The following is a 55,529-nucleotide window of genomic DNA, read 5'->3' as shown; positions in this document are numbered from 1 at the left end:
GCTGGACAAGGCCGTCGACGCGCTGCTCGCCACGCCTTCCGTGGACACGCTGAACGCCGCGCGCGAAGCCTGGAAGGCGTCGCGCGTGCCCTACCAGCAGACCGAGGCCTACCGCTTCGGCAACAAGATTGTCGACGACTGGGAAGGCAAGGTGAATTCCTGGCCGCTGGACGAAGGCCTGATCGACTATGTCGCCAAGAGCTATGGCGCCGAGTCCGATGCCAACGCGCTCTATACGGCCAATGTGATCGCCAACAAGGAAATCGAGATCGACGGCAAGAAGGTGGACGCCTCAAACCTGACGCCGGAATTCCTGTCCGGCACGCTGCAGGAAGCCGGCGGCATCGAGGCCAATGTCGCGACCGGCTATCACGCCATCGAATTCCTGCTCTGGGGCCAGGACCTGCACGGCACCGGCGCGGGTGCCGGCGACCGGCCCTACACCGATTACGATCTCAAAAACTGCACCGGCGGCAATTGCGATCGCCGCGCGCAATATCTGAAGTCGGCCAGCGACCTTCTGGTTTCCGATCTGCAGGAGATGGTCGGCAACTGGAAGGAAGACGGCGCCGCGCGCAAGAACCTTGTCGACGGCGAGCCGAACACTGCCATCTCGATCATTTTCACCGGCATGGGCTCGCTGTCCTACGGCGAACTGGCCGGCGAGCGCATGAAGCTCGGCCTGCTGCTGCACGATCCGGAAGAGGAGCACGACTGCTTCTCCGACAACACCTACAACTCCCATCTCAATGACGCCATCGGCATCCGCGCTGCCTATCTCGCCAGCTACACGCGCCTCGACGGCACCGTCGTTTCGGGCCCGTCGGCACACGATATGGTCAAGGCGGCCGATCCGGCGATCGACAAGGAACTGTCCGACAAGCTCGATGTCTCGGTCGCCAGGATGGAGGCGATCAAGGCGCGGGCCGTGGCCGGTGAGGCCTACGACCAGCAGATCGCCGAGGGCAATACCGAAGGCAACGCCACCGTGCAGGCGGCAATCGACGCGCTTGTCGACCAGACCAAGTCGATCGAACGCGCCGTCGGCGCCCTGAAGCTGAACAACATCGCCTTCGAGGGTTCCGACAGCCTCGACGCACCGGACAAGGTGTTCAAGTAGCACCCCAACCAACCACCAGCCAAACGGCGCGGAGGAGGCGCCGTCAGCCAGGGCCAATCCATGCTGATCTGCCATTGCAACATCATCACCGAAAAGGAGATCGAGCAGACGATCGTCGATCTGCTGGATCAGGACCCCTGGCAGCTCATCGTGCCGGCGAAGGTCTACCACGCCATGCACAAGCGCGGTCGCTGTTGCGGCTGCTTCCCAAATGTGGTCGAAACGATCATTCGGGTCACCGAGAATTACCACGCCCGCTCGGAGGCGAGCGGCGTGGACATCGTTTCACATCTGGATCGCGTTAGAGGCCTGCGCGTCCAATACGGGAGCAGAACCCATGAAAGGCGAACCACAGATCATCGAGCGGCTTAACGAGGCTCTGTTCCTGGAGCTCGGAGCGGTCAATCAATACTGGGTGCATTTCCGCCTGCTCGAGGACTGGGGATACGCCAAGCTGGCCAAGAAGGAACGCGCCGAATCGATCGAGGAGATGCACCATGCTGACCGGCTGGTGGCCCGTATCATCTTCCTCGAAGGGCACCCCAACCTGCAGTCGGTGGCGCCGTTGCGCATTGGCCAGAACGTCAAGGAAGTGCTCGAATCCGATCTTGCCGGCGAATATGACGCGCGCACCGCCTACAAGCGCTCGCGCGAGATCTGTGAAGAAGCAGGCGACTACGTGACGATGAAGCTGTTCGAGGAATTGCTCGCCGACGAGGAAGGTCATATCGACTTCCTCGAGACGCAGCTCGACCTGCTGGCCTCGATCGGCGAGGAAAAGTACGGCCAGCTCAACGCCGCATCGGCGGACGAGGCGGAATAGGACCATGCAGGAATGCGGCGCCCCCTAGATCTTCTGCGCCGCTTGCGGCGGGCCGCCGGCCCGCTGCTCCTCAAAAACCCGCGATATCAGGCGTTTCGCGGGCTTTCGGTTGTAATCCTGGCCGCAATTTCGGCCCCGGCCTCGTCCGGATCGTCGGAACCGGTCGGCCTCGCCGCCAGCCGCACCGACCTGACGCCGAAGGATCGGGCTCGCGTCATTGCCGTTACCAGGCCGACCACCGATTTCTCCAAACCCGAAGCCTTCGAAACGATGCAAGGCGGCGCCGGCACCTCGCGCAAGCAGGTCGACCGCGACGCCTTCTCGCAACCCGCTGAAAACATCACCTTCGAGGAAGAGGGCAATTTCAAGCTTGGCAATGCGCTGTTTCGCAAGAACTGGGTGTCGTCGCCGTCCTCGACCCAGGCTTCGGACGGCCTCGGACCACTGTTTAACGAGCGGGCCTGCCAGAATTGCCATCTGAAGGACGGCCGCGGCCGTCCTCCTGCTGCCGACAGTCGCACCACCTCGATGTTCCTGCGGCTTGCGCGCGATGCAAGTACGGCTGAGGAGAAGGCCGAGATCGCCGCGCAGACGGTGCTGAACTTCCCCGATCCGGTCTACGGCACGCAACTGCAGGAACTGGCGGTGCCCGGCCTCAAGGGCGAAGGGCGCATGCATGTCGACTATTACGAGGAAAAAGCGACGCTTGGCGACGGCAGCGCTGTTTCGCTGCGCAGGCCAAGCTATTCGGCCGACGGCCTTGGCTACGGGCGGCTCGACCCGCGCACCACGCTGTCGCCGCGCCTGACGCCGCCAATGATCGGGCTTGGCCTGATCGAACAGCTCGCGCCGGCCGATATCCTTGCCCATGCCGATCCGGACGATCGTGACGGCGACGGCATTTCCGGCCGGCCCAACATTGTGCGCGATGTCAGCAGCGGCGAACTGACGATCGGCCGTTTCGGCTGGAAGGCTCAGACCGCCTCGATCCGCCAGCAGGCAGCGGATGCCTTTGCCGGCGATATCGGCATTTCGACGCCGGAAGTGCCCAGGCACTGGGGCGATTGCACTGCCGCCGAAAAGGCGTGCCTTGCCATGCCGAACGGAGTGCAGAAGCGGCTCGGCGCCGTCGAGGCGCCGCCGCCGGTGATGGATCTCGTCACCTTCTATTCGCAGAACCTTGCCGTGCCGGCGCGGCGCGGTGTTGGCGCTGCCGGCGTGCTCGCCGGCAAGAAGCTATTCTACGAGCTGGGCTGCATTGCCTGCCACACGCCGAAATTCGTCACCATGCGCGGTACCCCCAACAAGGCGCAGGCCTTCCAGCTGATCTGGCCCTATTCCGACTTTCTGCTGCACGACATGGGGGCCGGCCTCGCCGATGGCCAGGCGGTAGGCGATGCCACGGGCAGCGAATGGCGCACCCCGCCGCTATGGGGCATCGGCCTGACCAGGACGGTCAACGGCAACACTTTCTTCCTGCATGACGGGCGTGCGCGCACGCTTACCGAAGCGATCCTGTGGCATGGCGGCGAGGGCCAGAAGGCGCGCGACCGGTTTGCCGCCGCCAATACGGCCGACCGCGATGCCCTCATCAAGTTCCTGGAGTCACTTTGATGCTCAAGTGTTTTCTGCCTGCACTCGCTCTTGCGCTGACCATGTCCTCCCCGGCATCGGCGTCGGTGAAAGCGTCCGACGTGATCCAAAGAGCGATCGACGGCTTTGTCCGCCCCGCCTATGCCAGGCTGCATGACCACACCGGTAGCCTCACCAAGGCCATGGACACGCTCTGCCAGTCGCCATCACAGGGCAATCTCGATGCCGCGCACGCCGAATTCTCGGCCACGGTCGCAGCCTGGTCGTCGGCCGAAATCATTGGCTTCGGGCCGATCAAGGAAAACAACCAGCTGGAGCGCATGCTCTACTGGCCGGACCGCAAGAGCATCGGCCTGAAGCAGGTGCAGGCGGCGCTCGCCGGCAAGGACCCGACCGCCACCGATCCGGCGCTGCTGGCGGGCAAGAGCGTCGCCATGCAGGGGTTCGGGGCGCTGGAATTCGTGCTTTACGGCGACGGTGCCGAGGCGCTGGCCGACAAGGACGATCCCTATCGCTGCGCCTATGGCGCGGCGGTCGCCAGGAACATCGAGACCATGGCGGCCGATGTCGATGCGGCCTGGAAAAAGCCGGACGGCTTTGCGGCCCTGTGGGCCAATCCGGGACCCGACAACGCGCTCTATCGCGACGGCACCGAAGCGGTGACCGAACTGGTCGGCGTGTTCATCAATGAACTCGAAATGGTCCGCGACGTGCGCATCAAAGGCTTCCTCGGCGTCAAGCCGCAGGGCGACAAGCCAAGGCAGGCGATCTACTGGCGCTCGCAAAACACGGGCCTCTCGCTGGCTGGAAATCTCTCCGGCATCGATACGCTGTTTGGGGCGTCAAAGCTCGGCGACGCACTGCCCGAGGATGCGCGCTGGATGGCGGAATCGATCCATATCCAGCTCACCAACGGCATTGCCACCGCCAAATCCATCCAGGGCCCGATCAACAAGGCGCTCGCCGATCCGGCCGAGCGTGAGAAATTCGAGCATTTCGCTTTGATTACCTCCAGCCTGTCGGGCCTGATCGGCACCAGGCTGACCGCCGAATTCGGCCTGACCGCTGGCTTTTCGTCGCTGGACGGGGACTGAGCATTGGTTGCGATACGCACACCGCTGATCGACCGCCGCGACTTTCTGAGGGCCGCCGGCGCCGGCTTTGTCGTAGCGATGGCGCCCCGAGCCTGGGCGGATATGCTGGCCGCGGACGCCGTCTTTGCCACCGCCTTCGTCAAGCGCGACGGCAGCTACGGCGCGGCTGTGCTGTCGGAAGCCGGCAAAGTATTGCATGCAATCGACCTGCCCGAGCGTGGCCACGATGTCACCTTCGATCCGGTATCGAAGCGCTCGGTGGTCTTTGCCAGGCAGCCCGGGACCTTCGCGGTGGTCTTCGACCATACCGGCCGCAATGCTCCGCAGACCATCGCCAGCATCACCGGCCGGCATTTCTTCGGCCACGGTGTTTTCTCCGCCGACGGTGCGCTGCTCTACGTCACCGAGAACGATTTCGACAATGCCGCCGGTGTGGTCGGAATCTACGACGCCCGCGCCAAATTCAACCGTATCGGCGAGTTCCCGACCTATGGCATGGGGCCGCACGAGCTTCTCCTGCTCGGCGACGACAGGACGATCGCAATCGCCAATGGCGGCATCGAGACCCATCCCGATTATGGCCGCGCCGAGCTCAACATCGCGACCATGAAGCCGTCCTATGTGCTGGTCGACCGCGTGACCGGCGACCTCATCGAAAAGCACGAACTGCCGGCGGCCCTCCACCAACTGTCGATCCGCCACATGGGCGCTGACCCCACAGGTACCATCTGGTTTGGCTGCCAGTATCGCGGACCGGGCACCGACCGTCCGCCGCTGGTCGGCCGTGCCGCCCGCGGCAAGGAATTGCAGCTGCTCGACATGCCGCAGGATGTGCTGTCCGGCTTCAGAAACTACATCGGCTCGGTCGCTGCCAATCCGGCAGCCGGAACCGTCGCCGTGTCTTCGCCGGAAGGCAATTCGCTGGCCGTGATCAACGCCGCCAGCGGCAAGATCGTCGCCACCAAGGCGCTGGTCGAGGTCTGCGGCCTCGCGCCCGACGGATCGGACTTCATGGCAACCACGGGTGCTGGCGAAATCGTAAAAGGCAGCGGCACGACGCGCTCCGAGCCCGACTATGTCTGGGACAACCACATGCTGCGCATTGAGCAAGTGGCATAAGGTTCGAAGCAAAGCCGCTTAACAATTTATGCGCTGGGCTCTTGCGGCGGCGCGCCATGGCGGGCAGAGGGAGACTGTTTTTCGAACCGGTCGCCCATGAAACTGCTCGCCATCGACTGTGCCGCCAATCTCTGCGCCGCTTGCGTCTTTGATGCAGTGGCCGGCAAAGAGCTCGGCCGCTCCGTGCTCAGGCTCGGCAAGGGCCATGCCGAGCATCTGATGGCCGTCATCGATCAGGCACTGAAGGCGGCCGGGACTTCCTATACCGGTCTTGGCGCCGTCGCGGTCTCCGTTGGCCCCGGCTCCTTCACCGGCTTGCGCGTTGGCGTGTCGGCGGCGCGTGGCCTGGCGCTGGCGTTGAAGATCCCGGCGATCGGCGTGACGACGCTGGAGGCGCTGGCCGCTGAGACGAGCTCGGCATTTCCTGGCCGCCCTGTCCTTTCCGTGCTCGACGCCGGCCGCGAGGAGATCCATGCCGCTCTTTACGATGGGGAAGCGATTTTGCGCTATGGTCCGGCGGTGACCACACTTGCGCAAGCCGCGGGAATGGCGGCTGACAATTTTCCGGTACTGGCCGGCACTGCGGCCGTGCAGATCGCGGCCACGGTCGGGCGCGATTTCGATGTCGGTCCGACATCGGCCACTGCCGACATTGCCGTCTACGCTCGGCTGGCTGCGGCAAATGGCGAGGGCGAAAAGCCGAAACCACTTTATCTGCGCGGCGCTGACGCCAAGCCGCAGGCAGGGTTCATTCTGTCGAGGCAGGACAAATAATGCGCATTCCTTTCCTCCAGCCGCGCCGCAGGGACTATGCGCTCGAACCGCTGACTATCGCCGATAGTCCGGCGGTGTCGGTGCTGCATCGCGAGGATTTCGTCCGGCCGTGGACCGATGGCGAGTTCGCCGCGCTGCTCGAGCAAGATACCGTGTTCGGCTATGCCGCGCGTGAGATCGGCCAGGGCGCCAAGCCGCCGGTCGGCTTCGTGCTGGCCAGGCTCGCTGCCGGCGAAGGCGAGATCCTGACCGTGGCGGTGGCGCGCTCGCACCGCCGCCAGGGGCTCGGCTGGCAGTTGATGGACGCGGTGCTGCGCGAATTGCATGCGCAGCGCGCCGAGGCGCTGTTCCTCGAGGTCGACGAAACCAATGTCGCGGCGATCGCACTCTACCGCAGGCTCGGCTTCCGCCAGGTCGGCCACCGCGCCAATTATTACCGCTCGACCGAACATGGCCCGACCGGCGCGCTTGTCATGCGCCGCGATCTTCGTTAGCGAGAGCGGAATAGGGCTGCTAGGCGCATGATCGGAAAAATCAGGATTTTCCTGGCGCTGAGCCTCGTTGTCATCGGCTCGCTTGCGCTTGTGCCGCTGCAGCTTCTGTCGATGAAGACCGGCATCTGGCGCGAGACAGTCATCTTGAAGGTCTGGCACCGGCTTATCGTGCGGACGCTCGGCCTGCGCATCCATGTCAAAGGCGCGTTGTCCATAAAGCGCCCGCTGCTGGTCGCCTCGAACCATATCTCCTGGACCGACATCATGGTGCTCGGCTCCTTTGCCGATGTCACGTTCATCGCCAGAGCGGATATGGAAGGTTGGCCGCTGATCGGCTGGCTGTCGAAGCTGCAGCGCACCGTCTTTATCGAACGCGAGCGCAAGCGCACAGCCGGCGACCAGGCTTCCGAAATCGCCAGCCGCATGGCCAAGGGCGACGCCATGGTGCTGTTTGCTGAAGGCTCGACCGGCGACGGCAATACCATCCTGCCGTTCAAGAGCACCTTGTTCGGCGCCGCCTCGATGGCGATTTCGGAAGGCGCCGCCGAACAGGTCTTCATCCAGCCGGTAGCGATCGCCTACACACGGGTGCACGGAGTGCCGCTCGGCCGCCGGCACCGGTCAATCGCCGCCTGGATCGGCGACCAGGACCTGATGCCGCATCTCAAGGTGCTGATGGCCGAAGGGGCGCTCGACGTCGAGGTGCATTTCGGCGAGCCCATCGCTTTCTCCAAGGGCTCGAACCGAAAGGAAACGTCGAGGCTGATGGAAAGCCAGGTGCGCGCCATGATGCAAGCCGCACTCGCCGACCCGATCCCGAGCCGGTAGCCCCGGGCTGCGCCTCAGGCCCATGCCCAGAATCGTCTGTTTTTTGTCACGGAAAGGCGTTAGAAGCCGCCGGATGGATTTGAACACGATAGAGCGCAACGACGCCGATAGTGCCGCGCAAACCGCTGGCGTGGCGTCTGACCCGGCCAAGAAGGTCTTCGTCAAGACCTATGGCTGCCAGATGAATGTCTATGATTCACAGCGCATGACCGATGCGCTGGCCGCCGACGGCTACACGGCGACGGACATCATCGCCGAGGCCGACCTGGTGTTGCTAAACACTTGCCACATCAGGGAAAAAGCGGCGGAAAAGGTCTATTCCGAGCTTGGCCGCATCCGCGATGTGAAGGCCGAACGCGCGGCAGCCGGGCGCGAAATGCTGATCGGCGTCGCCGGCTGCGTCGCCCAGGCCGAAGGTGCGGAAATCATCCGCCGTTCGCCGGCCGTCGATCTTGTCATTGGCCCGCAGACCTATCACCGTCTTCCAGACGTGCTGGCGCGGGCTCGCGGCGGCGAGAAGATCGTCGAGACCGAATATGCCATCGAGGACAAGTTCGAGCATCTGCCGCAGCCGAAGCGCGCCGAGGTGATCAAGCGCGGCGTCACCGCCTTCCTCACCGTTCAGGAAGGCTGCGACAAATTCTGCACCTTCTGCGTCGTGCCCTACACCAGGGGCTCCGAAGTGTCGCGGCCGGTGGCGCAGATCGTCGCTGAAGCCGAGCGGCTGGCCGATGCCGGCGTGCGCGAGGTGACGCTGCTTGGCCAGAACGTCAATGCCTGGCATGGCAAGGGCGAAGACGGCACGGAATGGGGGCTTGGCCGCCTGCTGTTCCGGCTGGCCGAGATCCCCGGCCTGGCGCGGCTGCGCTACACCACCAGCCATCCGCGCGACATGGACGACGAACTGATCGCTGCCCATCGCGACCTGCCGGCCTTGATGCCTTATCTGCATCTGCCGGTGCAGTCGGGGTCCGATCGCATCCTCAAGGCGATGAACCGCAGGCATACAGCCAGGGACTATCTGGCGCTGCTCGAACGCATCCGCGCCGCCCGCGGTGACATCGCGCTCTCCGGCGACTTCATCGTCGGCTTTCCCGGCGAAACCGAAGAGGATTTCGAGGCGACGATGGAACTGGTGCGTCAGGTCAACTACGCCTCGGCCTTCTCGTTCAAATATTCGCCGCGTCCCGGCACGCCGGGCGCCGAGATGCCCGATCACGTGCCGGAGGCGGTCAAGGACGAGCGTCTGCAGCGCCTGCAGGCCCTGCTGCTCAAACAGCAGCAGGATTTCGGCTCGAGCCTGGTTGGCAGCACCATCGATACGCTGATCGAGAAGCCCGGTCGTCAGCCCGGCCAGAAGGTCGGCAGGTCGCCATGGCTGCAGCCGGTTATTGTTGATGAAAAGGCCGGCGAAATCGGTGACATTATTCAAGTGCGAATCACAAGGACAGGCTACAATAGCTTGTTCGCCGAACGGGTCTGATGACCTCGGCAGATGAGGAGAGACGGTTGAGCGCTGCTGAAGTGAAGACTCTGCCCCAGAATCAAGCATCCGGGGCCTCTGACATGGCGCACATCGTTCTGACTTTCGACAACAACAAGCTTGCCAGCGCCCTGTACGGCCAGTTCGACGAGAACCTGGCGCGGCTCGAGCAGAAGCTCGGCGTCGACATCCGCTCGCGCGGCAACCAACTGACCATCAAGGGCTCGGCCTCCGCGGCCGAGCAGGCGCGCCGAGCGCTCGACAATCTCTACGGCATTCTTCAGAAGGGCACCGATATCGGCCAGTCCGACGTCGACGGCGCGGTGCGCATGGCGATTGCAGCCGACGACCAGCTGACGCTGCCGACGCTGGAGCGCAAGGGCAAGGTCTCGGCCGCCCAGATCTCCACCCGCAAGAAGACGATCTATGCCCGCTCGCTCAACCAGGACGCCTATATGCGGGCGCTGGAGCGGTCGGAACTGGTGTTCGGCATCGGACCGGCCGGCACCGGCAAGACTTATCTGGCTGTGGCGCATGCGGCGATGCTGCTTGAACGCGGCATGGTCGAGCGCATCATCCTGTCGCGACCGGCGGTCGAGGCCGGCGAGCGGCTGGGCTTCCTGCCCGGCGACATGAAGGAAAAGGTCGATCCGTATCTGCGGCCGCTTTATGATGCGCTCTACGACATGATGCCGGCCGACAAGGTCGAGCGCGCTATCGCTGCCGAAGTCATCGAAATCGCGCCGCTGGCCTTCATGCGTGGACGAACACTGGCACACGCCGCGGTCATCCTCGACGAGGCGCAGAACACCACGCCGATGCAGATGAAGATGTTTCTGACCCGCCTCGGCGAGAATTCGCGCATGATCGTCACCGGCGATCCGACGCAGATCGATCTGCCTCCAAGCACCAAATCCGGCCTGGTCGAAGCCTTGCGTGTCCTTGACGGCGTGGCCGGCGCGGTAACCGTGCGCTTCAACGATGTCGACGTCGTGCGCCATCCGCTCGTGGCGGAAATCGTCAGGGCCTATGACCGCGACGCCAAGCTGGCGCGCGGCCTCGGCGCCGAGAATTGATCATGACGATGCGGGCTCATGCCTGAAGACATAAAACCTGGCGGCGGGGATAGTTCGATCCCCGTCGAGATCGACCTGTCGGTCGATGCCGGCGATTGGCCCGACGAGGCGGCGCTGACCCTTCTGGTCGACCGCGCCGTATCGGCCGCCTTTGCCGAAACCGCTGCTGCCGGCCATTCCGAGCTAAGCATCGTCTTTTCCGACGATGCCCATATCCGCACCCTCAACGCCGGCTGGCGCGGCAAGGACAAGGCGACCAACGTCTTGTCTTTCCCGGCTTTTCCCTTCCCCAAGGGCGGCAAGTTGCCGCCAATGCTTGGCGATATCGTGCTCGCGTCCGAGACGGTGACGCGTGAAGCGGCCCTGGAAGAGATGCCATTCGAGAACCATATCACCCATCTCGTTATCCACGGCCTGCTGCATTTGCTGGGCTACGATCACGAGACCGACGAAGAGGCCGAGGAGATGGAAGCCATCGAGCGCGCGGCGCTGGCAAGGCTTGCCATTCCCGATCCCTACACGTAATGACAAAAGACCAATTGACCGGACGACGATGAACGACAAACCAGAAACTGCCGCCCGCCCCGAGGCTGGCAGTGCGCCCAAGCCTTCCGATACGACGGAAGAGGGATCGAGTCCGAGTACCAGTTCCGGCAGCCCCGCTTCTGGCAGCATTGCCAGCGAGCCAACGCCTGCCGGTCCATCCCTGTTCGACCGCGTTTTGGGCCTGTTCCGGCAGCGCAACGGCACCAGCCTGCGCGAGGAAATCGCCGGCGCGCTTGCCGAAACCACCAGCGATGTCGAATCGTTTTCGCCCGGCGAACGCGCCATGCTCAATAACATATTGCGCCTGCGCGAAGTGCGCGTCGAGGATGTCATGGTGCCGCGCGCCGACATCGAAGCGGTCGAGATCACCACGACTTTGGGCGATCTGCTCGGCCTGTTCGAGCAGTCCGGCCATTCCCGCATGCCGGTCTATTCCGAGACGCTCGATGACCCGCGCGGCATGGTTCACATCCGCGACGTGCTGGCGCACATCACCAAGGTCGCCCGGGTCAAGAAGGGCAGGACATCGAGGAAGACGCCGGCAACGACGCTTCTTGATCTTGCCCAGGTCGATCTTGGCCGCACCATCGGCGACCTCAATCTGATCCGCCCGGTGCTGTTCGTGCCGCCCTCCATGCTTGCCTCCGACCTGATGGGCCGCATGCAGACGACGCGCACCCAGATGGCGCTCGTCATCGACGAATATGGCGGCACCGATGGTCTCGCCTCGCTGGAAGACATCGTCGAAATGGTCGTAGGCGACATCGAGGACGAGCATGACGAGGACGAGCCTCTGATCACCCAGACCGGCGAGGGCGTCTTCGTCGTCGACGGCAAGGCCGAGATCGACGAGGTCGCCAAGATGATCGGCGAGGATTTTACCGCCGGCGAGCATGGCGAATATGTCGACACCATCGGCGGCATGATCTTCAACACGCTCGGTCGCGTGCCCGCACGCGGCGAAGTCGTGCAGGCGATACCCGGCTTCGAATTCCACGTGCTGGATGCCGATCCGCGCCGCGTCAAGCGCGTGCGCATCGTCCAGAACCAGAAGGGCGAGCGCCGCCGCCGCGCAACCGCTCGCACCGAGCAGGCCTGATCTCGCGCCGGATGACGGTCGACGATCCGTTCAAACACGCCACCTTCGGTTCCGGGATCTTCTATCGGGATCCAAAGGCGGCACTGATCTGGCTTCAGGCGGCGTTCGGCTTCGAGCCGAGCATGGTGGTCAGCGACGCCGACGGACGGCTTGTCCATGCCGAAATGCGTTTCGGCGACGGCTACATCATCGTCGATTCCGAATGGGCCGATCACGTCGCCAGTCCGGCAAGTGTCGTCGGCAAGAACACCCAGTCGGTCTGTGTGCGACTGAAAGACGGCCTGGACGCGCATTGCGAACAGGCGAGGGCGGCCGGAGCCGAGATCGTCGAGGAGCCTGCCGACCAGTTCTACGGCGAGAGGCAATATCGGGCGCGCGATCCCGAAGGCCATGTCTGGACCTTCACCCAGACCCTGCGCGCCGTTCCGCGCCAGGAGGCCGAACAGCTGAGCGGCTTCAGCATCGAGGGCTGGCACCGATAGCGCTGCGATTGGCCGGTTCGCAGCGAGTCGCGTTTCAATAAATCTGATAAATCTTGGCTTCTGATTCGCACGACTTGGGAAGTCTGCATGGAGCGCCTGGCCGGCCGGATAATTCTGCTTTGGGGCTGGCGGCGCGCGCTGGTGGCGTTTCTCGCAGGTGCGCTGGCGGTGCTCGCCCAGGCGCCTTACGATTTCTTTGCCGTCTGTTTCGTCTCGTTTCCGGCGCTGGTCTGGCTGCTTGACGGCGCTACCGGCGAGGCATCCGACAGCTGGCTGCGGCGCCTCCGGCCGGCTTTTGCCATTGGTTGGTGGTTCGGCTTCGGCTATTTCCTTGCCGGCCTGTGGTGGATCGGCGAGGCGCTTCTGGTTGAGGCTGACAGCTTCGCCTGGGCCTTGCCCTTCGCGGTCGTAGGCATTCCTTTGGCGCTGGCATTTTTCTACGGCTTCGCCACCGTCGTCGCGCGGTTGTTATGGACCAACGACATCGGCCGCATCGCCGCCCTTGCCTTTGCTTTTGGCCTGACGGAATGGCTGCGCGGCTTCCTGTTCACCGGCTTTCCCTGGAATGCCGTTGGCTATGCGGCGATGCCCGTGCCGCTGCTGATGCAAAGCGTGTCGGTCACGGGCATGATCGGCATGAACGCATTGGCGGTCTTTGTCTTTGCCATGCCGGCTCTGCTCGCCGCGCGCCGGCACCTGCGCCTCGGACTGGCATTGCTTGCCGTGCTCGTCACCGCCCATGCCGGCTTCGGCTATTTCAGGTTGGCGACCCCCGACAAGCCGGCAACGCAAAATCTCGATGTCCGCATAGTACAACCGGATGTCGATCTCGGCGAGAAGTGGGACGCCTCGGTACGCGACCGCATCTTTGCCACCATGATGGGCCTGTCGGCCGCAGCGCCGGATCCCGGTCATAACAAACCGCAGCTGATCCTGTGGCCGGAGACGTCGGTGCCCTTCCTGTTAACCGAGCGCCCAGATGCACTGACGGCGCTCGGCGACATGCTGCAACCCGGGCAGATGCTGATTGCCGGCGTCGTGCGCGAGGAAGGCGGATCGGGGGCCGATGCCGGCAGCCGCTATTACAATTCGGTGGTGGCGATCGACGACAAGGGTGAGCTTGCCGACGCCGTCGACAAGGTCCATCTGGTGCCCTTCGGCGAGTATCTGCCGTTTTCCGGCCTGCTCAGCCGTTTCGGCATCGAACAGCTGGTCGCCGGGCCGATGAATTTCGCCGCCGGCAATGAGCGCCACCCGATCGTTTTGCCCGGCGGCATCAGCGCCTTGCCGTTTATTTGCTACGAGGTGATCTTTCCCGATCTCGTGGCAGTTGACGCTACGTCATCTCAGCTTATTGTGAACGTCACAAATGATGCATGGTTCGGCGACACGCCCGGGCCGTACCAGCATTTCAGGCAGGCACAGATTCGCGCGGTGGAAAATGGATTGCCCCTGTTGCGCGCAGCCAACAACGGCATTTCGGCCGTTGTCGATACACGGGGACGCATCGTTGACGCCCTGGCGGTCGATGCGCGCGGCGCCATCGACGTGCGGGTGCCCATCTCCGGCCAGGCTTTCATCTCCGCCGCTCGACGCCGCGTTAACGGAATGCTGATCATGTTCCTGTTTGCCGCGATCGCCCTCAGCTCGAACGTAAGGCAACGGCTACGGGTGAATTGACAGTCGACACATTAGAAACTCATACTGTTATCGCCTAATTTTCTCGAAGTCGGTTGGTGTTTCTGTTGGGGCAGTTGGCTCCGGCTTCGTTTGGGCAAGAAAAATAGAAAAGGCCGGAAAAATTCGGCGAGGAAAAAATGACAGAAGAAAACAAGAAAAAACCGAATCCGATCGACATCCACGTCGGAAGTCGCGTGCGGCTTCGGCGCAATATGCTTGGAATGAGCCAGGAAAAGCTGGGTGAAAATCTCGGTATTACGTTTCAACAGATCCAAAAATATGAAAAGGGAACGAACCGCGTCGGCGCCAGCCGTCTGCAGGCAATAGCCTCGATACTCAGCGTGCCTGTCGCCTTCTTTTTCGAAGATGCGCCAGGGCAGGAGCCGATGGGTAACAGAGGATTTGCCGAGGACGCTTCGATGGCTTTCGCCGTCGAATTCTGCGGCAGTCCGGAAGGACTTCAGCTCAACCGCGCCTTCGTCAAGATCGCGGATGTGAAGGTGCGCCGCCGGATCATCGATCTGGTGAAATCCCTTTCTGCCGAAGATGCCGAGTGATTCGGTGGGTCAATTGACCCATTGGCCCGAGTAGCCCCGAGGCGAGACTGCCGGCGGCACGTGCCGCCGGTGGTACATGATATATTGCCGCAACATTCATTCCAAAGCCGCTGCACCGCTTGACGAGCGGCGCCCGGCACCGTTAACACGTGGCGCGCCAAAATCGGCAGCCCTGCCGATCGTTTTTTCAAGAGGGGACACCCGTGACGCGGCAGAACTACTTCTTCACCTCGGAATCCGTTGCTGAGGGTCATCCCGACAAGGTCTGTGACCGCATCTCCGACGAGATCGTCGATCTGGTCTATCGCGAGGCCAAGAAGACCGGCATGGACCCGTGGAAAGTCCGCGTCGCCTGCGAGACGCTCGCAACCACCAACCGTGTCGTCATCGCAGGTGAGGTCCGTGTTCCCGAGACACTGTTAAAGAAGGACAAGGCCGGCAAGATCCTGATGGATGCCGCCGGCCACCCTGTCGTCAACCCGGCCAAGTTCAAGTCGGTCGCCCGCAAGGCGATTCGCGAAATCGGCTACGAGCAGGCCGGCTTCCACTGGAAGACGGCGAAGATCGAGGTTCTCCTGCACGGCCAGTCGCCCGACATCGGCCAGGGCGTCGACAACGCCGCCGACCGCCAGGGCGAAGAAGGTGCCGGCGACCAGGGCATCATGTTCGGCTATGCCTGCCGCGAGACGCCGGATCTTATGCCGGCGCCGATCTATTACAGCCACAAGATTCTCGAACTTCTCGCCGCCGCCCGTCACGAAAACAACGGCGAGGCCGGCAAGCTCGGCCCCGACGCCAAGAGCCAGGTCACCGTCCGCTACATCGATGGCAAGGCGGCCGAAGCGACACAGATCGTGCTGTCGACGCAGCATCTTGATTCGTCCTGGGATTCCAAGAAGGTCCGCAAGGTCGTCGAACCTTACATCCGCGAGGCGCTCGGCGACCTCAAGATCGCCGACGATTGCATGTGGTACATCAACCCGACCGGCAAGTTCGTCATCGGCGGCCCGGACGGCGACGCCGGCCTGACCGGCCGCAAGATCATCGTCGACACCTATGGCGGCGCGGCCCCGCATGGCGGCGGCGCTTTCTCCGGCAAGGACACCACCAAGGTCGACCGCTCCGCCGCCTATGCGGCGCGCTACCTCGCCAAGAATGTCGTGGCGGCCAAGCTCGCCGACCGCTGCACCATCCAGCTTTCCTATGCCATCGGCGTCGCCCAGCCGCTGTCGGTCTATGTCGACCTGCACGGCACCGGCAAGGTCGACGAGGCCAGGCTCGAGGATGCGCTGCGCACCGTGATGGACCTGTCGCCGTCCGGCATTCGCCGTCATCTCGACCTCAACAAGCCGATCTACGCCAAGACCTCGTCCTATGGCCATTTCGGCCGCAAAGCCGGTCGCGACGGGTCTTTCTCCTGGGAAAAGACCGATCTCGCCAAGGCACTCAAGGACGCGGTCGCCGCCTGAGGGCGGCGCGCGACCCGGCCATGGATCCACAGGACAGGCGGAGCCGCGCGACCGAAGGGTTCTTCGGCCGCCGGCACGGCAAGACCATTCGCCCGCAGCAGGCGGCAGCGCTGGAAAGCGGTCTTGGGGCCCATGGCCTCGACCTCTCCACGGAAGCACCGGCAGAGTTGCGTACGCTGTTTGCCGCGGATGTTTCAACGGTTCGGCTGGAAATCGGCTTCGGCGGCGGTGAGCATCTGCTGCATCGCGCCACGGAGGACCCGGCGGCCGGCTTCATCGGCGTCGAGCCGTTCGTCAACGGCATGGCCAAGCTGATGATGGCGGTGCGGGAAAAGCCGCTCGCCAATCTGCGCGTCCACAATGACGACGCCACGCGCCTGCTCGACTGGCTGCCGCAGGCCTCGCTCGACGGTATCGACCTGCTCTATCCCGATCCCTGGCCGAAGAAGAAGCACTGGAAGCGGCGTTTCGTCAGTCGGCTCAATCTCGATCGGTTCGCACGCGTCCTGAAGCCAGGCGGAAAATTCCGCTTCGCGTCCGACATCGACACCTATGTGACCTGGACCTTGTTGCACTGCCGGGCGCATGGCGCGCTCGTATGGCAGGCGCAAGACGCTGCAGACTGGCACCGGCCCTATGAGGGCTGGCCGGGCACACGCTATGAGGCGAAGGCTGCTCGCGAAGGCCGGCGGCCGGCCTATCTCACCTTCACCAGAAAATAACACAGATGCGGGGGGTAATGATCCCCGCATCACTGGCAGCCTTAGAAACGGCCCATCTTGTCGAAGGCGGTCGGGTCCATGCCAAGCTTGCGCAGATCGTTGGCGCGCGGCTTGCGGCCGGCTTCGACGGCGCGCGAGGCGGCAACGGCGCTGCCGAACAGGGCGAAGGCATCGCCTATGGCGGAAAACACATTGCGGTTGTTCATTGTCTTGACCTTTCGCGCTTCACCGCGCGCTATCTCTGTTTGTGCGATGCAACATAGATAGGGACGCCATGCCGGGAATCACAGTGCCGTTACCGCATGGGCTGCATGCGCTCGGTGCAATCCTGCCTGGCTGCCTTCGGCCGTGCATTGCCCGGCCCGTTAACAGACTTGAAACACCGGCCGGGATCGTCTATATCAGCCTCAAATTCTTGGTCGGTATGACGAAGAGTGGGTCCACCCGGTCCCGCTCTTTTTTATTACCTGCCGCTCAGTATCAGAGCATGATCCCGAAAAGTGGGACCCGGTTTTCGGAAAAGATCATGCTCCGGCAAGCAACGACAGGAACCTCATGACTGCAACGGCAAGCGAAGCCGACGACCGCATCATCCGCGAAAGCGGCATCGATGCGCGCATCGCGCTGATCGTTCAGCCGGTGTTGCACGGCATCGGCTTTCGCCTCGTGCGTGTGCATCTGTCGGGCCAGAACGGCCTGACGCTGCAGATCATGGCCGAGCGCGAGGACGGCACCATGACCGTCGAGGATTGCGAAGAGGTCAGCCGCGCGGTGTCGCCGGCGCTCGATGTCGACGATCCGATCGAGAAGGCCTATCATCTCGAAGTGTCGTCGCCAGGCATTGACCGGCCGCTGGTGCGCAAGTCGGATTTCGTCACCTGGACCGGCCATCTGGTGAAGATGGAGACCTCGGTGCTGGTCGCTGACCGCAAGCGCTTCAAGGGCAAGATCGCCGAAGCCGCCGAAGATGATGTGCTGATCGAGCGGGACAAGGCCGCTTATGGCGAAGAGCCGACGGTGCGTGTTCCCTATGACGCGATCGCCGATGTGCGGCTGATCCTCACCGACGACCTCATCCGCGACGCGCTGTCGAAGGACAATCGGGAGCGCAAGGAAGCCAAGAAACGCCGCGGCGAGCCGGAAGACGATGTTTCCGAAGACGCCACGGAAGAACACGAACAGGAATAACGATTGAGCTGCCGGGCCTAAGGTCCGGCACTTGAGTTCGGGAGATAAAGACATGGTTGTAAGCGCCAACAGACTTGAACTGCTGCAGATCGCCGACGCGGTCGCGCGTGAAAAGTCGATCGACAAGTCGATCGTCATCGCCGCCATGGCCGATGCGATCCAGAAGGCCGCACGCTCGCGCTACGGCCAGGAAACCAACATCCGCGCTGACATCAACGCCACCACCGGCGAGATGAAGCTGCAGCGGCTGATGGAAGTTGTCGAGAAGGTCGATGACTACGCCACCCAGATCGCCATTTCCTCGGCCCGCGAGCGCAATCCCGACGCCCAGCTCGGTGACTTTATCGCCGAACAGCTGCCGCCGATGGATTTCGGCCGCATTGCGGCCCAGTCGGCCAAGCAGGTCATTGTGCAGAAGGTGCGCGAGGCCGAACGTGACCGCCAGTATGACGAATACAAGGACCGCATCGGCGAAATCGTGAACGGCACCGTCAAGCGCGTCGAGTATGGCAACGTCATCGTCGATCTCGGCCGTGGCGAGGCGATTATCCGCCGCGACGAGCTGATCCCGCGCGAAAACTACAAATATGGCGACCGCGTTCGCGCCTATGTCTACGATGTGCGCCGCGAACAACGCGGCCCGCAGATCTTCCTGTCGCGCACCCATCCGCAGTTCATGGCCAAGCTCTTCACCATGGAAGTGCCGGAAATCTACGACGGCATCATCGAGATCAAGTCGGTCGCCCGCGATCCCGGCTCGCGCGCCAAGATCGCCGTCATTTCGCGCGATAGCTCGATCGATCCGGTCGGCGCCTGCGTCGGTATGCGCGGCAGCCGCGTCCAGGCGGTGGTCGGCGAATTGCAGGGCGAAAAGATCGACATCATTCCGTGGTCGCCTTCGGCCGCCTCCTTCATCGTCAATGCGCTGCAGCCGGCGGAAGTCGCCAAGGTCGTGCTCGACGAGGATGCCGAGCGCATCGAGGTGGTGGTTCCCGACGACCAGCTGTCGCTTGCCATCGGCCGCCGCGGCCAGAACGTGCGCCTTGCCTCGCAGCTCACCGGCTGGGACATCGATATCCTGACCGAGGCCGAGGAATCCGAGCGTCGCCAGAAGGAATTCGTCGAGCGTTCGTCGCTGTTCATGGAAGCGCTCGATGTCGACGAGATGGTCGGCCAGGTGCTGGCCTCCGAAGGCTTCACCAGTGTCGAGGAAGTCGCCTATGTCGATTCGGGCGAAATCGCTTCGATCGACGGCTTCGACGAAGACACCGCTTCGGAGATCCAGACCCGCGCCCGCGAGTACCTGGAGAAGATCGAAGCCGAGCATGACGAGAAGCGCAAGGCGCTGGGCGTCGCCGACGAGCTGCGCGAGATCCCCGGCGTTACCACCGCGATGATGGTGACGCTCGGCGAGGATGGCGTGAAGACTATCGAGGATTTCGCCGGCTATGCCGCCGACGATCTGACCGGCTGGAAGGAACGCAAGGACGGCGAGACCAAGGTTTATCCGGGCGTTCTCGCCAATCACGGCGTGTCGCGCGCCGATGCCGAGCAGATGGTTCTGGCAGCCCGCCTCAAGGCCGGCTGGATCACCGAAGACGAGCTTGCAGCCGAACAGGTCCCGGCTGACGAAGCTGTTGGTGCGTGAGGTGAAACCGCATCGCACACAACCCGCCCCAGGACGAGATGAACGATCGCACCTGCATCGTTACCCGCAGGCAAGCCGAGCCGGATGAGCTGATCCGTTTCGTCGTCGGCCCGGATTCGGCCGTCGTTCCGGACATCAAGAGAAACCTGCCCGGCCGTGGTTGTTGGGTGAGCGCCGACCGCCTACATATCGACAAAGCGGCGGCGAAGAACCTGTTTGCCCGCGCCTTCAAGGCGCAAGTGACCGTGCCGCCCGATCTCGGTGGCATGGTCGACGGACTGCTCGCACGATCCGCTCTTGGCATGCTCGGCCTTGCCCGCAAGGCCGGCGCGATCGCTCTCGGCGCCACCAAGGTCGAGAGCGCGGTGCGCAGCGGGCTGGCGCTTTTCGTGCTCCACGCGACCGAAGCGTCCGACGACGGCGTGCGCAAGATCAGCCAGGCGCGGCGGGCAACTGTCCACCTCGGCGGGCCCGCGGTTCTTGCCTACAAACTTTTCTCCGAGGCCGAGTTGAGCTTGGCATTGGGGGGCACAAATGTGATACATGCTGCCGTTCTCGCGGGAGACGCGGGGAAGGCGGTTGAGAAGCGCATGGTTGCGCTCGACCGATATCGGGGCGGAACCCCCGACGATCTGGCAATGCTTGCGGCCGTTGCTGACGAAGATGATGCTGCAGAGGATATGGAATGAACGATACGAAATCGGGCGACGACAAGACGTTGAGTGTTACACCGAAGAAGACCTTGACGCTGAAGCGCCCCGGTACCGAGCAGAGCGTCGTGCGCCAGAACTTCTCGCATGGCCGCACCAAGCAGGTCCAGGTCGAGATCAAGAAGCGCAAGTTCTCCATGCCCGGCGACAAGCCGGAGCCGGTGGCTGCACCCCTTTTGACGCCCAAGCCCGCGGTTGTGGCGGCCCCCGTGGTGCAGGAAGCGCCCAAGGCGCCGCCCCCGCCGCCGCCGGTCGAACGCAGCGGCATGGTGCTGAACGAATTGTCGCGCGGCGAAATGGAAGCCCGGCGCAGGGCGCTCGAAGGCTCCAAGGTTCGCGAAGTCGAGGATCGCCAGCGCGCCGCCGAAGACGCCAAGCGCCGCGCTGAGGACGAGGAGCGCCGCAAGCGCGAGCGCGAGGACTCCGCGCGCCGTCAGGCAGAGGAAGAAGCCCGCCTGCAGACCGAGGCCGAGTCCCGCCGCCGTGCCGAAGAAGAGGCACGCCGCCGTGCGCCGCTGGCTGCCGAGCTGGTGGCATCGGACGACGAGGAAGAGGTCAAGCCGAAGCGCACCGGCGTCGGCGTCCCGGTTCGCCGTCCGGTCACGCCCGAAGTGGCGCGCCCGGCCAAGCCGACCAAGGCAGAGGAAGACCGTCGTCGCGGCAAGCTGACCCTCAACACGGCGCTTTCCGACGAGGATGCGCGCGCCCGCTCGCTGTCGTCGATGCGCCGGCGCCAGGAAAAATTCAAGCGCGCGATGCACAATGAGCCGCGCGAAAAGGTTATGCGCGAAGTGATCCTGCCCGAAACCATCACCATCCAGGAACTGGCGCAGCGCATGTCCGAGCGCGCCGTCGATGTGGTCAAGTACTTCATGAAGCAGGGCCAGATCCTTAAGCCGGGCGACATCATCGACGCCGACACGGCCGAGCTGGTCGCCACCGAATTCGGCCACACGGTCCGCCGCGTCGCCGAGTCCGACATCGAGGAAGGCCTGTTCAACATCGCCGACAATGCCGAGGACCTTGTGTCGCGGCCGCCGGTCGTGACCATCATGGGCCACGTGGACCACGGCAAGACCTCGCTGCTCGACGCTATCCGCAACGCCAATGTCGTTTCCGGCGAGGCCGGCGGCATCACCCAGCATATCGGCGCCTATCAGGTCGAGAAGAACGGTCAGAAGATCACCTTCATCGACACGCCTGGCCACGCCGCCTTCACGGCGATGCGCGCTCGCGGCGCCCAGGCCACCGACATCGCCATCCTGGTGGTGGCGGCCGACGACAGCGTCATGCCGCAGACCATCGAATCGATCAGCCATGCCAAGGCGGCCGGCGTTCCGATCATCGTGGCGATCAACAAGATCGACAAGCACGGTGCCGATCCGCAGAAGGTGCGCTCGGAACTGCTGCGCCATGAGGTGTTCGTCGAATCCATGGGCGGTGAAGTGCTGGACGTCGAAGTGTCGGCGACCAAGGGCACCAATCTCGACAAGCTCTTGGAAGCTATCCTGCTGCAGGCCGAAATCCTCGACCTCAAGGCCAATCCGGACCGCACCGCCGAGGGCGTCGTCATCGAAGCCCAGCTCGACAAGGGCCGCGGCCCCGTCGCCACAGTGCTGGTGCAGACCGGCACGCTGATGCCGGGCGATATTCTCGTCGCCGGCAACGAATGGGGCCGGGTGCGCGCGCTGGTCAACGACCGCGGCGAGCAGATCAAGGAAGCGCCTCCGGCCATGCCGGTCGAGGTGCTTGGCCTGCAGGGCACGCCGCAAGCCGGTGACCGCTTCGCCGTGGTCAACAACGAGGCCCGCGCCCGCGAAATCACCGAGTATCGCCAGCGTCTGGCGCGCGAGAAGGCAGTGGCTCGCCATGCCGGCCAGCGCGGCTCGCTTGAACAGATGATGTCGCAGTTGCAGACGAGCGGGTTGAAGGAATTCCCGCTGGTCATCAAGGGCGACGTGCAGGGCTCGATCGAGGCGATCAACGCCGCTCTCGACAAGCTTGGCACCGACGAGGTGCGTGCGCGCATCGTTCATGCCGGCGCCGGCGCCATCACCGAAAGCGACGTGTCGCTGGCGGAAACTTCCGGTGCCGCAATCATCGGCTTCAACGTCCGCGCCAACGTGCAAGCACGCGCGGCCGCGGCGGCCGCGGGCATCGAGATCCGCTACTACTCGATCATCTACAACCTCGTCGATGACGTGAAGGCGGCGCTCTCGGGCCTGCTTTCGCCGGAACGTCGCGAGACCTTCATCGGCAATGCCGAGATCCTCGAGATCTTCGACATCACCAAGGTCGGCAAGATCGCCGGCTGCCGTGTCACCGAAGGCAAGGTCGAGCGTGGTGCGGGCGTGCGCCTGATCCGCGACAACGTCGTCATCCACGAAGGCACCCTGAAGACGCTCAAGCGTTTCAAGGACGAAGTTGCGGAAGTCCCGGGTGGCCAGGAATGCGGCATGGCCTTCCAGAACTACGAGGACATGCGCGTCGGCGATATCATCGAGTGCTTCCGCGTCGAGATGGTGACCAGGACGCTCTGAGTTCGTATACTGTTGATACGACCGGGCGGTGGTCGAAAGGCCGCCGCCCAAACTTTATGAGACATGCGGCACGGTCCCATCCCGCGCCTCACGCTTTCAGGATTGAGAAAAATGCCCCGTCCAACTGTCTCCAGCCCATCCCAGCGCATGTTGCGCGTCGCCGAACAGGTGCGCCATGCACTCTCCGAAACCTTGCAGCGCGGCGAGATCATCGATCCGCTGATCGAGAATACTGTGGTATCGGTCTCCGAAGTGCGCATGTCGCCTGACCTGAGAGTAGCCACCGCTTTCGTGTCTCCGCTCGGCGCCAAGGATACCGGCGCGGTGATCGATGCGCTGAACAAGCATGCGAAGTTCGTGCGCGGCCGGGTTTCCGGCGCGCTACGGCAGATGAAATTCATGCCTGAGTTTCGCTTCAAGCTCGACACGTCCTTCGACAATTTCGCCAGGATCAACGACCTCTTGAAGTCGCCCGAAGTGGCGCGTGATCTCGGACCTGAAGACAATCAAAACGACAAGGACGAGAAATAGTGGGGCGCCGCGGCAAGAAGAAGGGCCGGCCGATTTCCGGCTGGGTGGTGCTGGACAAGCCGGTCGGCATGGGTTCGACCGAAGCTGTCTCCAAGATCAAATGGCTGTTCCAGGCCGAAAAGGCCGGCCATGCCGGCACGCTCGATCCGCTGGCCTCCGGCATGCTGCCGATCGCACTCGGCGAGGCCACCAAGACCGTGCCTTATGTCCAGGACGGCGCCAAGATCTATCGTTTCACCGTCGCGTGGGGCGAGGAGCGCTCGACCGACGACCTGGAAGGCCCGGTGACACAAAATTCCGACCGGCGTCCGGCCGAGGCCGACGTCAGGGCGCTGCTGCCGAACTACACCGGGGTCATCATGCAGACACCGCCGCAATTCTCGGCCATCAAGATCGCTGGCGAGCGTGCCTATGACCTTGCCCGCGAGGGCGAAACGGTCGACATACCCGCGCGGGAAATCGAGATCGGCCGCCTCGATATTGTCGAGCACGCCGCCGATCGCACGCTTTTCGAAGTCGAATGCGGCAAGGGCACCTATGTGCGCTCGCTGGCCCGCGACATGGGCCGCGACCTTGGCTGCTTCGGCCACATCGTCGAATTGCGCCGGGTCGAGGTCGAGCCCTTCACCCAGGAAGATTTCGTCACCGTCGCTGAACTGGAAGCCGCCCGTTTCGGCGAACAAAGCGAAGCTGACGGCGATGCCGACGCAGGCGCTGCCGATGCGCCGATCGACTTCGGCGCCATCGATGCGCTGCTTGTCGATACGGCGGCGGCGCTCGACTGCCTGCCGCAGATCGCCATCAGCGACGAAGCGGCGACCAAGATCCGCCTTGGCAATCCAGTCATCATCCGCGGCCGCGACGCACCCGTGGAAGCCGAGGAAGCCTGCGCCACCGCGCGAGGCAAGCTGGTCGCCATCGGCGCCATCGAACAAGGCATGTTCAAGCCGAAGCGGGTCTTTGCCGGCTGACCACTCTCGTCTAGTTTTACGTCGAGGTTACATCCGAGGGGCAGATGGCAAAGGCTGAGGCGGTGGAGAAGCGGGCGCCGGTGAAAACGCGGCGGCCGCCGGTCGGCGCCTCGCCGGGCACGCTGATTGCCGATCCGGCGGCGCGCCGCTCCGAGCTCCGGCTGACACTGATCTCGCCGGAAAAATACAAGACCATCGAACAAGCCAGCATCGATGATCTCAACACCCATTGCGACAACTGGCCGGTCGTCTGGCTGGACTGCACCGGGCTCGCCAACATCCAGCTGATCGAGGAGATCGGCAGGATTTTCAACCTGCATCCGCTGGCTCTGGAAGACGTGGTCAACACCGGCCAGCGGCCGAAGGTCGACTTCTTCGAAGACCACGCCTTCGTCGTCATGCGCATGATCGACGACGTCAAGGTGCATCGCTACGAGCAGATCGCGGTGTTCTTCGGCAAGAATTTCGTCGTCACCTTCCAGGAGCGCGAAGGCGATCCGTTCGACCCCGTGCGCAAGCGCATCGCTGCGGCGCTGCCCAACCGCTTGCGGTCGCGCGGCGCCGACTATCTGGCCTATGCGCTCATCGACTCCATCGTCGACAGCTATTTCCCGCCGATCGAGGCCGCTAGCGAGGAAGTCGATGGCATCGAGGACGAGATGCTCAACACGCCGCACAAGCATCAGATGCGCCAGCTGCACGAATTGCGGCGCGATGCCAATGTGCTCAAGGGCGTGCTGTGGCCGATGCGCGATGCGCTGGCGACGCTGATCCGCAATGATGTGCCCTACGTGAAGGCCGAGACGAAGATCTTCTTCAACGACACGCTCGACCACGCATTGCGGCTGATCGAGCTGGTCGAGAACCAGCGCGACATGCTGACCGGCCTGATCGAAATGCATCTGTCGCTGAGCCAGGCGCGCACCAACGATGTCATTTCCTATCTCACCATCGTCTCGGTGATCTTCATGCCGCTCACCTTCCTGGTTGGTATCTGGGGGATGAATTTCGACCCCGAAAGCTCGCCATGGAACATGCCGGAACTGAAAGCCTATTATGGCTACCCGGCTTCGCTGCTGTTCATGCTGGCCGTTGCTGCCGGCCTGATCGTCTTCTTCAAAAGCAAGAAGTGGTTATAGGCGTCCAGCATCAGGGAAATCTTGGATTCCCCAGCAAAAAGCCTGCGACAAGCCGGCTTTATGAATCGGGCTGGTGTTTTCCGGGGAATTGCCCTATATGCGCCGCAGCATCGCGCCATGTCGCGTTGCTTGCACCGGCCCCTGCTGGACGACATCCCGGCTGAGGGCGACCCGTTTCCTCAAACAGATAAGGAAAAACACGATGTCGATTACTGCCGAGCGCAAAAAGGAATTGATGGGTGAATTCGCAACCGCCAAGGGCGATACCGGGTCTCCGGAAGTCCAGGTGGCCATCCTTTCCGAGCGCATCAAGAACCTGACCGACCACTTCAAGGACCACAAGAAGGATAACCATTCCCGCCGTGGTCTGCTCGCTCTCGTCTCCCAGCGCCGCAGCCTGCTTGATTATCTCAAGCGCAAGGACGACGCGCGCTATCAGACGCTGATCGAGAAGCTCGGTCTGCGCCGTTGACGAATTGACCGGCGGGCTTTCCCTGGGAGAGCCCGCCGGTCGCGCATTCTGCCAGTCGTATCGATTGGCCAGACCCGGTTTCGAGCGTGCAGAGGGCCACTCGAAACCGCCCATGGACGGTCATGGGGCAGGATTGCAGGACGCTCGTGCGCTGACCAGCGCCGAAATTTACCCGAGCTTCCCGTTGTCTTGCCCGTGGCTGCCCGAGAAAGGAAGCCAGGGAAAGGGCATCCCCGCACCGTGAAACGGCGCGGCCCTTTCCGCTTATTAAGGACAAGACATGTTCAATCACCACAAAGTGGAAATCGAATGGGGCGGCCGTCCGCTCATCCTGGAAACCGGCAAGATTGCGCGTCAGGCTGACGGCGCGGTGCTCGCGACCTACGGCGAGACCAAGGTTCTCGCCACGGTCGTCTCGATGAAGGAGCCGAAGCCAGGCCTCGATTTCTTCCCCCTGACCGTCAACTACCAGGAAAAGACCTATGCCGCCGGCAAGATCCCGGGCGGCTACTTCAAGCGCGAAGGCCGTCCGAGCGAAAAGGAAACGCTGGTTTCCCGCCTGATCGACCGCCCGATCCGCCCGCTCTTCGCCGACGGCTACAAGAACGACACCCAGATCGTCGTCACCGTCGTCCAGCATGATCTCGAAAACGATCCGGACATACTGTCGATCGTCGCCACCTCGGCCGCTCTGACGCTCTCGGGCGTCCCCTTCATGGGCCCGGTCGGCGGCGCCCGCGTCGGCTACATCAACGGCGAATATGTGCTCAACCCGCATGTCGACGAGATGCAGGAATCCAAGCTCGACCTCGTTGTCGCCGGCACCGCCGACGCCGTTCTGATGGTCGAGTCCGAAGCCAAGGAACTCGGCGAAGAGCTGATGCTCGGCGCCGTCATGTTCGGCCACAAGGGCTTCCAGCCGGTTATCGACGCCATCATCAAGCTGGCCGAAGTTGCCGCCAAGGAGCCGCGCGATTTCACTGCGCCGGATTATTCCGCGCTTGAAGCCGAGATGCTGAAGATCGTCGGCGACGAGCTTAGCAACGCCTACAAGAACGTCGACAAGCAGAAGCGCTACGCCGCCGTCGACGCCGTCAAGGCCAAGGTCAAGGCAGCGTTTGCCCCGGCCGAAGGCGAAGACGTCAAGTACACGTCCGAGCAGATCGGCTCGGTGTTCAAGGAACTGCAGGCCAAGGTCGTGCGCTGGAACATCCTCGACACCGGCTCGCGCATCGACGGCCGTGACCTCAAGACGGTCCGCAAGATCGTCTCCGAAGTCGGCGTTTTGCCGCGCACCCACGGTTCGGCGCTGTTTACCCGCGGCGAGACCCAGGCGCTGGTCGTTGCAACGCTCGGCACCGGCGAGGACGAGCAGTATGTCGATTCGCTGACCGGCATGTACAAGGAGAAGTTCCTCCTTCACTACAACTTCCCTCCCTATTCCGTCGGTGAGACCGGCCGCATGGGTTCGCCGGGCCGCCGCGAAATCGGCCACGGCAAGCTCGCCTGGCGCGCCATCCGCCCGATGCTGCCGAGCGCTGACCAGTTCCCCTATACGCTGCGCGTCGTCTCGGAGATCACCGAGTCCAACGGCTCGTCGTCGATGGCGACCGTTTGCGGCACCTCGCTGGCGCTGATGGATGCCGGCGTTCCGCTGGCCAAGCCCGTCGCCGGTATCGCCATGGGCCTGATCAAGGAAGGCGAGCGCTTCGCGGTCCTCTCCGACATCCTGGGTGACGAAGATCACCTTGGCGACATGGACTTCAAGGTCGCCGGCACTGCCAATGGCATCACCTCGCTGCAGATGGATATCAAGATCGAGGGCATCACCGAGGAGATCATGAAGATCGCGCTGGATCAGGCCAAGGATGGCCGCCAGCATATCCTTGGCGAGATGGCGCATGCCCTGACCGGCGCCCGCCCCGAACTCGGTGAGTTCGCGCCGCGCATCGAGGTCATGCATATCCCGACCGACAAGATCCGCGACGTTATCGGCTCCGGCGGCAAGGTCATCCGCGAGATCGTTGAGAAGACCGGCGCCAAGATCAACATCGAGGATGACGGCACGGTCAAGATCGCTTCGGCCAACGCCAAGGAGATCGAGGCGGCCAAGAAGTGGATCCACACCATCGTCGCCGAGCCGGAAGTCGGCGAGATCTACGAAGGCACGGTCGTCAAGACCGCCGACTTCGGCGCTTTCGTCAACTTCTTCGGTCCGCGTGACGGCCTCGTCCACATCTCGCAGCTTGCCAACGACCGGGTCGCCAAGACCTCGGACGTCGTCAAGGAAGGCGACAAGGTCTGGGTCAAGCTGATGGGCTTCGACGAGCGCGGCAAGGTCCGCCTGTCGATGAAGGTCGTCGACCAGGCCACCGGCAAGGAAATCGCCCGCGACAAGAAGGCCGAAGGCGAAGAAAACGCCGCCTGAGCGGTCTGATAGTGACATTGAAACGGGCGCGGCATAGGTCGCGCCCGTTTTCGTTTGGAGCAATTTCAGGAAAAGTGTGAGCGGTTTTCCCGGGAAAAGCGCGTCGCGCTTTCCCTTGGGAATTTGCGTCAAAACAAAGAGAGCAAGAATGGCCGCTGAGCCGCTGAAGACACTGTTCCATCCCTTCGAAGCCGAGGCGCTCCCTCTGCCGCAAAAGGGCGAACGTGTCCTGTTCCTGGGCGCGGAACCTGGTTTCCGCTTGCCTGAAGGCTTCGAGGCGGCGCTCCATCTCGTGCAAGGTTTCCGGCCGCATTTCCGCGCCCTGGAGCGTGCCGGCCACAAGGTGACGCCGCAGCCTGAAGGCGATGCATTCGATGCTGCCCTCGTGCTTGCCGGCCGCCATCGCGGCCAGAACGAGATGCGCCTTGCCGAGGCAATCGCACGCGTCGCACCCGGGAGGCTCATCGTCATCGCCGGTGGAAAAGAGGACGGCATCGACAGCCTGCGCAAGCGCATCGACGAGCTTGTCCCGCTCGAAGGGCATATGCCGAAGCATCACGGCATTGCCTTCTGGCTTCGCCGTCCTGTCGATGTGGCCGCTGCGGAAAAACTCCGGACCGCCAACCCTGCCGCGCTGATCGAGGGCCGCTTCCGCACAGCGCCCGGCATGTTCTCCTTCGACCGCATCGACGCCGGTTCGAAACTTCTTGTCGATAACCTGCCCAAAGACCTGCACGGCCACATCGCCGATTTTTGCGCCGGCTGGGGCTATCTCGCAGTCGAAGTTGCAGCCCGCTCACCTGGTGTCACGGGGCTCGACCTCTACGAAGCGGATTTCGACGCGCTGGAGGCGGCGAAGGGCAATGTCGGCCAGACCGGCTTCGAGCCAGGCTTCTTCTGGATAGATCTGCTGAACGAGCCGGTCGAGCGGCGCTATGATGCCATCGTCATGAACCCGCCCTTTCATCGCAGCCGGGCTGCCGAGCCCGAAATCGGCGCCGGCATGATCCAGGCGGCGGGCAAAGCGCTGAAGCCTGGCGGGCGGCTGTTCATGGTGGCAAATCGTCAGCTGCCTTACGAACCGGTTCTGAAGGCCGTCTTCTCCAGCCATGCCGAACTTGCCCGCGATGGCATGTTCAAGGTCTTTGCCGCGCGCCGTTGAGACGCCAGCCTGCCTCAATGCATGCTGACGATGCGCGCCGGCTCGTGGACGGGAATGGTCGCTCTGATCTCGCCGGGCTTGATCCTGAGTGGCGCCGGCCTGCCGAACAGATAGCCTTGCACCATCTCGCAGCCGGCCGCCCGCAGGAGCGTCGCCTGGTTCTCGGTCTCGACGCCTTCGGCGATGATGCCGACACCAAGCGCCCGTGACAGACCGACGATGGTCGAGACGACGGCACCCGAATTGGAATCAGTGTCCATGCGGCTGATGAAGGAGCGATCGATCTTCAGCTTGCCGAAGGCGAAGTCGATCAGATAGCTCAGGTTGGAATAGCCGGTGCCGAAATCGTCGACGGCCACTGAAATGCCCATGTCGGCAAGCTGTTGCAGGATGATGGCGGCGCGGTCGCGGTCCTGCATCATCGCCGTCTCGGTCAATTCGAGCTCCAGCCTTGACGGCTTGATGCCGGTGCTGGCCATAGTGTCACGCACGATACCGACGAAATCCTTGGTCATGAACTGGACCGGCGAGATGTTGACGGCAACGAAACAGTCCTCGGGCAAATGGCGGGCGTCGCTGCAGGCCTTGTGCAGCACCCAATTGCCGATCGGGTGGATCATGCCGGTCTCTTCGGCGATCGGAATGAACTCCATCGGCGGGATCATGCCGCGTTCAGGATGCTTCCAGCGGATCAGCGCCTCGTAGCCGACGATGCGGCCGCTCGGCAGGTCGAGCTGCGGCTGGTAGTGAAGGTCGAAATCGCCGCGGTCGAAAGCAATGTGCAGCTCGGATTCGACCCAGTGGCGGTAGTCGGCGACCTGGCCCATGTCGGAATGGAAGACCGACCAGTTGCCCACTCCGCCCGCGCGGGCATTCTGCAGCGCCAGGTTGGAACGACGCAGGATGAGGACCGGATCGATGCCGTCCTTCGGCATCGCCACGATACCCACTGACAGGCCGATCGATTGCAGGTGGGAATCGAGCTGATAGGGCTTGAGCATCTCCTCGATCAGGGTTTCGACAGTGGCTTCCATCGATCCCTGGATCTCATGTTCCGACACGAGGACGGCGAATTCGCCGGCGCCGATGCGCCCCATCACCGTGCCTTCAGGCATGGAGGCCCTCAGCCGCTTGGTGAAGGCACTTATCAGTTCGTCGCCATGGCTGTAGCCGATAGCGTCGTTGATCTGCTTGAAGCGGTCGATGTCGATATCGATGAGGAACACCGGCTCGCCGGTCTTTATCGTCGCCGACGCCGCGTCGGCAATCTTGCCAACCATGGCCGGCCGCGACAAAAGCCCGGTCAGCTTGTCGAAATGGGTTTCGTTGAAGACGTAATCCACCGATTCATCGACGCCGGCGAAGAAGGACAGGGCCGCACCGGCGGCGGCTAGCGCGCACAGGGCCGACGCGATGCCGACCATGGTTCCCGCCTGCATGCCGGCAAAGCCGTCACCGAAACCGAACTTGAGACCCCAGAGCCCGAGAACGAAACTGCCAAGGCCCGAGGCGGCGACGGTGAGCAGTCGGAACACAGGTGTTCGCTTCGGGTTGCTGACAGCAGGCATTGCTCAGTCCCTGTTGCATGATCCCAAAAATCAACACGACTTTTCCGGAAAGATCACACGAGAATTCATGAATCCTAAAGCATCCCTTGCGCCCAGAAAGAACGCACAATGCTCTAGCCATAGGACTTATAGCACGTATCTCCTTAAAATGGGTTTCCGCCAATGCATCTAATTTTACCGGAAGAAACCAGAGCTTTATCGCGAAAGGCGGTCTCAGCTTTTCCCCGGGGCAAGCGGGAACCGTTTGTCCGGAGATCATGCTTAACCAAAGAGATAGAGCCCACCCCGATCCCATCGGGATGGAACAGCTCTAATCGCGTCCGCTGTCGGTCTGCTTCAACTCATCGAGTGTTGGCATCGACACGATGTGATAACCGGAATCGACATAATGGATCTCGCCGGTGACGCCTGACGAGAGGTCGGACAAAAGATAGAGCGCCGAGCCGCCGACCTCGTCGATGGTCACGGTGCGGCGCAGCGGCGAGTTTCGCTGCTGGTAGGAGTACATGTGCCGCGCGTCCGAAATCCCGGCGCCGGCCAGTGTGCGCACCGGCCCCGCCGATATGCCGTTCACCCTGATGCCGCGCGGGCCGTAATCATTGGCGAGATAGCGCACGCTGGCTTCCAGCCCGGCCTTGGCGACTCCCATGACGTTGTAGTTCGGCATGACGCGGACGGAGCCGGCATAGGTCAGCGTGATCATCGCGCCGCCGTCGCTCATCAGCGGGGCAGCATGGCGGGCGATCTCGGTGAAGGAATAGCAGGAGATGACCATGGTGCGGACGAAGTTGTCGCGGCTGGTATCGGCGTAGAGCCCCTTGAGCTCGTTCTTGTCGGAAAAGCCGATGGCGTGCACGACGAAGTCGAGCCCGCCCCATTCCTTGCCGAGTGTCTCGAAGGTGGCCACGACCGATGCGCTGTCCTCGACGTCGCATGGCACGACCAGTGACGCCCCGAGCTTCTCGGCGAGCGGCTTGACGCGGCGCCCGAAGGCGTCGCCCTGATAGGTGAAGGCGAGGTCTGCCCCATGCTCGGACAGCTTCTTGGCGATGCCCCAGGCGATCGAATGATCATTGGCGACGCCCATGACAAGCCCACGCTTGCCCTTCATCAGTCCGTCCATGCCCGGCAAATCCTTATGCGGAATAGCGCTGGAAAATCAGCGTTGCGTTGGTGCCACCGAAACCGAACGAATTGGACAAAACCGTGTCGATCCTGGCGTCGTCGATACGCTGGCGCACAATCGGCATGCCCTCGAATTCCGGATCGAGGTTTTCGATATGGGCGCTCTCGCCGATGAAGCCGCCCTGCATCATCAGGATCGAGTAGATCGATTCCTGCACGCCGGCCGCACCCAGCGAATGGCCGGTCAGCGACTTGGTCGAGGTAATGAACGGCATCTTGTCGCCGAACACCTCGCGGATGGCGCCCATCTCTCGGGAATCGCCGACCGGCGTCGAGGTGCCGTGGGTGTTGATGTAGTCGACCGGCGTCGACACGGTCGCCAGCGCCTGGCGCATGCAGCGAACCGCGCCTTCCCCCGACGGCGCCACCATGTCGTAGCCGTCCGACGTCGCGCCGTAGCCGACGATCTCGGCATAGATCTTGGCGCCACGCGCCTTGGCGTGTTCGAGTTCCTCCAGGATGAGGACGCCCGCGCCGCCGGCGATGACGAAGCCATCGCGATTGGCGTCATAGGCGCGAGACGCGGTTGACGCCTTGTCATTGAATTTGGACGACATCGCGCCCATGGCATCGAACAGATCCGACATCGTCCAGTCGAGGTCTTCATGGCCGCCGGCAAACATCACGTCCTGCTTGCCCCACTGGATCAGTTCGTAGGCATTGCCGATGCAATGCGCGGAGGTCGAACAGGCCGACGAGATCGAATAATTGACGCCGTGGATCTTGAACCAGGTGGCGAGCGTCGCCGAAGCGGTCGACGACATCGCCCTCGGCACCGCGAACGGACCGATGCGTTTCGGACTTTTGTTCTTGAGCGTGATCTCGGCCGCCTCGACGATGGTGCGGGTCGAGGGGCCGCCCGAGCCCATGACGATGCCGGTGCGCTCATTGGTGACGTCGCTTTCGTCAAGCCCCGCATCGGCGATCGCCTGGTCCATTGCGACATGATTCCAGGCAGCGCCCTGGCTCAGGAAGCGCATGGCGCGGCGGTCGATCATGGCCGACGGGTCGAGCGTCGGCGCGCCCCAGACCTGGCAGCGGAAGCCGTGTTCGGCGAAGGAATCGGAGAAGCTGATGCCGGATTTGGCATCGTAGAGCGAGGATTGCACCTCGTTGGCATTGTTGCCGATCGACGATACGATGCCGAGGCCTGTGACGACGACCCTTCTCATTCGCAACTCCTTCCAGCGGATGATCCCGAAACCGTAGTCGGTTTTCGTCGGCGATCATACGCAAAATCAAAGTGCTGCAGCGTCATTGCGCGTTTCGGGAAACGCCCTGCTGCAGTGGCGCCGGTCAGGCGGCCGATTGCTTGGACAGCCCCACCTTGAGGTCCGTCGCCGCGTATATGGGTTCGCCGTCGGCCTTAAGCCAACCATCGGCGATGCCGAGCACCAGGCGCCCGCGCATGACGCGCTTGAAATCGATGCCGTATTCGACCTTCTTGACCGACGGCGTCACCATGCCCTTGAACTTCACTTCGCCGGTCGACAGCGCCATGCCCTTGCCTGGTTCGCCGAGCCAGCCGAGGTAGAACCCCGTCAACTGCCACATCGCGTCGAGGCCCAGGCACCCCGGCATGATCGGATTGCCGATGAAATGGCAGGCGAAGAACCACAGGTCCGGCTTGATGTCGAATTCGGCGCGGATGAAGCCCTTGTCGTGGGCGCCGCCGGTCTCGCTGATTTCGGTGATGCGGTCGAACATCAGCATCGGCGGGTAGGGCAACTGGGCGTTGCCGGGCCCGAACAGCTCGCCGCGGGCACAGGCCAGCAATTCCTCATAACCGTAGCTGGATTTTGAACCCGCCATCAATCTCGTCCCCATGATAGTCCAGGGCGGTGGGCGCCCTTGTCGTTGGTTTCCTAACACAATCCATTTCGAGCCGGAAACCGGCGTTTGCGCTTAACCCGCCCGTCTGCCCGGGTCAATGCGCGCTATTGATCGCATTCGGCCAACAGAATATATGTCGAGAGGCATCCAGTTTCGGCGGTTGACGTTTTTTTGCCACTCTGGGCGTGTCTTGAGGCAGAACTGTGGGCTTGGACGGATTGATGGATCTGGGCTGCCGGAAGGAAAATGTCGCTGTGGACAAGCGGGTTCGCGAAGCCGGCCTAAGGCCGACACGCCAGCGCATCGCGCTGGCCGATCTGCTGTTTGCCAAGGGCGACCGCCATTTGTCGGCCGAAGAGCTGCATGAGGAGGCGATCGCTGCCGGTGTGCCGGTCTCGCTTGCCACCGTCTACAACGCCCTGCACCAGTTCACCCAGGCCGGCCTGCTGCGCATCCTGGCGGTCGAGGGCTCCAAGACCTATTTCGACACCAACACCTCCGATCACCATCATTTCTACATCGAAGGTGAAAACCGGGTTTTCGACATCGAAAGCGGCCCGGTGACAGTCTCCAACCTGCCGGAGCCACCCGCAGGCATGGAAATTGCCAATGTCGACATCGTGGTGCGGCTGCGCCCGAAACGCAGCATCTGAGCAGCACCTCAATGAAAGCACTAGATCTGGCGGTCCGGCTGGAATGGATAACGATCGCCGCGGTGGCTGTTGTCTTTTATGCCGTCTCAGGTGTTTCCTGGTGGCTGTTTGCCCTGCTCATCCTGGCGCCTGACCTGTCGATGCTCGGCTACTTTGCCGGGCCGCGCGTCGGCGCCATCGCCTACAATGCCTTGCACATCCTGATTGTCCCGCTGCTGCTGGCGCTCGCCGGACACATCCTTGCCAACTCGACGGCGATCGCGATTGGTCTGATCTGGATCATTCACATCGCCGTCGACCGCGCGCTCGGCTACGGCTTGAAGTTGGCGAGCGGCTTCCAGGACACCCATCTCGGCCGCATTGGCCGTTAGGCGACCTTTCCAGCAATCTCAGTTCTTGACGTGTTCGCCGGGATAGGCGCCCCACACCTGCGACTGGGCGATCCAGCCGGTATGGCCGTCGAAGGTCATTTCGCACCACTGACCGTCGCAGGTTTTGATCGTGCCCGTCACGCCGGGCTCGATGATGGCGACGACGCTGGCGTCCTTGTCCGCATCGTCGAGCAAATTGATTCGGCCACCCTTGCCGCGCTGCCAGGGCGCCACGATCGCTGTGCGGCGGCCTGACAGCAGCGACTGGTTGATCCAGCCTTCTGAACCGTCGGCATCGCGCACGCGTCGCCAGGTGTCGAATTCCTGGATGATTTCCATCGGCAGGCCGGCCTTGGTGTACATCCAGTCGACGGAATAGTTGGCGCCGGGGCCGACGCGCGAGTTGACGCGGGCCGATTTCAGACTGACGAAACGCGGCAGCGGCAGGCCGCTCGGGCCGAGCGTGACCGTCTGCACAGGTGCCGCGGCACCTTGCGCCGCGGCGTGCGGGGAATGCAGGAGAGCGCCGAGAAGCGCTGCGCTGAGGACCAGGCGAAGCGACGCGAAACCAGACACTTTCGTTCCTTTCGGCGCGTGCCCTTTGGCCTCGGCGCCCCTTTTTCTTTGTCTTCGGCGGCACCGCTTGTTACAGGAGTGGCAGGCACCGCGACCGGTATTCAGTTTCGCCTGTCTTGGTTAAAGAGGTCTCAACGAGATCGGGTTCGAGGAAACAATGGCAGGCAAAAAACGGCCTCTCGTCGTCATCACACGCAAGCTCCCCGATCCGGTCGAGACCCGCATGCGCGAACTCTTCGACGCCAGGCTGAATGTCGAGGACAGGCCGATGACACAGCCGGAGCTGGTCGCGGCGATCAAGGAAGCCGACGTGCTGGTGCCGACCATCACCGACCAGATCGACGCGGCGCTGATCGCCCAGGCCGGCGACAATCTCAAGCTGATCGCCAATTTCGGCAATGGCGTCGACAAGATCGACGTGGAGGCGGCGGCCAGGAAAGGCATCACCGTCACCAATACGCCGAACGTGTTGACCGAAGACACCGCCGACATGACCATGGCGCTGATGCTGGCGGTGCCGCGCCGGCTGGCGGAAGGCGCCGCCGTGCTGACCAGCGACAAGAAATGGGCCGGTTGGTCGCCGACATGGATGCTCGGCCGACGCATCTGGGGCAAGCGGCTTGGCATTGTCGGCATGGGCCGCATCGGCACCGCCGTCGCCAGGCGTGCCAAGGCGTTCGGCCTGTCGATCCACTACCATAACCGCCATCGCGTGCTGCCGGCGGTCGAGGAAGAGCTGGAGGCGACCTATTGGGAAAGCCTCGACCAGATGCTTGCCCGCATGGACATCATCTCGGTCAATTGCCCGTCCACCCCGGCGACCTTTCATCTCCTGTCGGCGCGCCGGCTGGCGCTGCTTCAGCCCACCGCTTACATCGTCAACACCGCGCGCGGCGACATCATCGACGAGGAGTTTCTGGTCAAGCTGATCCAGGACGGCAAGATCGCCGGCGCGGGGCTCGACGTCTACGAGCACGAACCGGCGCTGAACTCAAAACTGCTGAAGCTGGCGGCCAAGAACAAAGTGGTGCTGTTGCCACATATGGGCTCGGCGACGCTCGAAGGCCGAATCGACATGGGCGAGAAGGTCATCATCAACATCCGCGCCTTCGTCGACGGCCACCGCCCGCCGGACCGCGTGTTGCCGCTCAGGACCTAGAAATCCCGCTTCATCATGACCCATTCGCGCGGGCCGCTCCTGCCGCGATAGGCAACCCAGGGAAGCTTGTCGGCGACACGGAAACCGAGCCTTTCATAGATAGCAATCGCGGCAATGTTCGCGTCTTCGACGGTCAGGCACAAGCCTTTTGCTCCGACTGAGCTGGCCAGGTCTCCGGCATGGGAAAGCAGTCGCGTTGCCAGGCCTTCGCCGCGGAATTCCGGATAGGTGGCAATCGCGAGGATCGACCAGTAGCCGATGAGTCGTGTTTCCAGGGTGATCAGGGGCACGAGGGCTGGCGAGATCTGCGCCGGATAGTCCTCGTTCTTTTCAAGCAACTCCCCGACCAATCCGGCGGCTACCGTCCCCCCGACCTCGGCCAGCCAGGACTTGGAGAAATGGAATGGCGAGTTCGCGTCGGCGGATGCGGCCTGGCGTGCCGCCTCCAGTACCGCATGATCCTCGCCGCTGTTTCTGATCCAACTGTCGAGATCGATGCCATGGCCGGCGATGTCGACGAAAGCGGCGACATGGAGCGCGTCGTTTTTGGCCGCCGGGCGAATGAGGACGCTCATGCCGTTCCCTCCGGGATGCCGGCGCGTGGCGCGATCGACCCATCATCGCCGACAGCCACTCGGCCGCCTCGAAAAAGGTCGAATTGATCCCGACCGAGCCGCACTGCCATCGGCGTTTCCCAGCCCATTTCACGGGCGACGATAAGACCGAGCAGCAGGATGGCGTCCGGCTCATGCAGCACGAGTGCAGCCGGCGCATGGCCATTGTGGACGAGCTCCAGCAGCACAGCGGAGGCCGAGGACGAGCCGATCGTGCCCGGCAGGAACAGCACGCGGCCCGAAACGGGCTCGCCATGCTGCGGGTGGCGGACATCGGCGATGTGACCGCTCATCGGGTCCACGCCGCCCCAGAAGCTGATCGGCGCGGTCAGCACCAGTGCTTCGCCTTCGCCACCGCTGCCCGGCACCAGGATTTCGGCGACGGTGCTCATGCGGCGATATCCGTAAATCGTGGCTTGCCGGCAACCGCGCTTTCGACGCAGTCGGCCAGCGAGCCATAAAGCACGGCGTAGCCAGTATTGCCCGGCGCGTATTGCGCAAATTTTCCCGAATTGGTCATCAGCACGCCGCCGGCTAGGTCCGGCAGGATCGGCGTCACCACCACGCAGGTGTCGGCAACGATGAGGACGCCGCTTGCCTCGAGCGTCTTGCGCCGGCCGTTCTGTTCCAGTGTGGCGAGCACATGGCGGCCGGTGCAGGCATAAATCGGCACGCTAAGCCGCCGCCCACCGATCAACCGCTCCAGCGCTTCGAATTCGGCCGAAGACAGGTGCGGACTGCCGATCGCCACCGCATCGATGGCGGTCTGCGTGGCTGCTGTGGACAGGCTGGCACGGGCCCTCGTGGCCATTTCCGGCGTGACGCGGATCATCGTTTCCGGCCTTCCGCCGGCCAGGATGGTCGCAGCGTCGGGCGCCTCGGGTGTCACGCCGGCAATGTGAAACAGGCCGACGGCGCCAGACGATGCCGCCGCCGCGCCAAAAGCTTTCAGCGCATCCTCGCCGGGATGACAGGATACGCCGGTGACGACGCCGACCGCATTTCCGGCTTCGCGGCCATAGAGGCTGCCCAGCACAGGCCATACGATCTCCGAACCAAGGAAAGAGACGGAGAGGCCGGAGACGTCGAACACCAGCCGCGCCTGCCGGTTCTCGACGCGGTGCAGGCCGCAATCCGGCGCGCGGCCGGATATGGCGCAGGCAATGTCGAGGAAATCGCCGTAACGGTTGGTGCGCGCGCCCAGCACCGAATTGCAGAAGACAACGGCGTTGGATTCGCCCCAGGCGACGTCAGTTCCCTGGGCTGGCCTATGGCCAGCCTGATAGGGCGCGCAGGTCCAGCTCTGCTCGCAGCCCAGTTTGCGGTAGGCCTCCATCATCCGCCGCGCCATGCCGCGCGCCGGCTCTTCGAGGCGCACGCGCGAGCAGCCCATTAAATCGAGTGCGCCGACATTGAGCGTCGAACGCACGGCGACGCGCGCGCCGCCCGCGACCAGCCTTTCGGCAAACAGCGTGCCGGAATCGCCGTGATAGAGCGCGCCGTCTATGTGCGCCGAGGCGATCGGGATAAGCCGTGGCGCGCCGAGAAGCGCGGCACTTTCGGCAACGATGCGCATGGCCATCGCCGCCCCGTCATGGCCGGAGGCGACGGCCTGCTCCTGCGCGCTGAGGGCGAGGCTCACTTGAGCTCCTTGCGCATGGTGATCGAAGTCGGCCGGTCATAGCCCTGATGCGCGGTGCGCGCGGTTTCGCGAAAGCCGAGACGGTCAAAGGTTGCGTGATTTGCCGTGAGTTCGATCCTTGTCTGGAGTTCGATGGCGGACTTGTTGCGGCCGCCGGCAAATTCCTCGACAGCCTGCATCAGTTGCCCGCCGATGCCTTGCCCCTGAAATTCAGGCTCGACGGCGAGCTTGCCGACATAGACATCGGCGGTCCTCTCGAGAGCGAAAACGCAGCCGGCGATCCGGCCGTCCCGCAGAGCCAGGAACACCGTCTCGCGGCCAGCCCTGTCCCTTAGATTTTCTACGTTCAGCAGATGCGCCGAGGAGGGCGGGTCGATGACACCGTCCATCGGCGCGAAGGCCCGCATGATCAGGCCAAGCAGTTCGTCCCAGCGATCGAAGCCGGGGCCAGGCTGCGTGACCAAAACACCGGCGGACTGATCCATGCGCTCAGCTTCTCTTGTAGCGGATCGTGTCGAAACGCGCCGACAGCGCATCGTAGAGAAGCAGCCGACCGACCAGCGGTTCGCCGATGCCGGTGATCAGCTTGATCGCTTCCATCGCCTGCAGCGTGCCGATGACGCCGGTCAGCGCGCCGACGACGCCGGCAACGGCGCAGGAGGGTACCAGCCCTTCCGGCGGCGCTTCGGGAAAGAGGTCGCGATATCCCGGGTTCGGTCTGCCGTCGGCGCCGGTCTCGAACGGTATCAGCACCGTCACCGAGCCGTCGAAGCGGCCGACGGCGGCATGCACCAGCGGCCGCCTTTCCGCCGCACAGGCATCGGCCACGACGTAGCGCGTCTCGAAATTGTCGGAGCCGTCGACAACGATGTCGTAGCGCGCAATGAGGGCAGCGGCATTGTCGGCCGTCAGCCTGAAATCGTGCGGCTCCACCGCGACATGGGGATTGATGCGGGCGATGGCCGCTTTGGCGCTTTCGGTCTTGGCCGTGCCGATCGTGTCGGTGGCGTGGATTACTTGCCGTTGCAGATTGGAAAGCGAGACGGTGTCGTCGTCGACGATGCCGAGCGTGCCGACACCGGCGGCAGCAAGATATTCCAGCACCGGCGCGCCGAGGCCGCCGGCGCCGATGACCAGCACCCGAGCCCGCTTCAGCCTCTGCTGGCCGGCGCCGCCGATCTCGGGCAGCACTATGTGGCGCGCATAGCGCTCAAGCTCTTCGTCGGTCAGGGCGGCAGGGGTCATTGCCGAACCATATAGCGGGTAAAAAACCTTGTCAGGTCCTAATGCATGTCGCCCAAAAGTGTGTATCGGTTTTGGGACAACGACATGCATAAACAAAGGTTTAGACTGTTGGTCCAACCGTGCCATGGTCGACCGTGAGGAACTGCGCGCGTCCCCTCAGGCTGGAAAACAGCGCCGCATCGGTTCCGGTCATGAAGGCCTGGCAATTCAGGTCTTCCAGGATCGAGAACAGCGCGGCGCGCCGGCCCGCGTCGAGATGCGCGGCGATCTCGTCGAGCAGCAGGACCGGCGTCATCCCCGACATCTCGCCGGTCAGCCTCGCATGCGACAGCACCATACCCACCAGCAACGCCTTCTGCTCGCCGGTCGAGCAGAGTTCGGCCGGCATCGCCTTGGGGCGGTGGCGCACGAGAAGATCCGAACGGTGCGGACCGTCCAGCGTGCGTCCGGCGGCGCGGTCGCGCTCGCGGCCATCGGCGAGGGCGGCGCGATAGCGTTCCTCGACGTCGACGGCTGGCGAAGTGGCCACATCGCTTTCCAGGTCGCCGAACAGACTGATATCGGCTTGCGGAAACGGCCCGCTGGACGGCAGCCTGTCGATCATGGCGGCGAGCAGGCGCACAAGTTCGGCACGCGCGGCGGCGATCGCCACGCCGGTCTCTGCCATCTGCGTCTCGATGGCCTCGAACCATGCGCCGTCACGCGAGCCTTCTGTAAGCAAACGGTTACGGCCGCGCATCGCCTTTTCATAGTCGAGCGCCCGCTGGCCGTGGCCGGGATCGATCGCCAGCACCAGCCGGTCGAGAAAGCGCCGCCGGTCGGCGGCGGGTCCCGGAAACAGGCCGTCCATGGCTGGTGTCAGCCAGACGACGCGCAGCCACTCCAGCATGGCGTCGGCCGAGCGAGCAGGCGCGCCATTGATGCGCACCTTGCGGCCGCCCTCACCGGCGGCATCCCCACCGGTGATGCCGGTGCCGATCTCGACCTGACCCTCAGGCCCGTCTAGCCTTGCATGCAGTGCAAAACCGCCATCGCCACCTTCGCGCGCAACGTCGGCATAGGGCGCGCGGCGCAGGCCGCGGCCTGGCGTCAGCAGGGAAATGGCTTCCAGGAGATTGGTCTTGCCGGCGCCATTGTCGCCGGAAAATACAACTGCGCCCGGGGAAAGGTCGATCGACAGCGCCGCATAGTTGCGGAAATTGGTAAGTGTTAGCTTACTTATATGGCTGGGCTGAGGCAACCGCTATCCGCCTGTAGAAGTCGCCGCAATCGTTGCGCAGTGCTGAGCCGCAGTGCGGCTACACCCGCATCGGCATCAGCACGTAGAGTGCGGTCTCGTCGGCCATGTCGTGGATCAGCGTCGGCGAGCCGGCATCGGCCAGCATGAACTTCGCTTCCGTGCCGGTCAATTGCGCGGCGACGTCGAGCAGATATTTGGCGTTGAAGCCGATCTCGATCGGGTCGGACGAATAATCGGCCGCCAGTTCCTCGGTGGCGCTGCCCGAATCCGGATTGTTCACCGCAAGCGTGATCTGGCCTTCGGTGATCGAAAGCTTCACCGCGCGGCCGCGTTCGGAGGAAATGGTCGAGACGCGATCGACGGCGGCGGCGAAGCTTTGCCGGTCAATGATCAGCTTCTTGTCGTTGCCGGTCGGGATGACGCGCTGATAGTCTGGGAAGGTGCCGTCGATCAGCTTCGAGGTCAAAACCACGCTGCCGATGGTGAAGCGGATCTTGGTGTCGGACAATTCGGTGGTCACCGCGACATCTGGATCGTCGACCAGCTTCTGCAACTCGCTGACGGTCTTGCGCGGAATGATGATGCCCGGCATGCCCTCGGACCTCGCCGGGGCGTCGATTTCGGCGCGCGCCAGGCGGTGGCCGTCGGTCGCCACGGAGCGCAGCTTCAGCTTGCCGCCCGTCTCATGCGTGTGCAGATAGATGCCGTTCAGATAATAGCGCGTCTCCTCGGTGGAGATGGCGAACTGCGTCTTCTCGATCAGACCTCTCAAGGCGACGGAATCGAGCCGGAAGATATGCGAGAAGGATCCGGCCGAAAGCTCGGGGAAATCGGACTGCGGCAGGCATTGCAGACGAAAGCTCGAGCGGCCCGACGTCACCGTCATGGCGTTGCCGTCCTCGTCGGTCTTCAGCATCACCTCGGCGCCGTCGGCGAGCTTGCGGACGATGTCGTAGAGCAGGTGCGCCGGAACCGTCGTCGCCCCGCCGCGCTCGACCTTTGCTGGTGTCGCTTCGGTCACTTCGAGGTCGAGGTCGGTGGCTTTCATTTCAAGGCTGGCGCCCTCGGCGCTGAGCAGCACGTTGGACAGGATCGGTATGGTGTTGCGCCGTTCGACCACGCGATGAACGTGGTTGAGCGACTTCAGGAGATTTGACCGTTCCAGGATAACACGCATGACGAAACAGGCTCGCTTGAATGAATGAACGGGTCACCAGTGGGCGGCGCCCCGCGAAAGGTCTGAACAGGCTCAGAATCTACGCAAACTGACAGGAAAAAGCCAATAAACGCAAGCCTGCGCCACCGGTTCGCGCCGGTTACGCAGGCTTTCTGGGGATAAAGCTGGCGAACCCTGCCAACCGGGTACTATCGCGCCGCTCAGGCCTGGTCGTTGATCAGCCTGCGCAACAGTTCCAGTTCCTGCGCCAGCGTGTTGTCGACGCCGGAAAGGTCCTCGATCTTGCGCACGGCATGCAGCACCGTGGTGTGATCGCGACCGCCGAAACGCCTGCCGATTTCCGGCAGCGAACGCGGCGTCATCACCTTCGACAGATACATGGCGACCTGCCGCGGCTTGACGATGGTGCGCGTGCGCCTGTTCGACAGAAGCTCTGTTTTCGACACATTGTAATGGCGCGCCACGATGCGCTGGATGTCCTCGATGCGCACCCGCTTCGGCTCGCCGGAGCGATAGATGTGGCCGAGGATTTCATCGATGCGGTCGATGGTGATCGCCGGCTCGAACGACTGACGGAACAGAAGCTGGTTGAACGCGCCTTCCAGTTCACGCCCGCTGCCGGTCACGGTGCGGGCGACATGGTTGAGGATCTCCTCAGAAATATCGAGCGACGCATCGTCGACCTTGGCTGTCGCAAGCCGCAGCTGGAGCATGCCGATGCGCATGGCGAAGTCCGGCGCCGACATTTCGAGCGCTACACCGCCGTTGAGGCGCGAACGCACGCGCGGCTCCAGCGATTCCAGTTCCGACGGCGGCCGGTCGGCGGCGACCACCACCTGCTTGGCGCTGTCGAGCAACATGTTGATGAGATGGCAGAATTCATGCTGGATCGACTTGCCCTGCAGGAACTGCATGTCGTCGATGATCAACAGGTCGATGTCGCGCAGCTGTTCCTTCAGCGTCAGCGCATTGTTGTCGCGGATCGCGGTGGCGAAGCGCCACATGAAATATTCGGCCGTCAGGTAGACGACGCGCGATTTCGGATTCTGTTTGAGCGACTCCGCCGCGATCGCCTGCAAGAGGTGCGTCTTGCCGAGCCCGACGGTGGCATGGAGGAACAGCGGATTGAAGCGCACCGCGCTCGACTGCGATTCCGCCACCGCTTTGGCGGCAGCGAACGCCACCCGGTTCGAAGGGCCTTCAATAAAGGAACCGAACGTGTAGCGCGGATCAAGCGGGGACCCCAGCACATTGTGCCGGAACTCGGCCTCGATCGGCGTACCGGGGCGAGGGGCGGGCGCCCGCTCCACCCGGCCCGGACCCGCCGTTCCGGCCGCCAGTGCGGTCTGCGTCTGCTTGGTCATCTTGCGCGCAGGCACGGCTTCGGGCTCGACGCCATTGCGTGCCGGACGGGTCGCGGTGCGCACCACGATCTCGATCTTCAGGACCTCTGGATCCTCGTGCTTCCACAGATCGGCGATGAGATCGAGATAGTGGCCATTGATCCACGAGCGCAGGAAGGCCGTGGGCACTGAGATGCGTACAATGCCCCGGGAAGCCTCCGCCACCTTCATCCGCCCGAACCAGCTCGAATAGACCTCGGTTCCCAGACGCGCCTTCAACTGGGCCCTGACCCGGTCGAACTTCTGGTCCGCGTCGCTGGAAGCCGCCATGTCGTGCGCTCCGACCAATGTTCCAGGAAATGGCAGGTCGCCCGTAAGATCCCGCTCGATGCCGCTCTGCATGATTGTGCGTCCCTTGTTCTTTTGTACCTTTTTCCGCCGGGAGTGCGCCTCCTGCACCCATGTTTCCGACGACCGTATCTTCGCTACAACACCACCGCCGCCGCCGGCGATGACGTTGCCTCGTCAGCAAGGGATCGGTCCCGGCTGCTTAAAGCCAGTCCGTCTGACATGTTCGGGCAAAGCGACACCACCCGGCGAAAACGCCGGTGCGCCATCGATCTGCCATGTACAAATTACGCCAGTCCCCTACCGTATCGAAAAGACAAACCATACCCGTTCGCGGAATTGATCCGCGTCATGAATTCCGCCACTGTGAGCTGGCCGATTCAGGCTGGGTTATGGGCTAATGGCCCGTCCCTTTCGATGGACAGACCTTACCGAAATCGCTGTGGATAGGGCAAGGCCACGTCTAACGGATTTTTAAGGAATCTGGTTACTGATGAAGGGTTCGGGTCCCGTCCTGGAACCGCAGATTTTGACAAAGCCATTGTGATTCAAACCCTTTTGCCGCGAATATGAAAATGGCTGTGCGGTTTGAAATTTTCTGAAATAATTCGCTTGACACCAACTTGCCGCCTGTCGCCCACAGGCGATGTGAACAAGCTGTGGATCACTTCCAGCAAGTCATTGAAAAATATCAGTAATTTGTGACAGCCAAATTTATTGGCGTGGGCCGTTTCGGCGGATTGGAAGATCACTGGCAGTGTATGTGCCGGCAAACCATTCCGAACTCTGGAATACAGGCCGGGCGCGGTTTGCGGGCGTTCTTTTTTAAGTGCTTGCCGGCAAACGAAAAAACCCGGCGCGATTGGCCGGGTTTGAAAGAACGACAGTTCAGGAACGGTCGATCAGGCCGAAAGTACCTTGAGGCGGTGAGCCAGACGCGACACCTTGCGCGATGCCGTATTCTTGTGGATCACGCCCTTGGTCGCGGCGCGCATCAATTCCGGCTCTGCGGTCTTGAAGGCTTCCAGCGCGGCTGCCTTGTCGCCGGCAGCCAGTGCCTCTTCGACCTGGCGGACATAGGTGCGCACGCGCGAGCGGCGGTTCTTGTTGATCGCTGCGCGGCGGGCGATCTTGCGCGTTGCCTTTTTGGCCGAGGAGGTATTGGCCATGGTGCCTCTCTTCTGATCTGGTGAGCGCATGCGGGATGCCGCAGGGCGCAAAAAACAAACGGGCAGCCAACGGCCGCCTCGGTTGGAGCGGCTTATAGTTCAGCTTTCCCGGCACGTCAACGCCGCTTTGGCTTCTTTTTGGCCTCTGCCGCCGGAGCATGATGCCGAAACCTGTGAAGCGGCTTTCTCGGACAAACGGGAAAGTTTTGTCCAGGCATCACGCTCCAACGCATTGACGCTAGCGGTTGGTGAAATTCGGCTTCCGCTTCTCGGCAAAGGCCGCCATGCCTTCCTTCTGGTCGTCGAGCGCAAACAGCGAGTGGAACAGCCGGCGCTCGAAGCGCAGACCCTCGGCCAGCGTCGTCTCATAGGCGCGGTTGATGGCCTCCTTGGCCATCATCACCGAGGGCAGGGAAAATTCGGCGATCCGGGCCGCGGCCTTCAGCGCTTCCTCGACCAACTCGGCGGCCGGCACGACACGCGACACCAGGCCGGAACGCTCAGCCTCCGCGGCATCCATCATCCGCCCGGTCAGGCACATGTCCATCGCCTTCGACTTGCCGACAAAGCGGGTGAGCCGTTGCGACCCGCCCATGCCGGGAATGACGCCGAGCGTGATTTCGGGCTGACCGAACTTGGCCGTGTCGGCGGCAATGATGAAATCGCACATCATCGCCAGCTCACAGCCGCCGCCCAGAGCATAGCCGGCGACAGCCGCGATCATCGGCTTGCGCGTGCGTGCGAATTCCTCCCAGCCGACGAAAAGATCCTGCACATAGGCGTCGGCGTAGGCGATGGTCTGCATTTCCTTGATGTCGGCGCCCGCCGCAAAGGCCTTCTCGGAACCGGTGATGACAATGGCGCCGATGTCGGGATCGGCATCGAAGCCCTTTGCCGCCGCCAATATGTCCGACAGCACCTGGGCATTCAGCGCGTTGAGCGCCTTGGGCCGATTCAGCGTGATCAGGCCGACCTTGCCGCGCGTCTCCACAATAATGGTTTCATAGCTCATGGGCTGGCCTCCACGTTCCGCATTGAAGAGACCGGTCTAGCTCACCGCTGACAGGTCCGGCAATAGAAGGTCGAGCGGCCGGTTTGCACGATGCGCTCGATGTGGCCGCGGCAGCCAGCCGTCGGACAGGGCTCACCCTCGCGATCGTAGACCGCGAAAGAATGCTGGAAGTAGCCCAGCGACCCGTCTGTCTGTACATAGTCGCGCAACGACGATCCACCGGCGGCGATCGCATCGGCGATGACCGAACGGATTGCCTCGGCCAGTCGGTCACTCTGTTCCCTGGCCTTCTTGCCGGTTCCGGCGATGGTGCCCGCCTCGCGCAATGGCGACAGGCCGGCACGCCACAGCGCCTCCGACACATAGATGTTGCCGAGCCCGGCAATCAGCTTCTGGTCGAGCAGAGCCGCTTTCAACGGCGATCTGCGGCCCTTCAGCAGCGAGGCGAGCAGGACGCCGTCCAGCGCATTGCCGGTCGGTTCGACACCCAGTCCCGCCAGCATTGGATGCGCGTCGGCCACCCCTTCCGCAAACAGCATGAAGCCGAAGCGGCGCGGATCGTTGAAGATCACGCGGGATTGGACGCCGGCTGGCGACACGACTTGGAACACGACATGGTCGTGCTTGGCATCCTTCGAGCGCTCGTGATGGAACGCGCCCGGCGTCGCACTGTCGCCAGCGGTTTCGATACGAAACGAGCCCGACATGCCGAGATGGCAGATCAGCACCGGACCGCCGTCCAGATGCATGGTCAGATATTTGGCGCGGCGGCCAAGCGCGGTAATGGTCTTGCCGGTCAGCCGCTGCGCAAACTTCGCCGGAAATGGAAATCTGAGATCAGGCCGGCGCGCCTCGACACGCACGATGCGCGTGCCTTCCAGAACCGGCTGAAGGCCACGCCGGACCGTTTCGACCTCAGGTAGTTCAGGCATGGTTGCCTATCGTCGCATGGAAGGAGGTACCGTGTCGGCCACGCGCCAGCTTGAGATGTTCGGCCACGGTCTCACCGATATCGGCGAAGGTGGTCCTGAGCCCGATGTCGCCGCCGGTCAGACCCGGTGCGACGCCAATAACCGGGATGCGTTCACGCGTGTGGTCGGTGCCTCGCCATGTCGGATCGTTGCCATGATCAGCGGTGAGGATGAGCAGATCGCCTGGCTTCAGTTTCACCAGCGCCTCGGGCAGCCGGCGGTCGAAGGCTTCGAGCGCCGCCGCATAGCCGGCGACGTCGCGGCGATGGCCGAACTCGGTGTCGAAGTCGACGAAATTGGCGAACACCAGGTCGCCGTCGCCGGCATCGTCCATCGCGCCCAGCGCCTTGTCGAACATTGCCATGTTGCCGGGCGCCTTGCGCACTTCCGAGATACCGCGGTGGGCGAAGATGTCGCCGATCTTGCCGACCGCGATCACCCGGCTTCCGCGCGCTGTCAGCCGGTCGAGCAGCGTCGGCTCGGGCGGCGGCACGGCGTAGTCATGGCGGTTGTAGGTGCGCTCGAAGGTGGCCGTTGTTTCGCCAAGGAAAGGCCGTGCGATCACCCGTCCGATTTTCAGCGGGTCGACCAGCCGGCGCACCGTCCTGCAGAACTCGTAGAGCCGCTCCAGGCCGAAATGAACCTCGTGCGCTGCTATCTGCAGGACAGAATCGACCGAGGTGTAGCAGATCGGCTTGCCGGTACGGATGTGCTCCTCGCCGAAGCGCTCGATGATCTCCGTACCCGGCGCATGGCAGTTGCCGAGAATGCCCGGCACCTTGCCCTCGCGGATCATCGCTTCAGTCAGTTCGGCAGGGAAGGCGGGCACCGTATCGGGGAAATAGCCCCAGTCGAAGCGCACCGGCAGGCCGGCGATTTCCCAGTGACCCGACGGCGTATCCTTGCCGCTCGAAATCTCCTGCGCGGCGCCATGGAAGGCGGAGGCTGATACAGCGCCGGCCTTGCTGTCGAACCGGAAGCCGGTTGCGGTTTGCGCGGCGCGACCGAGACCGAGCGAAACCATGTTGGGTACCAGAAGCGGTCCCTTGCGCAGGCCGTCGCGATCGCCGCGGCCGTCCGCGCAGCCTTCAGCGATATGTCCGAATGTGTTCGAGCCGGCGTCGCCATAGCGTTCGGCATCGGCGGCGCCGCCAATGCCGAAAGAATCAAGAACGAAGAGGAAAGCGCGCGCCATAGGTGCCGTCATTGCCAGTCTGGGTGACCAGACATAAGGTCCCGTCGCGGCATTGGCAAATCGCAAACCAGGCGGCAATGGCCTGGTGCACTGTACGCATCCTTGCGGGGTGCGACGTGCTTCGAGGAACGGCGGTACGAGGCATGGATCGATGAGACGGGCGCATCTCGCGATAGGGCCGGGTTGGAGGGCATTGACGACCACCGTGGCGTTGCTGGCCTTGCCGCACGCCGCGCACGCCGACTGGCGCGACCAGATCGGGACGTTTCGGATTGGCATTGTTGCCGAGGCGGGCGCCGGCAACACGGTTCCGGGTCTGGCTCTGCTGACAGACGCCTACGGCAAGGCGCTCGGCATGAAGGTGGAATTCGTCGTCGCGCATGACTATGCGGCGCTGATCGAGGCCCAGGCCAATGCCAGGATCCAGTACGCGGTCTATTCGTCGACCGCTTACGCCACCGCTTCGGAGCGCTGCGGCTGCGTCGAACCTCTGGTCGCGCCGGTCGATGCCGACGGTGCCACCGGCATCCGCTCCGTGCTTTTGACGCGCGACAGCAAACTTCCCGATCTCGCAGCCATGCAAACGCACCGCATAGCGATGGCGCCTTCCGATAATGTCGGCGGTTCTCTTCTGCCGCTCGCCGGGCTGGCGGCCGACGGCGTCAAGATCAGCCAGGATGCGCCATTCCTCACTCATGCCGGCTCGGCCGCCGCTGCCGAAGCGATGCTGGTCGATGGCCAAGCCGATGCCGTATTTGGCTGGGAGAGGGCTGTCGCGGAAAACCGGACGGCGATTACCGCGGATCAGCTGGCTGACCCGGACGGCACCGAGGCGAGGCTGGAGGCGGCGGGAATTCCGAAGACCTCGCTCCAAATCGTCTGGACCTCAGGCCTGCTGCGGTACGGTCCCCATGCCGTCCGCAGCGATCTCGACCCCGAGGCCAAGCGCCGGTTGACCGTGTTCCTCACCAATCTCAGATCGCAGTCGCCTGATATCTATGATCTCGTGGAATCGAAACATTCCGGCGGCTTCGTGTCAGCCGCCTCTGACGACTATGCGATGGCAACGGCCATCGTGCGCCTGCTGTCGGCAGGCAGCGGCCAGTAGGTCCGGCGCTTCAGCAGTCGCTGCAGGGCAGCTCCAGGACCCGGCGTGGCCTGAGATAATAGGTCTCGCCCATCGTTATCGTGTCGAAGGCCGAGGTCAGGCCAAGCCGCTTTTCGCTGTCTGCCGACCAGGTGATGATCGGCTTGTAGCCGAGGCTGCTTTGGACGCGGATGAGGAACGTGCCGGCGGTCTTCAGCGAGGCGGGAACCGTTGTGATGGTGTCCTTGGCGGCGTCGACGCTGTAGGCGCCAGCGACCACCTTGCGCGACCACACCACCTTCACCTTCGGCGGCGTCTCGGTCGTGACCTGTATCGCGGTGACAACGATCGTCGGCGTTGAACGGTTGTAAGGCTGCAGGGTCGAGGTGCCGATCTTCATGATCGCGTCGATATTGGCAGCCACGACGCTTGTTTGCTGCGCGACCAGGTCCGCGACCATGGAGCCGATGCGGCTGACCTTCTTGCTGGTCTCGATGGCCTGCGAGGCCTCCATGGTCACAAAATACATGACCAGGAGCACAGGCACGATGAAGGCGAACTCGATGGCCGCGACGCCGCGGCGATCCGAGCAAAATCGCATCGCTCTTGCCCAGATACCCGAAAATCCCTGATGTGCCCCCGCACGATACATGCCTGTTTCCCTTTTAAGCCAAAATAACGCTGCGTTCTCAGTCGTCGAACGGTTCGTTCTGCCAGGTCACCGATGCGAAATGCAGCGTGTTGCCGTCTTTCAGATTGGCCATCGATTTGGCCATGAAATCGGTCATGACCGGCCATTTGTAGAAGACCCTCAGCATGTTCTTCGATTCCGCCAGACCCGGCGTCACCGCGAAGCTCATCGAATTCGTGCCTTGCGTCAGCACGATCTCGCCATTGACGATCTTGAATCCAGCCGTGGCGGCATCGGCAAAGGTCGGATATTCGCGCAGATCCACCAGCAACCCCGGGCAGGTCTTGGCGACCATGATCTCCAGTCTGCCGCAGATGCGGTCCCTGAGTTTGGTCCCGGTCAGGTCGGCCGGCTTCAACTGGCCGGTACGCACCTGGCGGGCGATATCGTCGGTGATGTTGGCCATCACTTCCTGTCCGGCAAACGAAATGCAGCTCTCGAGGATGGCGAAGACGAGAAGCGCAAACGGGATCGCCAGCATGGCGAATTCCATCGCCGTGCTGCCGCGACGATCGCCAAGAAAGCGGCGGGTAAACGTCACGCGTCCAGCTTTGGCCTGCGCGATCTCGCGTCCTGAATCCTTGTCCACACGCCCGTCCAAAACGTCGCCCATGTCTCGCCCCTGCCGATCCCGTTGCGGTGCCGTCAGCAACACTAGCGAGAACCCATTGAGGTCCGGTTTGGAGGACCGCTAAATTTGGCGGGAAGGCATTAACCGGCCGCTAACCGAGTCGGCTTTTTTATCAAGACCGTCAGTCACCCAGGCACTTACTGCCCGGCGTTCATCTCGGCTTCGGACGACTTCTCGGACTCGCTCTTGTACGAGCTTTCGCAGTAGGGCGTGCAGGACATGGTCTGTACCGTGGCGCGCCTGTAGATACGCACCGACGATGCGTCTTGGCGCACCACGGTTACCTGCTCGTCAATGATTGGGCTGCCATCCTGATCGAGCACAACCAGATTGGTGACGCCGAACCCCTTGCCCGTCAGCACGATCGTCGATGCATCCTGGACGGAAGCGTCGGCAATCGCCGGATTGCCAACGACGATGGTGTCGGCCGGACGCGTCAATTTGACGATCTTGGCCTGGTTCATCGTCACTTCGATGCCGGCTCCGGCCTTGGCCGGCAGCACAAAAGCCGGGACGGCGAGAAGCGCTGCAAGCAGGAATGACGATTTCACGACGGTCATCGAGGCGCTCCAAGGCGGCAACTTGTTCAACGGAACATGAACGAGATTGGTGAACCAACGGTTAAGCCGATGACCGGGCCTGGGATATCCGCGCGCATTTTTTCCTCGGCTAATATAAGAGCGTCCTGCTGACAGCCGCGAAGTTCCAGCTTTCGCGGCCTTTTCATGGGCAGGCGAGCCGCCGTCTGGCGTTTAGTTTACGGTTAACCACGCAAGCTGTTCGGGGCGCGAAAGGAATCGGTAAGGCTGTTTATTAAGCCGATTGAAAGAGCTTCTCCCTAGATTGGCAGCATCCGATCAACCACCACAGAAGTTGACGGAAGTGCTGTAACACGTGGAGTAGGAGCTCTCGAATGTCTAATCTGATCGCACGTTTCGTGAAGGACGAGTCCGGCGCGACCGCTATCGAATACGGTCTGATCGCCGCTCTCATCGCACTTGCCATCATGGTCGGTGCTGGTTCGCTCGGCAATGCGCTGAACAACAAGTTCACGGCCATCGCCACTGCGGTGAATGGTTCGTAATATCCAAGCAACCTGGTTGCTTTAGAGCTAAGGGCCGCCTCATTGGCGGCCCTTATTTCATCGTCTCGGGCGATTTTGAGTTCCCGTCCTCATCGATCGTTAATCGTATATGTCTAGGCTGAAGTCGGATTCAGTTGGCAACAGGGTGCCGCGCCGATGCTTGAAGCGCTGATCTTCGTCGTCTTTCCTTTCTGCATGCTCTTTGCCGCGATCTCCGACATGCTGTCGATGACGATCGCCAACCGCGTGCCGGTGTTGTTGCTGGCGGTGTTTGCCCTGGTTGCGCCGCTGACGGGCATGGACTGGGCAACCTATGGCTGGCATTTCGCTGCCGGCGCCCTGGTGCTGGCCATGACGTTCGGTCTGTTCGCGCTTGGCGGCATGGGCGGTGGCGACGCCAAGCTGCTCGCCGGTACCGCCGTCTGGATGGGGTTCAACAATCACCTTGTCGAGTATCTCGTGATCTCGACATTCATCGGTGGCCTGCTGACGCTCGCCATTCTCGTCTATCGGAAATCGCCGCTGGCGACGTACACCAGCCACAATCCGTTCCTGCGCCATTTCGCCGACGACACGACTGGGGTTCCCTACGGCATTGCACTCGGCATTGGCGGGCTACTGACCTATCCGGATTCACCTTTAATGGTATGGGCACTGGCACAGCTGGCGACCTGATAAAGCGAACCTCCTTTGCCGCTCCGGCATCAATGACAAAGAGGCGGCTTGGCCGCCTTTTTTTGTCGCAGCGTTGGATGCGTCTAATTTATGTAAACCTTAAATTAATCACGATCGTAAGCATTACATTAACCTTGTTTTGACGATTGCCGCTGCAAAGTCCGGCCTGGCTAGGTGGTTTGCCTAAAGGCGAGGGTTCGGACAGATGCCAGCATCCCGACTGATCATTCTGGGCGTAGCGGTGGCTGCGGCGGGTGGTGCAGGTTACGTTGCCAAGAACATGGTGGCGGTCTCGCCGCCCCAGCAGGTCGTCGTCGACGCGCCTCAGGCGCCGGCCATCGCCTTGCAGGACGTGCTCGTGCTCTCCGGCGACGTCGCCATGGGCAGCCCGCTTGACAACAACATCAGCTGGGAGTCCTGGCCGGCCGAAGGGATCAACGCGAATTTCATCACCCGTGCCGCCGAACCCGACGCGCTGGACAAGCTGAAAGGCTCCGTCGCCCGCGTTGCGATGTACACCGGCGAGCCGTTGCGGCGCTCCAAGCTGATCGGCGAAGGGCAGAGCTTCATGTCGTCGATCCTGCCCACCGGCATGCGTGCCGTCGCCACCGCGATCTCGGCCGATACGTCGGCAGGCGGCTTTATCCTGCCAAACGATTTCGTCGACGTCATCATGACCCGCAGATCCGACACGGGTAATGCCGGCAGCGGATTCACCACAGAAACCATCCTCAAGAACATCCGCGTCCTGGCGATCGACCAGACCATCCAGGAGGACGAGGAAGGCAAGAAGACCAGGGTCGGACAGACAGCGACGCTGGAGCTGACGCCGCAGCAGGCCGAGATCATCACTGTCGCACAGCAGATGGCCGATCGCCTGACGCTGGCGCTGCGCTCGATCACCGACAACAAGGAAAAAGGGACCGATGAAGCCGACTACCTCGTTTCCGGCAATGGGCGGCGCGGAACGGTGCGGTTGATCAAATCGGGCGAAGTTTCCGAAGTAGGGGCAAGGAAATGAGGTTAATCGCTAAACTGCCGGTCACCATGGCTGCGGCAATCGGCCTGCTTTTCCTCGGCGCCAATGCAAGTGGCCTCCTCGAGGCCAAGGCCGCCGGCAAGAGGGCCGGAGTCACGGCTTCAACTGCCACGCAACGCGTCAAGCTCGGCCTCAACAAATCGGTGGTCATCGACCTGCCAAGCGACGCCTACGACATTCTTGTCGCCAACCCCGCGGTCGCGGATGCGGTGACCCGCACGGCAAGGCGCATCTATCTGTTCGGCAAGGCCGTGGGCGAAACCAACATCTTCGTCTTCGGTCCCAATGGTGAGCAGATCGTCAGTCTGGATCTGGCCGTCGAACGCGACGTCGCCGGGTTGGACGACTATCTCAAGCGCTTTCTGCCGACGGCCGACATCAAGGTCGAGTTGCTGAACGACAACGTCGTCCTGACCGGCACCGTGGATACGCCGCTCGATGCCAAGCGCGCCGTCGATCTGGCAACCATCTTCGTGTCAGGCGGTGAAGCGACGACCGGCCAGTATTCGCAGACCGCGGCCGGTGGCAATGCCAATGGCGGCGTCGACATCAACAATCCGGACGCCGAGCGCCGGGTCTCGAAGATCGTCAACCTGCTGCAGATCATCGGCGACGACCAGGTGACGCTGAAGGTGACCGTGGCCGAAGTCAGCCGCTCGGTGATGAAGCAACTCGGCGTCAATATGGTCGGCAACGGCAGCATCGACGGCATTTCCTACGGTGCGCTGAGTTCGCCGAGCTACGGGCTGGGCAAACCGCTTTCGCAGAATTCGGCGCTGAATCTGCTGGGTGATGGGAAAGGCAATGGCCTTCAGGCCTACATCAACGCCATGGAGCAAAGCGGCGTCATGAAGACGCTTGCCGAACCGACCCTCACGGCGGTTTCGGGCGAGAAGGCAACGTTCAGGGCCGGCGGCGAATTCAATCTTATCACCGCACGTACGAACAACGTTTCGACCGATAACCAGACTGGCCAGGTAACCTACACCAACGAAAAGCTCGAATACGGCATAGGCCTCGAGTTCCAGCCGGTTGTGCTGTCGGCGGGCCGGATCAGCCTCAAGGTCAGGACCTCCGTGTCGGAGCCGACCACGGAAGGTGCGACCACCCTGGAAGGCGCCGCCAACTTGCCCGGCACGACGCTCCTGTCAATCCGCAAGAGGCTTGCCGACACCACCGTCGAATTGCCGTCAGGCGGCTCGATGATGATCGCCGGCCTGGTTCGCGACGACGTCCGCCAGGCTGTATCGGGTCTGCCCGGCCTGGCCAAGAT

General features: G+C 62.9%; 57 protein-coding genes (2 of these 57 cut by a window edge). 36 read left to right on the top strand and 21 right to left on the bottom strand.

What is annotated here, in order from left to right:
- The 18 genes from ACWGTI_RS16570 to trmB form a co-directional block, all read left to right on the top strand.
- Nucleotides 1–1,120: the 3' portion of an imelysin family protein gene (locus ACWGTI_RS16570; protein ID WP_454588099.1), read on the top strand. Its footprint begins 173 nt before the window's first position; the window shows 1,120 of its 1,293 coding nt (coding positions 174–1,293); the start codon falls outside the window, past its left edge; it ends in the stop codon at nucleotides 1,118–1,120.
- 60 nt (nucleotides 1,121–1,180) lie between these two features.
- A complete protein-coding gene (locus ACWGTI_RS16565) occupies nucleotides 1,181–1,492 on the top strand; it encodes a (2Fe-2S)-binding protein (RefSeq protein WP_454588098.1) in 312 nt (103 codons plus the stop codon).
- Nucleotides 1,458–1,943: a bacterioferritin gene (bfr, locus tag ACWGTI_RS16560; RefSeq protein WP_454588097.1), complete on the top strand. Its 486-nt coding sequence runs from the start codon at nucleotides 1,458–1,460 to the stop codon at nucleotides 1,941–1,943. The genes ACWGTI_RS16565 and bfr overlap by 35 nt, the downstream gene beginning before the upstream one ends.
- Nucleotides 1,944–1,955: 12 nt before the next feature.
- Nucleotides 1,956–3,557 carry a di-heme oxidoreductase family protein gene (locus ACWGTI_RS16555; RefSeq protein WP_454588096.1) on the top strand — a complete coding sequence of 534 codons (1,602 nt, stop codon included), beginning with the start codon at nucleotides 1,956–1,958 and terminating at the stop codon, nucleotides 3,555–3,557.
- Nucleotides 3,557–4,630: an imelysin family protein gene (locus ACWGTI_RS16550; RefSeq protein WP_454588095.1), complete on the top strand. Its 1,074-nt coding sequence runs from the start codon at nucleotides 3,557–3,559 to the stop codon at nucleotides 4,628–4,630. Before ACWGTI_RS16555 ends, ACWGTI_RS16550 begins: the two co-directional genes overlap by 1 nt.
- A 12-nt stretch (nucleotides 4,631–4,642) precedes the next feature.
- Complete coding sequence (locus ACWGTI_RS16545) at nucleotides 4,643–5,749, top strand: DUF1513 domain-containing protein (protein ID WP_454588176.1); 1,107 nt, start codon at nucleotides 4,643–4,645, stop codon at nucleotides 5,747–5,749.
- Between the two features lie 96 nt (nucleotides 5,750–5,845).
- Nucleotides 5,846–6,523 (top strand): tRNA (adenosine(37)-N6)-threonylcarbamoyltransferase complex dimerization subunit type 1 TsaB, encoded by a 678-nt coding sequence (tsaB, locus tag ACWGTI_RS16540; protein WP_454588094.1) that lies wholly within the window; start codon nucleotides 5,846–5,848, stop codon nucleotides 6,521–6,523.
- Entirely contained in the window at nucleotides 6,523–7,017 is a 495-nt protein-coding gene (gene rimI, locus ACWGTI_RS16535; RefSeq protein WP_192249924.1) for a ribosomal protein S18-alanine N-acetyltransferase, read from the top strand. Before tsaB ends, rimI begins: the two co-directional genes overlap by 1 nt.
- A gap of 27 nt (nucleotides 7,018–7,044) precedes the next feature.
- Entirely contained in the window at nucleotides 7,045–7,845 is an 801-nt protein-coding gene (locus ACWGTI_RS16530; protein ID WP_454588093.1) for a lysophospholipid acyltransferase family protein, read from the top strand.
- 73 nt (nucleotides 7,846–7,918) lie between these two features.
- On the top strand, nucleotides 7,919–9,328 hold the full coding sequence (miaB, locus tag ACWGTI_RS16525) for a tRNA (N6-isopentenyl adenosine(37)-C2)-methylthiotransferase MiaB (RefSeq protein WP_454588092.1): 1,410 nt from the start codon (nucleotides 7,919–7,921) through the stop codon (nucleotides 9,326–9,328).
- 83 nt (nucleotides 9,329–9,411) lie between these two features.
- A complete protein-coding gene (locus ACWGTI_RS16520) occupies nucleotides 9,412–10,404 on the top strand; it encodes a PhoH family protein (RefSeq protein WP_235984004.1) in 993 nt (330 codons plus the stop codon).
- Between the two features lie 18 nt (nucleotides 10,405–10,422).
- Nucleotides 10,423–10,929, top strand: a complete 507-nt coding sequence (gene ybeY / locus ACWGTI_RS16515) for an rRNA maturation RNase YbeY (protein ID WP_454588091.1) — start codon at nucleotides 10,423–10,425, stop codon at nucleotides 10,927–10,929.
- 28 nt (nucleotides 10,930–10,957) lie between these two features.
- Nucleotides 10,958–12,049 (top strand): hemolysin family protein, encoded by a 1,092-nt coding sequence (locus ACWGTI_RS16510; protein ID WP_454588090.1) that lies wholly within the window; start codon nucleotides 10,958–10,960, stop codon nucleotides 12,047–12,049.
- Nucleotides 12,050–12,060: 11 nt separating this feature from the next.
- The gene (locus ACWGTI_RS16505) at nucleotides 12,061–12,531 is read left to right on the top strand and encodes a VOC family protein (RefSeq protein WP_454588089.1); all 471 of its coding nucleotides are present in this window, start codon (nucleotides 12,061–12,063) and stop codon (nucleotides 12,529–12,531) included.
- Nucleotides 12,532–12,618: 87 nt separating this feature from the next.
- On the top strand, nucleotides 12,619–14,211 hold the full coding sequence (gene lnt, locus ACWGTI_RS16500) for an apolipoprotein N-acyltransferase (protein ID WP_454588088.1): 1,593 nt from the start codon (nucleotides 12,619–12,621) through the stop codon (nucleotides 14,209–14,211).
- 137 nt (nucleotides 14,212–14,348) lie between these two features.
- Nucleotides 14,349–14,768, top strand: coding sequence for a helix-turn-helix domain-containing protein (locus tag ACWGTI_RS16495; protein WP_454588087.1), 420 nt, complete (start codon nucleotides 14,349–14,351; stop codon nucleotides 14,766–14,768).
- A gap of 203 nt (nucleotides 14,769–14,971) precedes the next feature.
- Complete coding sequence (metK, locus tag ACWGTI_RS16490) at nucleotides 14,972–16,237, top strand: methionine adenosyltransferase (RefSeq protein ID WP_454588086.1); 1,266 nt, start codon at nucleotides 14,972–14,974, stop codon at nucleotides 16,235–16,237.
- 20 nt (nucleotides 16,238–16,257) lie between these two features.
- On the top strand, nucleotides 16,258–16,959 hold the full coding sequence (gene trmB / locus ACWGTI_RS16485) for a tRNA (guanine(46)-N(7))-methyltransferase TrmB (protein ID WP_454588085.1): 702 nt from the start codon (nucleotides 16,258–16,260) through the stop codon (nucleotides 16,957–16,959).
- A 41-nt stretch (nucleotides 16,960–17,000) separates the two neighbouring features.
- Here trmB and ACWGTI_RS16480 read toward each other — a convergent pair whose 3' ends face one another.
- Complete coding sequence (locus ACWGTI_RS16480) at nucleotides 17,001–17,165, bottom strand: hypothetical protein (protein WP_454588084.1); 165 nt, start codon at nucleotides 17,163–17,165, stop codon at nucleotides 17,001–17,003.
- A gap of 349 nt (nucleotides 17,166–17,514) precedes the next feature.
- On the opposite strand from ACWGTI_RS16480, the gene rimP reads away from it, so the two are divergent.
- The 10 genes from rimP to ACWGTI_RS16430 all read left to right on the top strand — a co-directional run bounded on the left by rimP (nucleotide 17,515) and on the right by ACWGTI_RS16430 (nucleotide 29,748).
- Nucleotides 17,515–18,147 carry a ribosome maturation factor RimP gene (gene rimP / locus ACWGTI_RS16475; protein ID WP_454588083.1) on the top strand — a complete coding sequence of 211 codons (633 nt, stop codon included), beginning with the start codon at nucleotides 17,515–17,517 and terminating at the stop codon, nucleotides 18,145–18,147.
- Between the two features lie 52 nt (nucleotides 18,148–18,199).
- The gene (gene nusA, locus ACWGTI_RS16470; protein ID WP_454588082.1) at nucleotides 18,200–19,795 is read left to right on the top strand and encodes a transcription termination factor NusA; all 1,596 of its coding nucleotides are present in this window, start codon (nucleotides 18,200–18,202) and stop codon (nucleotides 19,793–19,795) included.
- Between the two features lie 38 nt (nucleotides 19,796–19,833).
- Nucleotides 19,834–20,484 (top strand): RNA-binding protein, encoded by a 651-nt coding sequence (locus ACWGTI_RS16465; protein WP_112566403.1) that lies wholly within the window; start codon nucleotides 19,834–19,836, stop codon nucleotides 20,482–20,484.
- On the top strand, nucleotides 20,481–23,045 hold the full coding sequence (infB, locus tag ACWGTI_RS16460; protein WP_454588081.1) for a translation initiation factor IF-2: 2,565 nt from the start codon (nucleotides 20,481–20,483) through the stop codon (nucleotides 23,043–23,045). The genes ACWGTI_RS16465 and infB overlap by 4 nt, the downstream gene beginning before the upstream one ends.
- Nucleotides 23,046–23,156: 111 nt before the next feature.
- Nucleotides 23,157–23,576 carry a 30S ribosome-binding factor RbfA gene (gene rbfA / locus ACWGTI_RS16455; RefSeq protein WP_454576588.1) on the top strand — a complete coding sequence of 140 codons (420 nt, stop codon included), beginning with the start codon at nucleotides 23,157–23,159 and terminating at the stop codon, nucleotides 23,574–23,576.
- A complete protein-coding gene (gene truB, locus ACWGTI_RS16450; protein WP_454588080.1) occupies nucleotides 23,576–24,547 on the top strand; it encodes a tRNA pseudouridine(55) synthase TruB in 972 nt (323 codons plus the stop codon). Before rbfA ends, truB begins: the two co-directional genes overlap by 1 nt.
- Before the next feature lie 44 nt (nucleotides 24,548–24,591).
- A complete protein-coding gene (corA, locus tag ACWGTI_RS16445; protein ID WP_454588079.1) occupies nucleotides 24,592–25,686 on the top strand; it encodes a magnesium/cobalt transporter CorA in 1,095 nt (364 codons plus the stop codon).
- 97 nt (nucleotides 25,687–25,783) lie between these two features.
- Nucleotides 25,784–26,158: a 30S ribosomal protein S15 gene (rpsO, locus tag ACWGTI_RS16440; RefSeq protein WP_281401875.1), complete on the top strand. Its 375-nt coding sequence runs from the start codon at nucleotides 25,784–25,786 to the stop codon at nucleotides 26,156–26,158.
- Between the two features lie 280 nt (nucleotides 26,159–26,438).
- Nucleotides 26,439–28,586 (top strand): polyribonucleotide nucleotidyltransferase, encoded by a 2,148-nt coding sequence (gene pnp, locus ACWGTI_RS16435; RefSeq protein ID WP_454588078.1) that lies wholly within the window; start codon nucleotides 26,439–26,441, stop codon nucleotides 28,584–28,586.
- Nucleotides 28,587–28,734: 148 nt separating this feature from the next.
- On the top strand, nucleotides 28,735–29,748 hold the full coding sequence (locus tag ACWGTI_RS16430; protein WP_454588077.1) for a class I SAM-dependent methyltransferase: 1,014 nt from the start codon (nucleotides 28,735–28,737) through the stop codon (nucleotides 29,746–29,748).
- 14 nt (nucleotides 29,749–29,762) lie between these two features.
- Here ACWGTI_RS16430 and ACWGTI_RS16425 read toward each other — a convergent pair whose 3' ends face one another.
- From ACWGTI_RS16425 to fabA, 4 genes are all read right to left on the bottom strand, one after another.
- Nucleotides 29,763–31,316 (bottom strand): putative bifunctional diguanylate cyclase/phosphodiesterase, encoded by a 1,554-nt coding sequence (locus ACWGTI_RS16425; protein WP_454588076.1) that lies wholly within the window; start codon nucleotides 31,314–31,316, stop codon nucleotides 29,763–29,765.
- 310 nt (nucleotides 31,317–31,626) lie between these two features.
- Nucleotides 31,627–32,439 carry an enoyl-ACP reductase FabI gene (fabI, locus tag ACWGTI_RS16420; RefSeq protein ID WP_454588075.1) on the bottom strand — a complete coding sequence of 271 codons (813 nt, stop codon included), beginning with the start codon at nucleotides 32,437–32,439 and terminating at the stop codon, nucleotides 31,627–31,629.
- A 13-nt stretch (nucleotides 32,440–32,452) separates the two neighbouring features.
- Nucleotides 32,453–33,673, bottom strand: coding sequence for a beta-ketoacyl-ACP synthase I (gene fabB / locus ACWGTI_RS16415; protein ID WP_454588074.1), 1,221 nt, complete (start codon nucleotides 33,671–33,673; stop codon nucleotides 32,453–32,455).
- A 124-nt stretch (nucleotides 33,674–33,797) separates the two neighbouring features.
- Nucleotides 33,798–34,313 carry a 3-hydroxyacyl-[acyl-carrier-protein] dehydratase FabA gene (gene fabA / locus ACWGTI_RS16410; protein WP_023669566.1) on the bottom strand — a complete coding sequence of 172 codons (516 nt, stop codon included), beginning with the start codon at nucleotides 34,311–34,313 and terminating at the stop codon, nucleotides 33,798–33,800.
- A gap of 242 nt (nucleotides 34,314–34,555) precedes the next feature.
- On the opposite strand from fabA, the gene irrA reads away from it, so the two are divergent.
- Together irrA and ACWGTI_RS16400 are read left to right on the top strand one after the other, a co-directional pair.
- The gene (gene irrA / locus ACWGTI_RS16405) at nucleotides 34,556–34,987 is read left to right on the top strand and encodes an iron response transcriptional regulator IrrA (RefSeq protein ID WP_454588073.1); all 432 of its coding nucleotides are present in this window, start codon (nucleotides 34,556–34,558) and stop codon (nucleotides 34,985–34,987) included.
- 11 nt (nucleotides 34,988–34,998) lie between these two features.
- Complete coding sequence (locus ACWGTI_RS16400; protein WP_454588072.1) at nucleotides 34,999–35,358, top strand: DUF4260 domain-containing protein; 360 nt, start codon at nucleotides 34,999–35,001, stop codon at nucleotides 35,356–35,358.
- Between the two features lie 18 nt (nucleotides 35,359–35,376).
- Here ACWGTI_RS16400 and ACWGTI_RS16395 read toward each other — a convergent pair whose 3' ends face one another.
- Entirely contained in the window at nucleotides 35,377–35,934 is a 558-nt protein-coding gene (locus tag ACWGTI_RS16395) for an SH3 domain-containing protein (protein WP_454588071.1), read from the bottom strand.
- Nucleotides 35,935–36,091: 157 nt separating this feature from the next.
- Between ACWGTI_RS16395 and ACWGTI_RS16390 the strand changes: the two genes are divergently transcribed.
- Entirely contained in the window at nucleotides 36,092–37,093 is a 1,002-nt protein-coding gene (locus ACWGTI_RS16390; RefSeq protein WP_454588070.1) for a 2-hydroxyacid dehydrogenase, read from the top strand.
- Here ACWGTI_RS16390 and ACWGTI_RS16385 read toward each other — a convergent pair.
- The 12 genes from ACWGTI_RS16385 to ACWGTI_RS16330 form a co-directional block, all read right to left on the bottom strand.
- Complete coding sequence (locus ACWGTI_RS16385) at nucleotides 37,090–37,668, bottom strand: GNAT family N-acetyltransferase (RefSeq protein WP_454588069.1); 579 nt, start codon at nucleotides 37,666–37,668, stop codon at nucleotides 37,090–37,092. The two genes, ACWGTI_RS16390 and ACWGTI_RS16385, sit on opposite strands and share 4 nt — an antisense overlap.
- A complete protein-coding gene (locus tag ACWGTI_RS16380) occupies nucleotides 37,665–38,099 on the bottom strand; it encodes an aconitase X swivel domain-containing protein (protein WP_454588068.1) in 435 nt (144 codons plus the stop codon). The genes ACWGTI_RS16385 and ACWGTI_RS16380 overlap by 4 nt, the downstream gene beginning before the upstream one ends.
- A complete protein-coding gene (locus ACWGTI_RS16375; RefSeq protein ID WP_454588067.1) occupies nucleotides 38,096–39,349 on the bottom strand; it encodes an aconitase X in 1,254 nt (417 codons plus the stop codon). The genes ACWGTI_RS16380 and ACWGTI_RS16375 overlap by 4 nt, the downstream gene beginning before the upstream one ends.
- Nucleotides 39,346–39,834, bottom strand: coding sequence for a GNAT family N-acetyltransferase (locus tag ACWGTI_RS16370; RefSeq protein WP_454588066.1), 489 nt, complete (start codon nucleotides 39,832–39,834; stop codon nucleotides 39,346–39,348). The genes ACWGTI_RS16375 and ACWGTI_RS16370 overlap by 4 nt, the downstream gene beginning before the upstream one ends.
- Nucleotides 39,835–39,838: 4 nt before the next feature.
- Nucleotides 39,839–40,594 carry a molybdopterin-synthase adenylyltransferase MoeB gene (locus tag ACWGTI_RS16365; RefSeq protein WP_454588065.1) on the bottom strand — a complete coding sequence of 252 codons (756 nt, stop codon included), beginning with the start codon at nucleotides 40,592–40,594 and terminating at the stop codon, nucleotides 39,839–39,841.
- Nucleotides 40,595–40,694: 100 nt separating this feature from the next.
- Nucleotides 40,695–41,834 carry a DNA replication/repair protein RecF gene (recF, locus tag ACWGTI_RS16360; RefSeq protein WP_454588064.1) on the bottom strand — a complete coding sequence of 380 codons (1,140 nt, stop codon included), beginning with the start codon at nucleotides 41,832–41,834 and terminating at the stop codon, nucleotides 40,695–40,697.
- A 58-nt stretch (nucleotides 41,835–41,892) separates the two neighbouring features.
- A complete protein-coding gene (gene dnaN / locus ACWGTI_RS16355; RefSeq protein ID WP_454588063.1) occupies nucleotides 41,893–43,011 on the bottom strand; it encodes a DNA polymerase III subunit beta in 1,119 nt (372 codons plus the stop codon).
- Nucleotides 43,012–43,211: 200 nt separating this feature from the next.
- The gene (gene dnaA / locus ACWGTI_RS16350; protein WP_454588062.1) at nucleotides 43,212–44,756 is read right to left on the bottom strand and encodes a chromosomal replication initiator protein DnaA; all 1,545 of its coding nucleotides are present in this window, start codon (nucleotides 44,754–44,756) and stop codon (nucleotides 43,212–43,214) included.
- 848 nt (nucleotides 44,757–45,604) lie between these two features.
- Nucleotides 45,605–45,871, bottom strand: a complete 267-nt coding sequence (rpsT, locus tag ACWGTI_RS16345; RefSeq protein ID WP_023681995.1) for a 30S ribosomal protein S20 — start codon at nucleotides 45,869–45,871, stop codon at nucleotides 45,605–45,607.
- 238 nt (nucleotides 45,872–46,109) lie between these two features.
- Entirely contained in the window at nucleotides 46,110–46,883 is a 774-nt protein-coding gene (locus ACWGTI_RS16340; protein WP_454588061.1) for an enoyl-CoA hydratase, read from the bottom strand.
- A gap of 41 nt (nucleotides 46,884–46,924) precedes the next feature.
- A complete protein-coding gene (gene mutM / locus ACWGTI_RS16335) occupies nucleotides 46,925–47,815 on the bottom strand; it encodes a bifunctional DNA-formamidopyrimidine glycosylase/DNA-(apurinic or apyrimidinic site) lyase (protein WP_454588060.1) in 891 nt (296 codons plus the stop codon).
- A complete protein-coding gene (locus ACWGTI_RS16330) occupies nucleotides 47,808–49,049 on the bottom strand; it encodes a phosphopentomutase (protein ID WP_454588059.1) in 1,242 nt (413 codons plus the stop codon). Before ACWGTI_RS16330 ends, mutM begins: the two co-directional genes overlap by 8 nt.
- A gap of 151 nt (nucleotides 49,050–49,200) precedes the next feature.
- Here ACWGTI_RS16330 and ACWGTI_RS16325 point away from each other — a divergent pair, with 151 nt between their 5' ends.
- Nucleotides 49,201–50,157 (top strand): PhnD/SsuA/transferrin family substrate-binding protein, encoded by a 957-nt coding sequence (locus ACWGTI_RS16325; protein ID WP_454588058.1) that lies wholly within the window; start codon nucleotides 49,201–49,203, stop codon nucleotides 50,155–50,157.
- A gap of 10 nt (nucleotides 50,158–50,167) precedes the next feature.
- Here ACWGTI_RS16325 and ACWGTI_RS16320 read toward each other — a convergent pair whose 3' ends face one another.
- From ACWGTI_RS16320 to ACWGTI_RS16310, 3 genes are all read right to left on the bottom strand, one after another.
- Nucleotides 50,168–50,788, bottom strand: coding sequence for a TadE/TadG family type IV pilus assembly protein (locus tag ACWGTI_RS16320; protein WP_454588057.1), 621 nt, complete (start codon nucleotides 50,786–50,788; stop codon nucleotides 50,168–50,170).
- Nucleotides 50,789–50,825: 37 nt separating this feature from the next.
- Nucleotides 50,826–51,440, bottom strand: coding sequence for a TadE/TadG family type IV pilus assembly protein (locus ACWGTI_RS16315; RefSeq protein WP_454588056.1), 615 nt, complete (start codon nucleotides 51,438–51,440; stop codon nucleotides 50,826–50,828).
- A gap of 155 nt (nucleotides 51,441–51,595) precedes the next feature.
- Nucleotides 51,596–52,018, bottom strand: coding sequence for a pilus assembly protein N-terminal domain-containing protein (locus tag ACWGTI_RS16310; RefSeq protein WP_454588055.1), 423 nt, complete (start codon nucleotides 52,016–52,018; stop codon nucleotides 51,596–51,598).
- Between the two features lie 353 nt (nucleotides 52,019–52,371).
- Here ACWGTI_RS16310 and ACWGTI_RS16305 point away from each other — a divergent pair, with 353 nt between their 5' ends.
- From ACWGTI_RS16305 to ACWGTI_RS16290, 4 genes are all read left to right on the top strand, one after another.
- Complete coding sequence (locus tag ACWGTI_RS16305; protein ID WP_454588054.1) at nucleotides 52,372–52,542, top strand: Flp family type IVb pilin; 171 nt, start codon at nucleotides 52,372–52,374, stop codon at nucleotides 52,540–52,542.
- Nucleotides 52,543–52,698: 156 nt separating this feature from the next.
- Nucleotides 52,699–53,217 carry an A24 family peptidase gene (locus ACWGTI_RS16300; protein WP_454588053.1) on the top strand — a complete coding sequence of 173 codons (519 nt, stop codon included), beginning with the start codon at nucleotides 52,699–52,701 and terminating at the stop codon, nucleotides 53,215–53,217.
- A 205-nt stretch (nucleotides 53,218–53,422) separates the two neighbouring features.
- Entirely contained in the window at nucleotides 53,423–54,238 is an 816-nt protein-coding gene (gene cpaB, locus ACWGTI_RS16295; protein WP_454588052.1) for a Flp pilus assembly protein CpaB, read from the top strand.
- Nucleotides 54,235–55,529, top strand: partial view of a type II and III secretion system protein family protein gene (locus tag ACWGTI_RS16290; RefSeq protein ID WP_454588051.1) — the 5' portion only. The gene runs 250 nt beyond the window's last position; 1,295 of the gene's 1,545 nt are visible here — the first part of the coding sequence; the start codon lies at nucleotides 54,235–54,237; its stop codon lies beyond the right edge, outside the window. Before cpaB ends, ACWGTI_RS16290 begins: the two co-directional genes overlap by 4 nt.

The sequence above is a fragment of the Mesorhizobium sp. ArgA1 genome (assembly GCF_053714375.1).
This window is presented reverse-complemented; position numbering and strand designations above follow the sequence as displayed.

What these genes read in the sequence shown, in the direction of transcription:
- ACWGTI_RS16510 (WP_454588090.1), top strand. Translation starts at nt 10,958, where the DNA reads ATGAACGACAAACCAGAAACTGCCGCCCGCCCCGAGGCTGGCAGTGCG.
- ACWGTI_RS16380 (WP_454588068.1), bottom strand. Translation starts at nt 38,099, where the DNA reads ATGAGCACCGTCGCCGAAATCCTGGTGCCGGGCAGCGGTGGCGAAGGC.
- mutM (WP_454588060.1), bottom strand. Translation starts at nt 47,815, where the DNA reads ATGCCTGAACTACCTGAGGTCGAAACGGTCCGGCGTGGCCTTCAGCCG.
- infB (WP_454588081.1), top strand. Translation starts at nt 20,481, where the DNA reads ATGAACGATACGAAATCGGGCGACGACAAGACGTTGAGTGTTACACCG.
- ACWGTI_RS16305 (WP_454588054.1), top strand. Translation starts at nt 52,372, where the DNA reads ATGTCTAATCTGATCGCACGTTTCGTGAAGGACGAGTCCGGCGCGACC.
- pnp (WP_454588078.1), top strand. Translation starts at nt 26,439, where the DNA reads ATGTTCAATCACCACAAAGTGGAAATCGAATGGGGCGGCCGTCCGCTC.
- dnaN (WP_454588063.1), bottom strand. Translation starts at nt 43,011, where the DNA reads ATGCGTGTTATCCTGGAACGGTCAAATCTCCTGAAGTCGCTCAACCAC.
- ACWGTI_RS16530 (WP_454588093.1), top strand. Translation starts at nt 7,045, where the DNA reads ATGATCGGAAAAATCAGGATTTTCCTGGCGCTGAGCCTCGTTGTCATC.
- ACWGTI_RS16320 (WP_454588057.1), bottom strand. Translation starts at nt 50,788, where the DNA reads ATGTATCGTGCGGGGGCACATCAGGGATTTTCGGGTATCTGGGCAAGA.
- rimP (WP_454588083.1), top strand. Translation starts at nt 17,515, where the DNA reads ATGACTGCAACGGCAAGCGAAGCCGACGACCGCATCATCCGCGAAAGC.
- fabB (WP_454588074.1), bottom strand. Translation starts at nt 33,673, where the DNA reads ATGAGAAGGGTCGTCGTCACAGGCCTCGGCATCGTATCGTCGATCGGC.
- ybeY (WP_454588091.1), top strand. Translation starts at nt 10,423, where the DNA reads ATGCCTGAAGACATAAAACCTGGCGGCGGGGATAGTTCGATCCCCGTC.
- ACWGTI_RS16495 (WP_454588087.1), top strand. Translation starts at nt 14,349, where the DNA reads ATGACAGAAGAAAACAAGAAAAAACCGAATCCGATCGACATCCACGTC.
- tsaB (WP_454588094.1), top strand. Translation starts at nt 5,846, where the DNA reads ATGAAACTGCTCGCCATCGACTGTGCCGCCAATCTCTGCGCCGCTTGC.
- ACWGTI_RS16330 (WP_454588059.1), bottom strand. Translation starts at nt 49,049, where the DNA reads ATGGCGCGCGCTTTCCTCTTCGTTCTTGATTCTTTCGGCATTGGCGGC.
- dnaA (WP_454588062.1), bottom strand. Translation starts at nt 44,756, where the DNA reads ATGCAGAGCGGCATCGAGCGGGATCTTACGGGCGACCTGCCATTTCCT.
- ACWGTI_RS16465 (WP_112566403.1), top strand. Translation starts at nt 19,834, where the DNA reads ATGAACGATCGCACCTGCATCGTTACCCGCAGGCAAGCCGAGCCGGAT.
- trmB (WP_454588085.1), top strand. Translation starts at nt 16,258, where the DNA reads ATGGATCCACAGGACAGGCGGAGCCGCGCGACCGAAGGGTTCTTCGGC.
- ACWGTI_RS16480 (WP_454588084.1), bottom strand. Translation starts at nt 17,165, where the DNA reads ATGAACAACCGCAATGTGTTTTCCGCCATAGGCGATGCCTTCGCCCTG.
- ACWGTI_RS16400 (WP_454588072.1), top strand. Translation starts at nt 34,999, where the DNA reads ATGAAAGCACTAGATCTGGCGGTCCGGCTGGAATGGATAACGATCGCC.
- irrA (WP_454588073.1), top strand. Translation starts at nt 34,556, where the DNA reads ATGGATCTGGGCTGCCGGAAGGAAAATGTCGCTGTGGACAAGCGGGTT.
- nusA (WP_454588082.1), top strand. Translation starts at nt 18,200, where the DNA reads ATGGTTGTAAGCGCCAACAGACTTGAACTGCTGCAGATCGCCGACGCG.
- ACWGTI_RS16555 (WP_454588096.1), top strand. Translation starts at nt 1,956, where the DNA reads ATGCGGCGCCCCCTAGATCTTCTGCGCCGCTTGCGGCGGGCCGCCGGC.
- cpaB (WP_454588052.1), top strand. Translation starts at nt 53,423, where the DNA reads ATGCCAGCATCCCGACTGATCATTCTGGGCGTAGCGGTGGCTGCGGCG.
- fabA (WP_023669566.1), bottom strand. Translation starts at nt 34,313, where the DNA reads ATGGCGGGTTCAAAATCCAGCTACGGTTATGAGGAATTGCTGGCCTGT.
- ACWGTI_RS16425 (WP_454588076.1), bottom strand. Translation starts at nt 31,316, where the DNA reads ATGCCTGCTGTCAGCAACCCGAAGCGAACACCTGTGTTCCGACTGCTC.
- ACWGTI_RS16505 (WP_454588089.1), top strand. Translation starts at nt 12,061, where the DNA reads ATGACGGTCGACGATCCGTTCAAACACGCCACCTTCGGTTCCGGGATC.
- corA (WP_454588079.1), top strand. Translation starts at nt 24,592, where the DNA reads ATGGCAAAGGCTGAGGCGGTGGAGAAGCGGGCGCCGGTGAAAACGCGG.
- ACWGTI_RS16550 (WP_454588095.1), top strand. Translation starts at nt 3,557, where the DNA reads ATGCTCAAGTGTTTTCTGCCTGCACTCGCTCTTGCGCTGACCATGTCC.
- rpsT (WP_023681995.1), bottom strand. Translation starts at nt 45,871, where the DNA reads ATGGCCAATACCTCCTCGGCCAAAAAGGCAACGCGCAAGATCGCCCGC.
- lnt (WP_454588088.1), top strand. Translation starts at nt 12,619, where the DNA reads ATGGAGCGCCTGGCCGGCCGGATAATTCTGCTTTGGGGCTGGCGGCGC.
- ACWGTI_RS16430 (WP_454588077.1), top strand. Translation starts at nt 28,735, where the DNA reads ATGGCCGCTGAGCCGCTGAAGACACTGTTCCATCCCTTCGAAGCCGAG.
- ACWGTI_RS16565 (WP_454588098.1), top strand. Translation starts at nt 1,181, where the DNA reads ATGCTGATCTGCCATTGCAACATCATCACCGAAAAGGAGATCGAGCAG.
- ACWGTI_RS16315 (WP_454588056.1), bottom strand. Translation starts at nt 51,440, where the DNA reads ATGGGCGACGTTTTGGACGGGCGTGTGGACAAGGATTCAGGACGCGAG.
- bfr (WP_454588097.1), top strand. Translation starts at nt 1,458, where the DNA reads ATGAAAGGCGAACCACAGATCATCGAGCGGCTTAACGAGGCTCTGTTC.
- rbfA (WP_454576588.1), top strand. Translation starts at nt 23,157, where the DNA reads ATGCCCCGTCCAACTGTCTCCAGCCCATCCCAGCGCATGTTGCGCGTC.
- ACWGTI_RS16300 (WP_454588053.1), top strand. Translation starts at nt 52,699, where the DNA reads ATGCTTGAAGCGCTGATCTTCGTCGTCTTTCCTTTCTGCATGCTCTTT.
- fabI (WP_454588075.1), bottom strand. Translation starts at nt 32,439, where the DNA reads ATGGACGGACTGATGAAGGGCAAGCGTGGGCTTGTCATGGGCGTCGCC.
- ACWGTI_RS16520 (WP_235984004.1), top strand. Translation starts at nt 9,412, where the DNA reads ATGGCGCACATCGTTCTGACTTTCGACAACAACAAGCTTGCCAGCGCC.
- rimI (WP_192249924.1), top strand. Translation starts at nt 6,523, where the DNA reads ATGCGCATTCCTTTCCTCCAGCCGCGCCGCAGGGACTATGCGCTCGAA.
- ACWGTI_RS16370 (WP_454588066.1), bottom strand. Translation starts at nt 39,834, where the DNA reads ATGGATCAGTCCGCCGGTGTTTTGGTCACGCAGCCTGGCCCCGGCTTC.
- ACWGTI_RS16390 (WP_454588070.1), top strand. Translation starts at nt 36,092, where the DNA reads ATGGCAGGCAAAAAACGGCCTCTCGTCGTCATCACACGCAAGCTCCCC.
- ACWGTI_RS16325 (WP_454588058.1), top strand. Translation starts at nt 49,201, where the DNA reads ATGAGACGGGCGCATCTCGCGATAGGGCCGGGTTGGAGGGCATTGACG.
- ACWGTI_RS16385 (WP_454588069.1), bottom strand. Translation starts at nt 37,668, where the DNA reads ATGAGCGTCCTCATTCGCCCGGCGGCCAAAAACGACGCGCTCCATGTC.
- ACWGTI_RS16365 (WP_454588065.1), bottom strand. Translation starts at nt 40,594, where the DNA reads ATGACCCCTGCCGCCCTGACCGACGAAGAGCTTGAGCGCTATGCGCGC.
- miaB (WP_454588092.1), top strand. Translation starts at nt 7,919, where the DNA reads ATGGATTTGAACACGATAGAGCGCAACGACGCCGATAGTGCCGCGCAA.
- rpsO (WP_281401875.1), top strand. Translation starts at nt 25,784, where the DNA reads ATGCGCCGCAGCATCGCGCCATGTCGCGTTGCTTGCACCGGCCCCTGC.
- ACWGTI_RS16310 (WP_454588055.1), bottom strand. Translation starts at nt 52,018, where the DNA reads ATGACCGTCGTGAAATCGTCATTCCTGCTTGCAGCGCTTCTCGCCGTC.
- ACWGTI_RS16340 (WP_454588061.1), bottom strand. Translation starts at nt 46,883, where the DNA reads ATGAGCTATGAAACCATTATTGTGGAGACGCGCGGCAAGGTCGGCCTG.